Source organism: Chitinophaga tropicalis (assembly GCF_009758205.1).
Taxonomy (GTDB): domain Bacteria; phylum Bacteroidota; class Bacteroidia; order Chitinophagales; family Chitinophagaceae; genus Chitinophaga; species Chitinophaga tropicalis.
On the sequence record NZ_WRXN01000013.1, the window covers coordinates 54806 to 112476 of the forward strand.

Annotated in this window: 22 protein-coding genes (1 of these 22 cut by a window edge); 13 read left to right on the forward strand and 9 right to left on the reverse strand. The window is 46.0% G+C overall.

The window, feature by feature from the left end; translation table 11 throughout:
* Positions 1-113: 113 nt before the first annotated feature.
* The gene (locus GO493_RS24250) at positions 114-857 is read right to left on the reverse strand and encodes a hypothetical protein (RefSeq protein ID WP_157308824.1); all 744 of its coding nucleotides are present in this window, start codon (positions 855-857) and stop codon (positions 114-116) included.
* A 429-nt stretch (positions 858-1286) separates the two neighbouring features.
* On the opposite strand from GO493_RS24250, the gene GO493_RS24255 reads away from it, so the two are divergent.
* Entirely contained in the window at positions 1287-2375 is a 1089-nt protein-coding gene (locus GO493_RS24255; protein WP_157308825.1) for a nucleotide-binding protein, read from the forward strand.
* A gap of 984 nt (positions 2376-3359) precedes the next feature.
* Entirely contained in the window at positions 3360-6065 is a 2706-nt protein-coding gene (locus GO493_RS24260; protein ID WP_157308826.1) for a glycoside hydrolase family 78 protein, read from the forward strand.
* A 46-nt stretch (positions 6066-6111) separates the two neighbouring features.
* Here GO493_RS24260 and GO493_RS24265 read toward each other — a convergent pair whose 3' ends face one another.
* From GO493_RS24265 to GO493_RS24275, 3 genes are all read right to left on the reverse strand, one after another.
* Positions 6112-7707: a glycoside hydrolase family 71/99-like protein gene (locus GO493_RS24265; protein WP_157308827.1), complete on the reverse strand. Its 1596-nt coding sequence runs from the start codon at positions 7705-7707 to the stop codon at positions 6112-6114.
* 208 nt (positions 7708-7915) lie between these two features.
* Positions 7916-10840: a WD40 domain-containing protein gene (locus tag GO493_RS24270; RefSeq protein WP_198315822.1), complete on the reverse strand. Its 2925-nt coding sequence runs from the start codon at positions 10838-10840 to the stop codon at positions 7916-7918.
* Between the two features lie 42 nt (positions 10841-10882).
* A complete protein-coding gene (locus GO493_RS24275) occupies positions 10883-11455 on the reverse strand; it encodes a hypothetical protein (protein ID WP_157308829.1) in 573 nt (190 codons plus the stop codon).
* 186 nt (positions 11456-11641) lie between these two features.
* Between GO493_RS24275 and GO493_RS24280 the strand changes: the two genes are divergently transcribed.
* Both GO493_RS24280 and GO493_RS24285 read left to right on the forward strand, forming a co-directional pair.
* Positions 11642-12448, forward strand: coding sequence for a hypothetical protein (locus GO493_RS24280; RefSeq protein ID WP_157308830.1), 807 nt, complete (start codon positions 11642-11644; stop codon positions 12446-12448).
* Positions 12449-12616: 168 nt separating this feature from the next.
* A complete protein-coding gene (locus tag GO493_RS24285) occupies positions 12617-13276 on the forward strand; it encodes a dihydrofolate reductase family protein (protein ID WP_157308831.1) in 660 nt (219 codons plus the stop codon).
* A 50-nt stretch (positions 13277-13326) separates the two neighbouring features.
* On the opposite strand, the gene GO493_RS24290 is transcribed toward GO493_RS24285, so the two are convergent.
* Genes GO493_RS24290 through GO493_RS24300 form a run of 3 tightly spaced genes read right to left on the reverse strand, consistent with a single transcriptional unit; the run spans position 13327 to position 15854 of the window.
* Positions 13327-14307, reverse strand: coding sequence for a hypothetical protein (locus tag GO493_RS24290; RefSeq protein ID WP_157308832.1), 981 nt, complete (start codon positions 14305-14307; stop codon positions 13327-13329).
* Between the two features lie 39 nt (positions 14308-14346).
* Positions 14347-15063 (reverse strand): LytR/AlgR family response regulator transcription factor, encoded by a 717-nt coding sequence (locus GO493_RS24295; protein ID WP_157308833.1) that lies wholly within the window; start codon positions 15061-15063, stop codon positions 14347-14349.
* Complete coding sequence (locus GO493_RS24300; protein WP_157308834.1) at positions 15060-15854, reverse strand: sensor histidine kinase; 795 nt, start codon at positions 15852-15854, stop codon at positions 15060-15062. The genes GO493_RS24295 and GO493_RS24300 overlap by 4 nt, the downstream gene beginning before the upstream one ends.
* A 1043-nt stretch (positions 15855-16897) precedes the next feature.
* Between GO493_RS24300 and GO493_RS24305 the strand changes: the two genes are divergently transcribed.
* Complete coding sequence (locus GO493_RS24305; protein WP_157308835.1) at positions 16898-19975, forward strand: lantibiotic dehydratase; 3078 nt, start codon at positions 16898-16900, stop codon at positions 19973-19975.
* Here GO493_RS24305 and GO493_RS24310 read toward each other — a convergent pair.
* Positions 19964-20698 (reverse strand): LytR/AlgR family response regulator transcription factor, encoded by a 735-nt coding sequence (locus GO493_RS24310; RefSeq protein ID WP_157308836.1) that lies wholly within the window; start codon positions 20696-20698, stop codon positions 19964-19966. The genes GO493_RS24305 and GO493_RS24310 overlap by 12 nt on opposite strands.
* Complete coding sequence (locus GO493_RS24315) at positions 20695-21807, reverse strand: sensor histidine kinase (protein WP_157308837.1); 1113 nt, start codon at positions 21805-21807, stop codon at positions 20695-20697. Before GO493_RS24315 ends, GO493_RS24310 begins: the two co-directional genes overlap by 4 nt.
* A 204-nt stretch (positions 21808-22011) precedes the next feature.
* Here GO493_RS24315 and GO493_RS24320 point away from each other — a divergent pair, with 204 nt between their 5' ends.
* The 8 genes from GO493_RS24320 to GO493_RS24355 form a co-directional block, all read left to right on the forward strand.
* Entirely contained in the window at positions 22012-22200 is a 189-nt protein-coding gene (locus GO493_RS24320) for a hypothetical protein (protein WP_157308838.1), read from the forward strand.
* Positions 22201-22266: 66 nt separating this feature from the next.
* The gene (locus GO493_RS24325; RefSeq protein ID WP_157308839.1) at positions 22267-22782 is read left to right on the forward strand and encodes a UpxY family transcription antiterminator; all 516 of its coding nucleotides are present in this window, start codon (positions 22267-22269) and stop codon (positions 22780-22782) included.
* 175 nt (positions 22783-22957) lie between these two features.
* The gene (locus GO493_RS24330) at positions 22958-24391 is read left to right on the forward strand and encodes a condensation domain-containing protein (protein ID WP_157308840.1); all 1434 of its coding nucleotides are present in this window, start codon (positions 22958-22960) and stop codon (positions 24389-24391) included.
* A gap of 74 nt (positions 24392-24465) precedes the next feature.
* Positions 24466-41445 (forward strand): non-ribosomal peptide synthetase, encoded by a 16980-nt coding sequence (locus tag GO493_RS24335; RefSeq protein ID WP_157308841.1) that lies wholly within the window; start codon positions 24466-24468, stop codon positions 41443-41445.
* A gap of 60 nt (positions 41446-41505) precedes the next feature.
* Positions 41506-42234 (forward strand): aspartate/glutamate racemase family protein, encoded by a 729-nt coding sequence (locus GO493_RS24340; RefSeq protein ID WP_157308842.1) that lies wholly within the window; start codon positions 41506-41508, stop codon positions 42232-42234.
* 10 nt (positions 42235-42244) lie between these two features.
* Positions 42245-53605, forward strand: a complete 11361-nt coding sequence (locus GO493_RS24345; protein ID WP_157308843.1) for a non-ribosomal peptide synthetase — start codon at positions 42245-42247, stop codon at positions 53603-53605.
* A 30-nt stretch (positions 53606-53635) separates the two neighbouring features.
* Positions 53636-54898: a diaminobutyrate--2-oxoglutarate transaminase gene (gene ectB / locus GO493_RS24350; RefSeq protein WP_157308844.1), complete on the forward strand. Its 1263-nt coding sequence runs from the start codon at positions 53636-53638 to the stop codon at positions 54896-54898.
* A 19-nt stretch (positions 54899-54917) separates the two neighbouring features.
* Positions 54918-57671: the beginning of a non-ribosomal peptide synthetase gene (locus GO493_RS24355; protein ID WP_157308845.1), read on the forward strand. Its footprint extends 8268 nt past the window's final position; 2754 of the gene's 11022 nt are visible here — the first part of the coding sequence; the start codon lies at positions 54918-54920; its stop codon lies beyond the right edge, outside the window.

Below are 57671 nucleotides of genomic sequence, written 5' to 3' on the forward strand. Positions count from 1 at the left end.
TGTTCTACCAATGAGAAAACGGCTGCAGGTCACGCCTGCAGTCAGAAAATGGAATAAGTATGTAATTCAAAGAATAGGTTATTTACCAGTATATATTTATCGGGTCAGGATAATTATTCCCGTTGAATGACGGATGGTTGTGAATGAATATAGTTAGTGTATGGTATATTCCGGGGCTGGGGATATATCTGTTTATGAAAGACTTCCAGCGTTTGCGGAGTCTGTACTGCAACAATATCGGCAGCAAGATACCTGGCGTTGTGGGAAAGGATATTATTCTGCAAGCCTCTTACCTGTAAGGTTACCATCAGGGTTCCGTTACCGGGTACATCAACTGGGAATGCTGCGCCGTTAAAAAATTTTCCTGCCTCTACGATCAACACGTCACTATCCGTACCTACTACTTCATGTGTTGTGAAGTTGATACGTGTAGCGATCACCTTTACTTCCAGGGAGGTGATGCCTTTGAATACAGGTAATGTTTGTGCAGGAATGTGCAGTTTGCCATCCGCAGAAAGTTGAGGCGATAGGATAAAGAACTTGTCTGTTCCAGTATGTTCATTGAACCGGAAGCCTGTCAGGCCCTTTATGTTATCGCCTGCAGAGGGAATGAGTACTGTTGTTAACCGGTTGATATGACTTTTGTCTCTGCAAACGTCTAATTCGCCATAAAATGCATGGCGGATGAGCGCTCCTGTTTTACTGGCCATGCCGAAGCGTTGGGCAGCACGACGGGTACGAGCAGATTGCCGGACAATTTCAGGCATGCTGCGCAGGAGGTATTTTCCATTTCGTCTATAACCGATCAGGTTACCGAGCTTACCAGTGAAAAGAAGTATTGAATTTTGCTGGCCCATAAATAATATACTGTTAATGCATGAAGATAGCATTATATGCTGCAGGCATTTGGCAGTAGGATTGGGGTTATGTAAGGGTAGAGAACGAATATAGAAGGGTATTTAAGGGAGAGTATGGGGAATTTGATAGCGATTAATGGGAGTTGAAGTTGGGAGGTTTCGAAAAGTGTGTGTGGGACATTGTAGAAATTGGCATATTCAGGTCATTAATCTATACTTCCTATATGATACATGGTAAGCTGGAAGCTGACTTTAAAGGTACTTTGATTTTACAATGATTATTAATGAGCTTGTTATTTGAGGGTTTTTTACAATATAAACTAGATTCTATTAACAAACTTCCCAATTCTAAAGCTTAGAAATTTTAATGACTTAAATCATTAAATTGCAATGTAATTATTCTCCAGCTTCTCAACAGTTATTACATTTATGAGCACCCCCAAGCCATTTATTTTTATTGGATGTTCAAGTGAAGGCTTAGAATTAGCAAAGAATATTCAATTTCAGCTGCAAAATATTGCACGAACTAAAATTTGGAACCAAGGTGTTTTCCCTTTGGGTGAAAGTATATTAGAGGGGCTGATACAAGCTTCAGATGATTTTGATTATGCGATATTAATTTTAAGCGCTGATGATGAGTCGATAAGCAGGAATGTGAGACAGCCAGTAAGTCGAGATAATGTTTTGTTTGAACTAGGACTTTTTATGGGAAAATTAGGTCGAAAAAAAACTTTTGCTGTATATGATGCCCATAAACGTCCAAAGATTATATCAGACTTAGAAGGTATTATACTTGCAACATATGATAGTAGTGATAATGATTTATCTTCTTCACTGGGCCCGGCCTGCTATTTAATCAGCCAAACTATAAAAGATACATTTCAAATACAAAAATCAGCAACTACTTCTTTTTGGAAATCCTATATGGGAAATAACTACCATATAGTAATAGGAAGATTCCAGGAATTTCAAAATTTTGAACCTACTGGTTTCCTTGCAGTAGGGGATGCTAGAGGTCTATCAGATATCTGTGCGTATCTTGAGTCAATAGGCAGTAAAGTCCCTCAAATAGAGTATGCTGATAAAATGAATGGAGATTTTCTCGGTAATGACCTTATTATAATTGGGGGGCCAGATGCTAATGAATTATGTAAAGCAACAATTTCAAGATTGAACCTCACTATCAAATTTGGCAATCCTGAAAAATACGAAGTGAGTTTTAGGAATAATGAGACAGGGGATAGGTTTGTTCCGAAAATAATTAACAATAAGGTACAGAAAGACTTTGGAGTAATTATTAAAGCCCCTAATCCATTTAATCCAAAGAGAAATGCAGTGCTATTATTTGGTGCATTTGGATATGGTACCTGGGCGGCTATTAAATATGCTACCAGTCTTGACTTTCTTGAAAATAAAATTGTATCGGAACAGTATTTTGAATGTATTGTGGAAACTGAAGTAGTCAAAGATACTCCCCAGGCACTTAGAGAAGTTTTTCTAAAAAAGCTGGATCTATAATGAATTGAATTTATTGGATGCTATGTATCTTTTGAAGCAAGTATATATTCTCTCGAAATCAATATATATGGTTTTGAAGCTTACAATTTAAGAACATTCTAATTGTGAAATTCAAAGCGAGATGGAATCTTTTAATTGAAATTCAGGTCAAAACAATCTGGTAAATAGCTATTGTAGGGAGAAGGGATATTTTTCTTAGGAAATAAATAAATAACTGCCGGTTATTCTTTAATATGGGGATGGATTATACAACTCAGACAACAAACGAGCGGGTATGGACTACAATTTCCATGTCAAATAATGCTTTCCAAGCTTAAGACAGGCGTTTATCATAGAATTCAAAGACGGGTACATTTGTTATGGAATAAATATGCAATTATGCAGAAAAAGGAGGGTGTCAAAGAACTATTTGAGTGTACCTGAGAAAAATAAATTACCCTTTTACATTTAAAGGCAGCGATCAGAAAGAACTATAGTTAATAAATAAAAACTGATACTGTCTTCTTTAGAAGGAAGGGGATGTGTCAAAAATAAATGAACGTTCTCAGAATTGCTTAAATGATTACCTGATTCCATCAGGTACACGAATAAAAAGAGGCTGCTCAATACTTTTGAGACAGCCTCTTCCTTTTAGAACATTTTTGTTCAATGCGTATAAGCCTGTTTAGCTTTAACATCCCTGATTTTTGAGTGTAGATCCATTAACGCAAGAATATCCATGGTATACATCATACCAGTTCGCTGGAAATAAGCCAATAAGGTTCATAGACATAGATGGAGCAGAGGAAGGAGACCCCTTCTTTTCTTGAGAAGACCGCTTATACGACTAGTTAACAAAGCCTATGTAGTTGCAACTTCGTATTGCCTTCGTCTCTGAAATGTTCATAGCGCTCTACTCAATCTATCCAGAATAGGAAAGTACAGGATAGTTAACAACAGTCATTCCCTATATTTAATTATCAAACACTCATCAAAATTCCCGTTATGAAAAAGCATGTGCTTCTATTCCTGCTCTATGGTCTTTTTTTCAATGCGCTGGGGCAAACCAAAGTCGATGCTCTTCTTTGTGAGAACCGTGTCAATCCAGGCGGTATAGACGTATCTGAACCATTGTTCAGCTGGCAACTATCAGGCAGCCGAAAGGGGATCCGTCAATCTGCCTATGAATTGCGCGTCCGGACGTCCTCCAGACAGTTATGGAATAGCGGAAAGATCACTTCCGACCAATCCGTTCATATACCTTATAAAGGGCCAGCCCTTACCTCCGGGACAAGATATTACTGGCAGGTCAGGGTATGGGATGAAAAAGGGCAGGCTTCTGACTGGAGCCCGGTAGCAGAGTGGCAGATGGCGCTTTTACAGCCGGGCGACTGGAAAGCCAGCTGGATTGAGCCGGGATTTAAGCTGGACAGCTTGTTAAGGCCAAGCCCTATATTCCGCAAAACATTCAACACCTCAAAAAAGATAAAGGCAGCTACTGCCTATGTTACTTCGAGGGGGCTTTATGAGGCGTGCATCAACGGCAAAAGGATAGGAGATGCCTTACTTACTCCCGGTTGGACCAGCTACAGGAAAAGATTACAATACCAGCAATACGATGTGACCAAGCTGCTTCGCCAGGGTGACAATGCAGTCGGAGTTGCATTAGGAGTGGGGTGGTACAGCGGGTACCTGGCATGGAGTGACAGCAGGAATCATTTTGGATCCAATATCGCTTTACTTTTCCAGCTAAACATTCAATACACTGATGGCACTGAAGAAACGGTTGTTTCAGACGGCAGCTGGAAATCATCTACAGGCAGTATCCTTTATGCGGAGATCTACCATGGCGAAACTATCGATGCCAGAAAGGAAAAGGAAGGCTGGTGTACTCCCGCTTATAATGACCATGACTGGTCTCCCGTTCGGCTCAGCAGTGACAATAGTAAGGATAACCTGATCGCCACCGTGAATGAACCGATAAAAAAGCATGAACAATTCAAGCCGGTGCGAATATTTACCACTCCCGCCGGTGAAAAGGTGATGGATTTTGGCCAGAACATGGTAGGATGGGTACAGGTGCGGCTTAAGGGTAGTCCGGGAGATAGCATAGTGCTGCAGCACGCCGAAGTGCTGGATAAGAACGGGAATTTTTATACAGAGAACCTCCGCCATGCCCGGCAAAAGAATACTTACATCCTTAAAGGGAATGCGACCGAGCTGTTTGAGCCTCATTTCACATTCCAGGGCTTCCGTTATGTTAAGATAACCGGGTTTAACGGTCAGATAACCCCTGATGATTTTACGGCTTTCGCCCTCTATTCTGACATGCCTGTAACCGGAAGCTTCAGCTGCTCAAATCCACTGATCAACCAGTTACAGCACAATATTGAATGGGGCCAGCGCGGGAACTTCCTGGATGTACCTACAGATTGTCCACAACGGGATGAAAGGCTTGGATGGACAGGGGATGCACAGGCATTTTCCAGGACAGCTGCATTTAACCGGCAGGTGAATAATTTCTTTGCGAAATGGCTGAAAGATGTAGCGGCCGACCAACGAGCCGATGGCAGCATTCCTTTTGTTGTTCCCAATGTGCTGGGAAATACAGCTATGGGCTCTGCCGGTTGGGCTGATGTGGCGACTATTCTTCCATGGAACATGTACCTGGCGTATGCAGACAAACGCCTGCTGGAACAACAATATCCCAGTATGAAAGGCTGGGTCGATTATATGAAAGGCCAAAGTGTTCAGGACTTATGGAATACTGGCTTCCATTTCGGCGACTGGCTGTTTTATCATCCTGACGATGATCTGGACGGGACCGCCGCTATCACCGACAAATACCTGATCGCACAATGTTTTTATGCCCATTCTACCCAGTTGCTCATCAATGCTGCACAGGTATTGGGTAAAACAGCCGATGTAACCAGTTATACGGAGCTGCTGCAACGTATAAAAGCGGCATTCGTAAAAGAATATGTTACTCCCAGCGGGCGACTGGTATCCGGTTCCCAGACAGCATATGTTCTGGCATTAAACTTTGATATGCTGCCTGAAAACCTGAGAGCCCAGGCAGCCCTCAGATTGGTGAACAACATTAAAAGCTATAATAACCATCTCACTACCGGTTTTCTCGGTACGCCTTACCTGTGTCATGTGCTAAGCCGTTTTGGATACCTGGATATAGCATATACACTTTTATTGCAGGATACTTATCCTTCCTGGTTATATCCTGTAAAAATGGGTGCTACCACGATATGGGAGAGATGGGATGGTATAAAGCCGGACCATAGCTTTGAAACGCCCGGTATGAATTCATTCAATCACTACGCTTATGGCGCCATAGGCGACTGGATGTACAGGGTCATTGCAGGGATCGATACCAAAGAAGATGCACCAGGCTATCGTGAGATCATCATCCACCCGCATCCGGGTGGAAAACTCACAGAAGCAACCGGTTCACTGCTCACTTATTATGGAAACATCAGATCCTCCTGGCAACTGAAAGACGGGCAGTTTATGCTTGATGTGGAAATACCGGCAAATACTACAGCTACTGTTTATATCCCGGGAAAGGAGAGTAGTGATATACTGGAGAGCGGTAAATCTATCACTGCTCAAAAAGACATACATCTTATCAGCCGGGAGAAGGATGTTACAATAGTGAAAATAGGTTCAGGGCAATACCATTTCACAACAGCGCAATAAGGAAATAAAACAGGCCGTATCCCAAAAGATGCGGCCTGTTTTATTATCAGTTCTGCAATGTCCATTGGCTGCTTTCAAAATAGGCCGGTACTGCCGTGCATTGTGCCAGTCCGCTCTGGTTTTCCAGGTTCAGGTAAGTTCCCTGCCATTCATTCTTCAGACGGGTATACCCGTTATAGTCTTCCAGCACCCAATAGCTGCTGTAGAAAGTATTTGGAACGTCAGTACTTTCTACATAGCTGTAGAGATGTTCTATGTTCAGATAATGTCCGCTAGCGAGGTTTTTGAAACGAACATGTCCGTTCACCTGCTCCTGTACCCATTTGTACTGATTGCCGGTATTGCCGGTGCTATATTTTACCTGTCCGTTCTCTTCATATAGATAGGTGTTCAGCCACCTGTTCTTGATATATACACCCTGAGTGGAAGGACCGCTTATACTGTTTAATAATGCTTCAGCATCGCTCACCCGCAGATTGGCCAGATGAGTAAATACCTGCGCCAGTTGGGCCTGTATACTGCTATTACCACTATATTGCTTTCTTGCCTGGTAAAGACGGAAAATGAGTTCCAGTTCATGCTGCCCATATTGCACACCTAATTTCTGCTGCATGATGGTGAGGAAGGAATAGCCTGTTTCCTCCGTAGGTTCTATCATGGTGCCTTCTCCATAATCGTTCCAGGTTGCAAACTGTATGATGCTTACGCCAGAGTTAAGTGCTTTGTCCAGCATTGCAGAGAAAGTGGAGGTGCCATTGAAAGGGATCTGCCAGGTTGGTCCGTCGGCGCCACCGGCGGCATAAAAGGAATTGAAGCCCGGATATACTACTCCGATAGCCAGTGAGAAATTGGCCACCTGTGAATAGTAGTTGTCTACCACCGTAGGATGGTCCTGGTAGATCCAGGGAAATTCACCTCCTGCGTTATGGCTGCCTACCTGGCTGGTGAAACCATATAGAGGCAGTACTTTGGGCTTTGGATTGATGCCATTCAGTATTGCATCCCATTCAGAGGATTGATGAAAGGTGATAGGGCCGAAGTTGAGCACAACGGGAACGTTGTTTGTTCTCAGGTAATTGGACTGGCCAAAGTAATTGTTCTGCATGTACACAAAATCTCCATGTGCCCCGGAGGTGTTGCCGGCATCCCAGTTTCTGTCTTCATGTACAATTGAAAATTGAAGTCCCACGGCATTGAGTTTGCTGATCAGTGCATTAGAGTTGTACAGGTTATCGGGATAATCATATAGTTGCCGGGTGCCTGGCCAGTCAATGAAGATACCATCTGCACCGGCGTACTTCATCAACAGTAACTGATATTCAAGGATATCAGGATCTGCGGATGCATAAGGGCCTGTTTTAGGATAATACCAGGCGGCAATCTGTCTTCTGCCATTGACGATGATATCCGGGTTCTGTGTATTCATCTTCCAGTGATAACCCCATGTACCTTTGGAGGCTGGTGTTTCAAACCAGGGCATCCAGTGAATGAAGATCTTCTTTGTGGTTGTCTTGCTTACGCCAGCGGCATTTACCGTAACAGCCTGTAATGGGCTGTCTGATCGTGGAATGACCTCCTTTGCGGGTTTGTTACATGCAAACAGGAATAATGCACAGCATAGGAGCCGGGTTAGTGTTTTCATAAGGTCTTAAATGAATTTTGAGGGTAATGAATGGGAGCGAAGATCGCTTCCGTTTTTCGGGAGTGAAGTTAGTTATACGTGGTCATCCGGCATTATAAAGTGCCCTGAATATAGAAGAAAAATACGCTTTGTTGTATTATATGATTGGAAATCAGTTTGATGTATGGGTGACGTATATAGACTTAGTCAAATGATAATGGTGGAATTTTTACCGGCAGACCGGCTGATACTTCCTGCCGTTCATATACAAATTCCAGTCGGCTTCAGTAAGTCTGTAATTGAGTAGCCTGCATGCAAGGCTTATTGCATCAGAAGCTCTCCAAAGCCATGCTGATGTTTTGTATTTTTGTGAGGCGGCAATGATATATTTACCGTCTGAAGAGAAAGCTACCTTTTCAACCGGGTCATTGGAATTCCAGGTTATGAAAGATACCTCTGTTTTTGTTTGAAGGTCGCGGATGTGTATTGTTCCATCCTGGCAGGCTGTAGCCAGGTATCTTCCCGTTTTGTCAAAAGAAGCGGCATTTACAGCTGAATTATGTCTGAAGCTGGTAGTCCTTTTACCCGTACGTATATCATACAGGGTAATAGTGCTATCGTTAGAGCTGGAAACGGCTAATGATTTATTGTCAGGGCTTCCTGCAATATCCAGACCGTTGCTGACTGGAATGGTTACTTCGTCAGTGGCGCTATTATCAAAATTTAAGCGGAATATTTTATCTTCTGCGATCAGGCAAATGTGATTTTTATCCGGGCTAAGATTTACACTTCGTAAATTGGGATATTCTCTTGTAAAGAAAGAAGTTTTCTTTTCCATATTTAAGAGGCTTAATCTGTTGCCTGCATCGATAAGTACCAGTGATTGGGCGCTTCCGCTGAAGGCTATATAATAAACAGGATCTTTGGCCGGTTGGGAGAAGAACGTCTTCCAGGAGGAGGTTTCTAAAATAGTTATACCATTTGCACTTCCAATGGCAAGGTATTTACCGTTGTGATCAAAGCTGAGGGAATTAATTCCCTTTCCCGGTGAATACTGGAAAATCAATTTGTGTGTTTTAACGTCCCATACCTTTACCAGGCTATCACTTGCTGTGGCAAGCATATTACCGGTGTCAGCATATGCAACTGTTGCAATGGGCAAGCCATGTTTAAATGCAGACATATTCTTTTTTGTGAGGTCCCATAATCTTGCAGCGCCATCTTCATTTCCAGTCAGAAGATGAGTATTATCGGGAGCCATAACTGCTGACCATCCCTGGGTTATAATAGGCACTCCTTCACCCGTAATACGGTCATTTGTTTCGACTTCTTTTCTTGTATTATCAACTACTTTCCATACTCTGCCCTTACTTCCATCAGCTGTAGCAATGTATTCACCGTCGGGGCTGAAACTAACGTTATAGGCATCTGCTTCTTTATAGAGGCGATTTACCTCTTTATAAGTAGTAGTGTTCCAGACACTCGTATAACTCCCGCCGGCAACAAAATACCGGCTGTCAGGGCTGTAAGCGATGGAATAAATTATCCCATTGGTATTAATAGTTGATAATAGCCGGAAATCGCGGGCTGACCAGATTTTAATTGTTTTATCCCAACCGGTTGTTATGAGCGTATTGCTATCGGGACTATAGGCGGCTGCCATTACACGGGCGGAATGTTCAAGTGTCTTTGTAAGCCTGCCGTTTGAGGTATTCCATATTTTTGCGGTTGCATCGTCAGATGTACTCAGCATGTATTTGTCGTCCATGCTGAAAGCCACGCTCCACAACATGTTATCGTGTTTAAAGCTGTACTTCTTTTCAGACTTTTTTACATCCCATAATATAGCTGTACTATCTCTGCTGGCAGTTGCCAGGTAATTATTATCATGACTGAATGCCAAAGACCATACCTTGGAGGTATGCCTGATGGTTGACCGTTTGATTTTTTGAGACAGCTCCCAGATGCAGGCCGTATTATCCTCGCTGGCTGAGGCAAGGTACCTGTTGTCGGGGGAGAAAAGTACTTTACGTACAGCGGCTGAGTGCATAAAGATTGTTATCAGCTGACCGGTCTTTACATCTATTACTTTTACAGTACCATCATTGCCCGCAGTGGCAAACATATTTCCATCGTTACTGAAAGTAATATCCCATATTGCTCCCTTATTAGGTATTTTAAGGACCGTTTTATTGGAAGACCTTTCAATGATCCTTGCTATGCTATCCTGACCAGATGTGGCAAAGTATTTCCCATCAGGACTGAACCTGGCCTGACTTATCTCCTGGTTATCAGTCTCGTTACATAGTTCCGGTAGTAATACAATGCTCTCCCACGCAGCGTGATCAATTTCGGTAGAAGAGTATATATTCAGTGCTTCAGTGGCAAGGGCCACTGCTAAAGGAAGATTTTTGAAATCATTGCTGCGTATTAACTCTGACTGAGCTGCCAATTGTCTTGCCAGGGAGATTGAGCTTTGCTCCAGGGCAGTTTTTCTTTGCTGATTGGCAACAATAGCCTGCCAGATCGCTACTATTGAAATGGCTCCTATGATTAAACCGGTGAGCCATAGAATGATCCTGGTAATACGATGCTGCCGCACATCTTCACCACCTAGTTCCTCTTTACTTTTTCCATGTAAAGGAGCTGCAATTGACAGGATATTATCAAGAAATGATGGATCGCGTAAGTTAAAGGTCTCTGCTGATTTGAATTGCCGGAAATCAATATAGTTTGGCTCAGATTTGAATTTGCCTGAGAGTATGTTGGGTAAGGCATTGGTCCTGCTCCAGTCAAAATCATTCTTATCATCATTCCATAGTACTTCTCCATCTGTAAGGATGATAAATAGCTTATCTGCTGATCTGTTCTCAACCCACCAGGTTATTTCCCGTTTTACCCATTTGGATTGAGTAGCGCCCTGAGAGGCAAATAGCAGGAAGTAGTCAGACTGGCTGATGGCTTGCTGTATATTGGGCCAGAGCTCCGGGCTGATAGAAAGGTTTGTCTGATCTCTGTAGATATGCAGTTGTCTCAGCTTATACCATGGCTTTGCAAACTTATGTAATGCTGATTGTATCCTGGGGGCAAGCTTATTGTCAGCCGCATGGCTATAAGATATGAACGCATTGTATTTAAAACCAGCGTTATTCACTTTGTTGTTTGGGGATTTAATTATAAAACTGATCAATTGAACCTACAACCTATCGAGAAAAAGAGCGTTGAACATGGTGAATTCATTAAATTGAATACTATTGTACGAAATATCAGGAATAATATATTCTGCCAGATGCCCGGGAAGCTGTTGATGTGAAAAATTTTCTCCGATCAAAGTTTGCAATTTATTTACCTCTTCGGAATATTCTGACAGGTCCCGTTTGTACTGCAGAAGATTTAAATAAGCGAAATCCGGGTCTGTTTTCTCAAATTCCAGTATGAACATATCATAATATGGCATTATGATACTGATAGTAAGATTAAGCGTTAATAACCTGGAAGCAGAATTTTCGACTTTAAGCAGCAGGTGGTAACATCTCTCTCTTATAAAGAGCTTTGTTTCATCACGAATTGTTTTACCGGGAAACGCTACCTGTACAGCTTTGATAAAATTTGACCAGGGTTCTTTATTTTCCCGGTAATGACAACAGATTTCTGTGAGTTGCTTAAATTCTATGGTATCAGTATAAGCTTCGCTCAAACCATCTATATTTTTAGGGAAAAACTGATAGATCTTCTCCTTTAATGAATCGATTAACAAGTCCTGGTCCATAATAAAGCTAAATATATTATTTTTTGAGTAAGAGATACCGGCACCTGGCTTTATATTTTATAATATTAATTATATTAATAATGTTTGTATATATTTGTGCCCTGATTTAAGAAGACAACAACTGTTAAGTTTATAACCGGAGACCAATATACTGTTGCATTATAAATCCTAAATACATAAAAACCTGTGAAAAAACTTTTCTTGAGTGCTACTTCACTTATGGTATTGTTTGCTGCCTGTAGCAAAGATGATGACAATGCTCCTCAAACCAATAAAAAATACGTGCTGAGCATTGCGTATTCATCAGATAGTCTTGAAATATCGTATGATGATAATAACAGAATGAAGAAAATACGGGACTGGTACCTGGAGCAGGATTACATTGACTCTTCTGAGCTGGTTTATGAAAACGGTAAACTGACAAAGCTGACAAGTAACAATTCTGAAGGCGTAATGAAGTTATCTCAATCCTTTGAGTACAACAACGCTGGTAAGCTGATGAGGGCAAACTCTTATAATTCCATTGGTGAGAGACATAACTATGACAGTCTTGTATATAATAATGATGGCCGTTTAGTTGCTTTGTATGAAGCGGCAGCTGATGGATATATGCGTAAACATAACTATACCTGGGACAGTAAGGGGAATATTGTTAGCAGTGTGCGTATCAATATAGCAGAAGGTGTTGAAACGAAGGATAGCGCTTTCACTGTCTATACCTATGACAGTAAAGTGAATTTCGGCTCCAGGCAACCAGAGTTTTTTACCCTGGAACCGAAAGAGCCAGCCTCCTGGTTATCTGCCAATAACCTTGTTAAGTCTGTGGAGACAAATAACACAGACAGGAGTTATGCTATGACTGTAACGAATGAATACACTTACGATGCAGATGGCTATCCTGTTACAAGGAAAGAACTTGAGAAATCAGTACGGGGAGAAGAAGTAGTGTATTCACACGAAGACACTTTCAGGTATCGTTATATCATGAAATAATTTTTAATGATCCGGTTAAAAGGGGGCGTGATGTACATCGCGCCCCTTTTTGTTTGAGGCATATGCTTAAAATTATTTTGTCACAATCCACCCTTCTAAAGTCGCATTTACCCTGCATCAGCTTTTGCCATCGCTGCTATATTTGTAACAACAAAAAACAAAGTAACTATGGCAAAGATCATTGTAAACAATTTTGTTTCGCTTGATGGTGTGATACAGTCACCTGGCGGTCCTGACGAAGATACCTCCAATGGTTTTAAATGGGGAGGATGGGTTGCTCCCCACTGGGACGATCTGATGAACGAAACAATGGGTGCGTCTATGCAGAAACCTTATGACCTCTTATTAGGCAGGCGCACTTATGAGATATTTGCAGCTCACTGGCCGTACAGGCAGAATGATCCTATTGCGGAGAAATTCAATAGTATCCGTAAATACGCTGTCTCCGGCAAACAGGTGGAGCTGAACTGGAAAGGTTCAATCCTGATAACCGGAGATGTGGCAGCACAGTTGCAGCAGCTGAAGAGTCAACCGGGCCCTGATCTCCTGGTATTTGGAAGTGGTAAACTGGTGCAGACCTTGCTGGCTAATAACCTGGTAGATATTCTTCAGGTCTGGACCTTTCCCGTAACAATAGGAAAAGGGAAGCGTCTATTTGCTGAAGGTACACAGCCGGGTAACTGGAAAGTAACGGATTCCAGGGTCTCCACCACAGGAGTTGTTATTGCCAGTTATGAGCCGGCCGGGGAAATAAAACTAGCTGCCATAGCTCCTGAAGCTCCTTCGGAGGCTGAATTAGAGAGAAGGGAACGGCATGCAGTGGAGTAATACTGAAAGCATAAAACCTTACAGCGTCCTGTAAGGTTTTATTATACATGTCAACGCGTTTTCTTCTTAAATGGGTTGTAAGACGCTCCGATGCTAAAGTAACCAGGTGATTTCCGGTTTACTTCAAGAATATAATTACTGGCTGTTTTTCCCTTTTCTGTCAGCTTGCTTTCAAAAAAGGAGGAAAAGCCCGATTTGAAAGTAAGTATAACACCATTAATGTTATGCTCATACGTTATGCCTGTTCTTAATTCCATTTGTCTGAAATTATAGACTGGTGGAGTTGGAGTATATACATAGAAATTATCCCCGGTCAGTTCTGTTCCGAGTGACAGGCGGCCATTGGTAAAAAGACTGCGTTTCATGAGTAAGCGCTGCGGCAGGATGAAGTCCAGTATCCATGGTGAGTTTCGGAATTTATACTCCAGTGAAAAAGTGGGCGCCATTGGTACAGGAGAGGAGGGATCAAAGAATACCAGGGCGCCTACGCTCATAGTTGTTGAAGGTGTGCGCTTAAATATCCAGGAAGCGCCAAGAAATCCTTTAACCCATTCTGCATCTTTTTCTGAGCCATCTACGAGAATGCTGGCATTATAAATAAAAGGCTTCTTAAATAAAGTAGAGAAATAAGTAAAGCTAATCCCTCCGGAAAGATAGTGGTACTCATGCTTCTGATTAAAGGCCGGTTGCTGAGCATCTCCTTTATTGATCACATTTTGCATATCATAAGCATCATAACGATATACGAAGGAAGAAGTGAGATTCCATTTGGGCTGGCGTATTACTGGAATGTTGGCTCCAAATCTGAACCTGGAATGGCTTTTTATTTCTCCTTCCTGAAAGTCTTTTCCGAACAATTTATTGTCGAATCCGGAAGACAGGTATTGCAGGAATTGTAGATCAAAGGTCCTTGTGACGGGAAATTTGTCAGCAATTGTTGCCTGCATGTTTTTCTTGACCTCACCGTTATCCTGTGCCTTTACAAAAAGACATAGGAATACCGATGAAAATAAACAGATTGTTTTTTTCATGCGCATTGTTTGATAGAATTATTAATGATTCCCGGTGTCTTACAGCTTATCCGGAAGTATCTTGCCTAGATATGTTTCCAGGAAGTCTTTTCTGAAAACATCACCAATGGGTATTTCTGAATTCTTTATGTAAAGAGTATGACTATCGAATGAAGTAATGTAATTTGTATTTACCACATAAGATTTACTTACACGGATAAAGCAGGTGTTGTCCAGGTGACCATGAATGGTTTTCAGATTCATCGCGGTAATGATCTTATTGTCTTCCAGATGAATGACCACATAGTCTTTAAGTGCCTCGACATACAATATATTTTTGTTCAAAACCTTATGATAGCGGCGTTCGGCTTTGATCAGCATGAAATCATTCCCGACCTGTTCGGTCCTGCCTTCCCCGTTCAGCAGACCATGGTAGGAGATAGCTTTAGCTACGGCTTTCTTCAGCCTTTCTTTTTTAATAGGTTTCACGAGGTAGTCTATGGCATCTACCTCATAACTCTGTAAGGCATATTGAGAGAAGGCTGTCGTAAATACCACCAATGTTTGCTGTGGTATGGACGTGGCAAATTCCAGCCCGTTAATACCTGGCATTTGTATATCCAGGAAAATAAGATCTACCTGGTTTGACAACATAAATTCGCTCGCCCTTTTAGCGCTGTTAAAGCTGCCTGTTATTGTCAGCTCTGTGAAGCCCTGCAGCTGCAGCAGGATACCCTCGCGGGCCAACGGTTCATCATCTACAATTATACAATTCATAATGGTAAATGCAGTATTACTTTGTACAGAGAATCGGTTTCATTTATTTTCAGTGTATAGTGCTTACCATATAACAGATCCAGTCTGCGTGTTATATTTGTAAGCCCCAGCCCTCCGCCTGTTGTTTTTGAGGAGGGATCTCCCGGTTTTGTGTTGATACAGGTAAAGAAGATACTTTTATTATCTCTGGTAAAGGATAGGTCTACTCTGGAGGGAACATCGTCCGGATCAGCGCTATGTTTTACTGCGTTTTCAACAAAGGTGGTGAATAAGCTGGGTGGCAGTAAGAGATCTCCCGGCTTACCGGGATTTTTATTTGTGATCGTAAAACTGAAATCATCCCGCCTTATCTTTTCCAGTTCAAGAAAGTCATTGAGAAAGGTTATTTCCGATTGTAATGAGACCAGCTTATTATTATTTTCATATAGCTGATGATGCAGAAAATCAGAGAGCTTCATTAATACAACTGATGCCTTTTCCGGATCTTTTAGTACCAGCACATTTGCGTTGTTGAGCATATTGAACAGAAAGTGAGGGTTGATCTGGTTCTTCAGCTCACGAAGCTCTATCTGCAGAGACTTTTTTTCCAGTTCATTAATACGGACGGTATCTTTCTGCCACCGTTGAAGCAATTTTATAGAAGTAGATGAAAACACGATAACTCCTAATATATTAGTATTGGCTATTATTTCCCTGAAAACGCTGGTGTACCTGCGCGCCTTAAAAATGCGGTATGCCCCGAAGTTATATTCATAGAAATGCTCAATAAGGAAATGATTTATTGTTATCATTGTAACCAGGGTACAGATATAGGCAAGATACTTGTCCCTGAATAACAATTTGGGGACAAGCAGATACATATTCGTATACACCATCAATATGAAAAATAATAATTTGGTTATCCGCAGATACAGATCATAGTTTCCTGAAAATTCTCTTGGTTCGCCGGGATCATAATACTCTGTAAAGATCAGGTATACCCACATGAATAAATGGCGGTAAACTCTGTATTTGTTCTCCAGAAGGTAATTGATGGCTCGGTTTTGCTGACGCGAAATATTCTGCATAGTTCTAAAGCGACCCTTTAATCTGGTGCTAAGTAAGACAAAAAACTTTGTCGCAAAATCTTATTTATACCAAGGCCCCTTTTTTTTATACCAAAAGGAATTACCAATACAGGGAGGTATTGTAGTATATCTGTTCGTATAAAATAAGGGTCTGTTTGTATAAAAAGCAGGTACGCTCTATTGTGTGCGGTTACTTTTGCCGAAAAACGGAAGCGTTATGGATCAGATATTGATTTTTAAAACGAATGTAGACTCTCCCATGCATGTCCTGAAGGTGGAGGGACTTTTCAGGTCCATTCATTCAATTATACGATGGAATTTTGACCTGGAAGATTGCGACAGAATTTTGCGTGTTGTAGTGTCTGATATACATATGCGGCCGGAAATGATTGAACAGCTTTTAAGATCAGAGGGTATATGTTGTGAATACCTTGAATTTTAAGGGAATGGGGCCTTTTTTTTAATATAACCTTTTTTACTTCGTAATCTTTCAGTATATTTTGTCAAAGATTATAGTATTGTTTCACTGAACCCGACATACTGGAAATGAAAGATACCGGTTTTATCATAGAGTTTTATACTGGCTGTACACCAAATAATGTGTCTGGCTATCGGGAATGCACTAAAAATAAGGAATAATATCCTGTAAATACCAAGGGAAGCCCTACTTCGGCTGCCAGGCCTGTGCCAGGCAGGGAATACATTGTTCCCTGTGGATCTGAAAATGCAATAACCCAATGTAGATATTACTAAAAAAATAGTATTGTATGAAGTATGCCTTCTTCCCTGACTTGGCGGTAAGAAACCCTACATTCAGCCATGTTCATTACTTTTCATCTGCCGATTTTGACCAGCTTTTGCAGCAAGACATGTTCAGAGCTGCCTTGTACCTTGCCAGTGCCGATTTTTATAGTGAGTTAGAAAAGCGTGGATTTGAATATGAGAAATTGAGCAATGCCCAGAAAAATACTCTTCGCAAGTACTTTAACCGGGCTTGTTTCAGGCCTACGCCTTTTGGCGCCTTTTCTTCAATAACCAGTGTGGGATGGACAGGGGCAGAGGACGGTATCAGGTTCAGGGAGGAAAAGGTGAATACGCACCTGAAGCTGGATTACCAGCCGAGCCTGAAACTTTGTGAAAAAATACTTGAAACCGAAGCTGGTGGAATGATGCGGTACAGGACCAATGCCTCCCTGTACAAAATATTCCAGCACTTCCGGTATATCAAATACAGTGTTGATGATCAGCAATTGAAAAGATCATTTTCCATTATTTCCCTGATGGAGAATGAGATGATAAGCAAGGTGGTTGACTTTTGTAAAAGCGGACGGTTGCAGAGTGAGATAACAGGGTTTCTGCTTGAAAAAACAAGATATGACCGGAATGTGATTGAAAGCTTTGTTGAACAACTGATCGGGGAACAGATCATCCTGCCGGAATGGGGAGGGAATATAACAGGAGAGGGGTGCCTGGAAGAGTTACTGGAACATCTCTCGGTACAGGGGTTACAGTCGGAACGGATTGAATCGGTCCGATCGGTGCTGTCAGAAATCAACATGGCCGCGGGTCAACCGCAATATCTGCAGGCATGCAGGCAGCAACTGGGGATGTTGCTGGACGAAACAGAAATGGGGAAGAACATCTTTTATGCGGTAACAGAGCGAAACAATGCAGAGGGCGGAATAAATAACAAATACCAGCAGATGATCCTGGACGGGTTATATTGCCTGGATAAGCTGGTGCCGTTTTATGGAAATACGGAGCTGGAAAATTTTAAACAGGCTTTTACAGCCAAGTTTGAAGGCAGGGAAATACCCTTGCTGGTAGCTCTTGATCCGGAAGCTGGCATTGGTTATGAAAACCAGGAGGCTATTGTATATGGTGAGGGTGCTTTACTGAAAGACATACATTTTGACAGCGTTAACCAGGAGCGGGAAGAATACCTGCAATGGACGGCAGGACATGCACTGCTATTGAATAAGCTGCATCAGCAACATGAGAACCGCGATTACCGGCAGCTGCTGCTCACGGAGGAAGACATAGCAGTAATAAAACCTTCGGGCCGGGATTATGAATTACCACCAAGCATTTCAACTATTTTCAGGATACATAATGAATTCGTTTACCTGGAGAGCGCGGGAGGTGCATCAGCTACGTCCCTGATAGGGAGATTTTCTTCCTTTGGCGATAATTTTCTGTCAATGGCCAGGAAGATAGCAGAAAGGGAACAGAGCCTTAACAAGAATGTGATTTTCGCAGAAATAGCTCACATATGTGATATGCACGCGGCCAATATTAACAGGAGAAAACACATCCGCCAATATGAGCTGCCTGTTGTGACAGTGTCAACGTTGGGGGAAGAACAACAACTTGCATTATCAGATATTTTTATATCTGTGCGGAACAACGAGATCATTCTGAGATCGAAGAAACTGAATGCAGTGATAATACCCCGTCTCAGTTCAGCCTTCAATCACAGAAACGGCAGTTTACCATTATTCCGTTTTCTTTGTGATCTGCAATACCAGGGACTGAAAAGCAGTTTTAAACTGGAGTTGAATAATTTTTTTCCGGGACTCCGGTTTTATCCGCGTGTGGTATACAAGCAGACTATCCTTAGCTTGGCTACCTGGTATCTTTCTGCCAGTGATTTTTCTTTTCTCAGGACCACAGATCCTGCCCGGTGGTATGAACAGTTCAATAAGCTGGCAACATCTATCAACCTGCCCCGTTATTTTGCACTCACACAATATGACAACCACCTGGTATTTGACAGGAATGATCATGAGGAAGTCCTGTTATTCCTGGATGCGGTCAGAAATTATGACAGTCTTACACTGACTGAATTCCTGATGAATGAAGAAAACGGGGACCGGGTTACCGACAGCAGGGGTAATCCTTTAATAAGCCAGTATATTGCTCCATTGTATCTTAATGATGCTGTATATAACCAGCCGCATAATCCCGGTTTCGGAGAGCAGCAGGAGACGAATGCCGATCCTGCTGCAGGGACTGACTGGTTGTATTTTAAAATATACTGTCATCCTGTTAAAGCGAATGAATTGCTCTGCGATGTGCTGATGCCGCTGCTTAATATGGTACGTCACACAAACTTTGTCGACAAGTGGTTTTACATACGTTATACGGACCCTGATCACCATATCCGGCTGAGGATGCATATGCTGAACGGCCAGTCAGACATCCTCATTGCGCTTTTTAGTAAAACGCTGAAAGGCTTGCTGGACGACCGGAAAATAGAAAGATATCACCTGGATACCTATACACGGGAGCTGGACAGATATGCGCCTGCATCTATAGAAGATATAGAAACCTTCTTTTTTGCCAGCAGTTTTTTTACCGTTCATTATATTAACAGTGGTATGAAGGGGGAGAGCAGGCATTCCTATGACCTGGATATTATTATGCTTGCGCTTGAAGATATTCAGAACGCATTTGAGCTTACACTGGAGCAGCGCGCCCTGCTTTTTGAAGAGTTATATACGGGCTTTTACCGGGAATTTGGAGAGACCCGGAATCTGAAGAAAAGCCTGGAGAAAAAATATCATGAACTGCGGAAGGAGATGAACGTTATATATGAAAACCTTGGCCAACTGAAAGAGAGCCAGGGCATCCATTGTTCGCAGTTATTTGAAGCGACAAAAACTGTAGCTGATAAGGTTGCTATCATGCAGGATGTACGGGTGGAAAAACTGATAGGGGATATGATACATATGCACCTTAACCGCTTGTTTGTGCAGAACCCGCGTCAGCAGGAGCTGATCATCTACTACCTGTTATATAAACATTATACGGCAATGGTATACCGGAAGCAGTTATCCAGGTAACCTTTTGGTCTTTATCATTTTTTCATTCAGGCGGTTGAAGAAGGCTTCTTTGTAGCTTACTCCAAGTGTAAGCTCCATTTTATCTTTCAGCTGGATAAGGTTTCCGTCTATAGCCACCACTTTGGTAAGGTTCACTATAAAGGATTTATGTACACGCATGAAGATGGCAGGAGGTAAACTCTCCTCCATCTCTTTCATGGTGAGGTAGGTAATATATTTTCCGTTATGGGCATGAATGATCACATAGTTTTTCAGCGCCTGGATCTGAACAACATCTTCATAGGCTAATTTCACGATCTTCCCTTTCATTTCATACTGGATGTAGAAATGCCCACGGCTATTATCTTCTTCTTCCTGCGGGCTTTTAACAATACGGCTGTTCTGTTTATTGATACATTTCAGAAACCTTTCATAAGAGATGGGTTTAAGAATGTAATCAATAGCATTCTTTTCAAAGGCCTGTACTGCATATTTATCGTAAGCTGTAGCAAATACGATAGACGTTTTGTCGTGGAGAAGTTCTGAAAGGTCTATGCCTGATAACTGAGGCATATCAATGTCTACGAAAGTAATGTCAGCATAACCTTTCTCCCGGAAGATCTGCAGCGCTTCCAGCGGGTTTTCAGATGTCCCCATGAGCAGGAGTCCCGGCGTTTGCTCAATGTATTTTGCCAATACTTGTATTGCGTGTTTTTCGTCGTCTACGATATAGCAGCTGATCATATCATTCGGGTTTTATTTAAGTGTATCACCAGGTGTACATAAAAGTCCTGTTCTTCTTTGTTAATGGTCAGGGTATAAGCATCCTTATAAAGATTGTCAAGGCGCTTACGGATATTCACCAGTCCGGTACCATGGCTATAGGCTTTATTCCTGGTTTTTTTCCTGTTTGATGTTACCAGTTCCAGGTCTTCACCATTATAGTTTACCGTAATTTTTCCCGGGTAGTCTTTATCGGTTAGATTGGCATGTTTAAAAACGTTCTCAACGAAAGGCAGCAATCCCATGGGCATGATACGGGCATCGCTGAAGTCGCCGTTAAATTCTACATCCAGGAAAAGCGCATTACTAAAACGTATCTGGTTTATTTTTATGATATTCCCTATCTGGTCTATTTCGTTCTCCAGTTCCACTTTCCCGTCCGGTTCGAGCTCTCTCAGCGAATAATTCATCAGGTCTGACAGTAGCAATATGGCTTCTGAGGCTTCCTGGGATGCCTGCTGCACATTATTGTAGATGAAATTAAGGGTGTTAAAGAGCATATGCGGATTAACCTGGGACTGAAGATAAGCGTTTTCCATCTCGATAAAGCCTTTTTCCAGGTTGCTTTTTTCTACCAGGTGTTGCATCTGCTGTTTTTCAAGGTCCAGCACTTTTCTTTCGGAAGCCATACTTCTGAGTGCAAACCAGTAGGCGAAGCTGAACCCTATAAAGTAGATACCCCGCCATAGCTGGGTAAGTAAAGGGACCAGGTTCGCTTTTTCCAGTTGTGTAAAGATATTCCGGGGGGTATCTGAACTGAAGCTGTCCAGTAAGGCCATCAGGCTCAGATAGAGCAGCAGTTCTGTAACTGTTAGCAGAAAAAACAGGCTGTATGACCTCCGGTTGGACCTGAAGGAGTAATCCATGGTAACATGGGCGTGGAAGTAGAACAGGCTTATATTGATAGCATATGGTAAAATGTAATCAAAATAGATCCCCCTGTCTTTTTGAATATTCCTGAGTAATAGTGCGGATATTTCATAAAGTATGAATAAAGTCCATCCCAGAACGTGGTATTGTATTGTCTTGTTACGAAAAAAAACTAAAGGGCGATACGGGCTGGAGTTCATGTGTCTAAAATAATAAAAAAGGTCATAAAGTAAGGTTCCTTTCCCGGGGCTTTATAACGGGAAAAACCCTAAAACCGGCATAACCGAAAATTCATGTCTCTAAAATAGTAAAAGATATCTTGGGAAAATGCATACTTGTGTAATAATTCCGGGAAGGACCGAATGGAGGACTAATTTGCTCATAAATCTTAAAAACATATCAAAATGAACAACACAATCACATCTCCGTTCTTAATCCAGGCAAAACCTCTTTTCAGGTACGAAAAAAATGCAGGTCATGCACAGCAGGGCAGAAAAATGGATACCACAGCAACTATAACAAGCACCGGCGTAATTGGGGTTTCCTTACTGATGAAGGGCAAAGATGCAAGAAGCGTTTCCCGTTTTGCATAAATAATTGCCTGACCCCACCCCGTCTGATATATCAGAGCCAGCTTTCCTAACCTCATACTTTTTACAATGAGCCAAGGTCAAAAAGAGTCAAAAAAATGGTATGTATTGTATACCCGCCCAAAGTTTGAAAGAAAGATCTGCAAGGAAACTGATTACCTGCATATTGAGCACTACCTCCCGTTATTAACTGTTAACCGTCGCTGGAGTGACAGGATTAAAAAGATAGAGGAGCCATTGTTTTCAAGTTACGTTTTTGTGAAAACCAATATCAGGCGCGGAATAGATCTGTTACAGATCCCTGGTGTAATAAGGTTCGTTGCTTCCGAAGGACGCCCGGCGGAGATCCAGGAAGGTGAAATAGACAGGATCCGGTTGATAGAATCACAGGGGAATGACCTGCAGCGCGAAGACTACTTCACGGCAGGGGATGAGGTAATAGTGACCAAAGGCGCTTTTATGGGGATGAAAGGCATACTGGTAGGATCCCTGGAAAACGGAGCCAGGCTGCTGATCAGACTTTCCCTCCTGAAACAGGCCATATCAGTAGAGATGCCTGTTGGTGACCTGATGAAGATTAGCTGAGGTCCCCCACGTTTTTATAACTTCTTCTGACGTCCAATGTGCCGGACGTCCCGTTAACTATCTCCACTTTTAGTACAAAAATGCAATGTGACTTGAATTAGCGAAGCTCTGCCTTTTAAAGAACGGCAGGAGAATGGGTAACTCATGTCAATGAAAAAAGTAACAGTTGTAAGATATGATTGAGCCACTGAACAGTTCCATTACGGAACACCCGGTAACAGCTGAAGCACTGAAAGGGATACCTATAGCGCCCGCAGCTGATTTCTATGAGCTTTCTTACGCTCAGAAACGCATTCTGGCCGCCAGCAGGGCGGCCAGTGGCAGGCGGCAGTCCAACCTGTTGTTTTTTTCTTTTGTGGATGGGCCGCTGGATATTGATGCTGTAGAAAAAGCTGTAGCAGCGCTGATAGCGCGACATGAAAGCCTGCGTACCAGCATTGTAGAGCAGGAAGAAACTGCCTGGCAGCATATTAATTCTGCCGGTCTGTTCAGTCTGAAGGTCAACTATATAGATATCAGCAACTACGAGAACAAGCATGAACTTACCCAGGAAATTATACATGAAGAACAAAGCTTTGCTTTTGACCTGCAGACCGGGCCACTGATGAGGGTGGTGCTAATTCACTCTGCAGCGGAACAATTCATCCTCATATTTTCTGTTCATCATCTTATTTCTGACGACCGGTCCCTTGAGATCATTGTAAGAGAATTCTTTATGATTTACAATGCGTTCCGGCAGCAAAAAGAGAATCCGCTGCCAGACCTGAGGATCCAGTATAAGGACTTTGTGGCCTGGAAAAACGCCCAGCTGAAGGGAGATAGGCTATGGTCCCTTGAAAATTTCTGGCTGAATTACCTCCAGGATAAATGGCAGGCAGTTAAACTGCCGGAAGACTTTCCCGGCAACAGCCTGGTCTTTCCAGGTGAGGGAATGGCTGAATTTGAAATGAGTTCCGAACTGACAGCCCGGCTTAAAGAAGCCGCCCGGCTGAACGAGGTGAACCTTTTCATTGCATTGGTTGGGGTTGTGGCCATCCTGCTGAACAGGTACTCCGGGCAGGAAGATATTATTGTGGGTGCGCCAGTCACCACCCGGGACCACCCCGAACTGGAAAACCAGGTAGGACAGTACATGGACCTGTTGCCCGTCAGTATCCGCCTGGAGCCGGCTAAGGACAGCCTTACCGTCATCCTGGAGAAGATAAGGAACACTACCCGGGAAGTGCTCAGGTATTATCTATACCCCTACGATATGCTGGCAGAAAGAATGATCGTTTCAGATAACAGGAAGCATATCAAGCCATTCAATATACTGGTACAGCTGGACAACGGTAGTCCGAAAGACTTCCCCGAAGTTCCCGGACTATCTGTTCATAATCATTGGGGAGAATATCTTGCTGACCATACAGACATTATTTTTAAGTTCAGGACAATAGACAACTATATCAAAACCGGTGTTGTATACAATACCGCATTGTTCAAGAGATCCACCATCAACCGGATCAATGAGAACCTGCTGCATATAACCCGCCTTACAACGGAAGATCTGAACAGGGCTATAAACAGCATAGACCTGATAGAGCTATCAATGGCTCAACCGGAAGATTAGCCCGAATTATTATCCCCCTTTTTCTGTTTTAGAATAACCGGTGACCTGATGGTCGCCTTTGAATCATATATGAGATGAAAAAAATAGCATCCGTACAGGAACCTATTTGGTTAACACAGCATATTTATACCGGATCCACCCTCTATAACGTGGGTGGATATGCCTGCATTGATGGCGGGCTGGAAGTGTCTTTACTGCAGGAGACCATTGAGAAAGTGTTGCAGACTGCAGATGTTACAGAGCTGGGCTATTATGCTTTTAATGAACCAGGTTCAGCATTCAGCAGGTATGACATGGCTGTAACGGACCTTTCCGGCAATGCTGAGCCGGACAGGGCTTGTATGGACTGGATGTATGCTGATATGAACACCGCCCTGGACACAGGTATATGTCTTTTAAAAGTACGATTGCTGAAAGCGTCAGAGAACAGGTATTACTGGTACACTAAAGTGCACCACCTGGTTTTTGATGGTTATTCAATGTCACTGTTCTTTAACAAGGTAGCTGCTGCATACTCCGCCACTATCAATAGAGAAACTGCTTCTCAGGATAATAGCAGGTACTTCTACGAAGATTTTATCCTGGAAGATATTGCATACAAAAATTCAGAGGAATTCAGGAAGAGCGGAGATTTCTGGGAAGACCGCTTAAAACAGTTGCCGGATATCAAGGCATTTCAATCCTGCTTCAGGACAGGGAAAGCCAATACTCTTTCATGTTCCAGGAAGCAGATCTCCATCTCCAGGGAGCTTTATAACCAGCTTGGCAGCTTCTCTGAAAAATATAACTGTACGGCCTTTCATTATTTTATTGCCACATTATTTGTGCTGAATAAATGCTATAATAATAATGAAATCCCGCTGATAGGAATTCCCGTGTTCAACAGGAGGAACAGGTATTTTAAAAATACATTGGGAACATTTGTGAATATGTTGCCATTCTCCATTTCGCTTGAAAATGATGCAACCTTTACAGAAGTGCTTGTACAGGTGAAAAATGAGCTCAGGGACTGTTACCGGCATCAACGCTTTCCATTATACGAAACCCTGAAAAGGTTGGACAGGCAGGGAATTCTTTACAATATATCTTTCTCATACCAGAAAAATACCTATGAGGCGAGGTTGGGCAATACCCTGACCTCTATCAACTTTATTACAAGTGGAGAGCAGCAGGAAGACCTGATATTCCATTTGCTGGAATATTCAGATACAGAAGACCTGGTGCTGGCTGTAGATTACCTGGAAGAGCTGTTCACCGCTGAAATTATTGAAGGGCTGCTGGCACATTTTCATAACCTGCTGAAGACGCTGTTACAGCATGGTAATGTGCCTTTACAGAAGCAGGACTATTTAAGCGTGCAGGAGAAACAATTATTGTTGAACACTTTCAATAATACAGATGCTGCTTATCCTTCAGATAAGACATTGGTGGAGTTATTTGAAGCCCAGGTGGCACGTACGCCTGATCATATAGCCCTTGTATTTAATGACGCTTCCTTTACTTATCGCGAACTGAATGAGCGTGCTAACCAGTTAGGCGCTTACCTGCGTGAGCAGTATCATGTTCATGCTGATGATCTTATAGGTGTACAATTACATCGTAGTGAGCAGATGATCATAGCGTTGCTTGGTGTATTGAAATCAGGCGGCGCATATGTGCCTGTTGATCCCGGTTATCCGCAGGAGCGCATAGATTATATGCTGGAAGACAGCGGATGTAAGGCGCTGCTGGATGCAGCCGGCATGGAAGGATTTATGGCGGTAGCAGATAACTACAGTGGTGAAAACCTGCCTTTGGTAAATAAACCAACAGACCTTGTATATGTGATCTACACCTCCGGCTCTACCGGTAGGCCTAAAGGTTGTATGCTGGAACATCGTGGTGTGATCAACCGCATAGAATGGATGTGGTCTCACTATGGTTTCTGTTCAGATGATATCATCCTTCAGAAAACGACGTTCACTTTTGACGTATCTGTGTGGGAGCTGTGGATGCCTTTATGCTGGGGCACACGTATGGTGCTTTGTCAACAGGATGATATCAGCTCGCCTGACCGTATAACAGAGCTGATCAGCCGTGAGGGCGTCACCTGCCTTCATTTTGTACCGAGCATGCTGCAGGCGTTTCTTTCTTCACAGGAAGACCGTGCAGATCTTGCGGATCAGCTTCAGAGCCTTCGCCGTGTTATTACGAGTGGCGAGGCGTTACCGGCAGAGACGGTTAACAGCTGGTATGAACTGGTGGATGTACCTGTTCATAACCTTTACGGCCCTACGGAGGCATCCGTGGATGTAACTTATTATGCCACTCAGCGTGGGGATCGTTGTATTCCCATTGGCCGTCCTATCTGGAACACATCTATGTATGTGCTGGGTAGTGGAGATCAGCTGGTGCCTGTAGGAGTTGTAGGAGAGATCTGTATAGGGGGAACCGGTCTGGCCCGTGGTTACCTGAACAAACCAGAACTGACAGCAGAAAAATTTGTAGCTAACCCATTCAGGTCAGGGGAGAAGATCTATCGTACGGGAGATCTAGGCCGCTGGCTGGCAGATGGTAATATAGAATACCTGGGCCGCAAAGATGACCAGGTGAAGATCCGTGGCTATCGTATAGAGCTGGGCGAGATAGAAGCCGCTTTACAGGGGTATGAGGGCATATCTGCCGCGGCCGTTATAGCCAGAGCAGTTGGCAGTGGAGAGAAAGAGTTGGTGGCCTATGTGGTAGGAGGGGAAGCCTTACAGGCATCAGCGCTGCGCGCTTACCTGGGTAGTCTTTTACCTGCTTACATGGTACCGGGTTATTATGTACAGCTGGAAGCGCTGCCATTGTCACCTAACGGGAAACTGGACCGCAAGCGGTTACCATCGCCTGAAGGTATGGGGCTGTCTGGTAGTCATGAATATATAGCCCCCCGTAGTGAAACAGAAAAACAACTGGTGCATATCTGGGAGTCCATACTGGGCAAACAGCAGATCGGGATAAAAGATAATTTCTTTGAGCTTGGCGGTCATAGCTTAAAAGCTACACGGCTGGCCAGCCAGATACATAAAGTCTTCCAGGTAAAGCTTTCGCTGAAAGAGTTGTTCTCAGCTACTGTGCTGGAAGATCAGGCCCTGCTGATAGGGCAGGCAGCGAAGAGCCGTTTTACGGCCATCAGTCGTGCACCGGAGCAGACCAGCTATCCTTTGTCATCCGCCCAGCGTCGTTTGTGGGTATTAAGCCAGTTTGAGGAAGGCAGTACTGCCTATAATATGCCTGGCTGTTTTGAGTTCAGCGGAGCGCTGGATGTAGCGGCGCTGGAACGTTCTTTTGCCAGGCTGATAGCCCGTCATGAGAGCCTGCGTACAGTTTTCCGTGAAGATGAGCATGGAGAGGTACGTCAGTATATTGAAGCTTCCGGCTTTGGTATTCGTAGGGAAGACCATCGGGGGGCTACGGCAGAGCAGCTGCAGGCGCTTGTTACAGCTGATGTAATGAAGGCCTTTGACCTGGGTTGTGGACCGCTGCTGCGTGCCAGTCTTTACCAGGTAGCTACTAACCGGTGGATCTTCACGTATGTGATGCATCACATCATCAGCGATGGATGGTCTATGCAGGTGCTGGTGGGTGAGTTACTGGATTATTATCGTAGTTATACATCGGGTAAAGAGCCAGAGGTGTCAGCTTTGCCGTTGCAATATAAGGACTATGCCGTTTGGCAGCAGGAGCAGCTGAATGCCGGAGTATTACAGGCAGATAAAGTTTACTGGGAGGATCGTTTAAGTGGCAGTCTGCCGGTACTGGGTTTGAGTGGCGATCATGTACGTCCTGCGGTTAAAAGCTATCGTGGCGGCCGTAGCCGGTTTTTATTAAATGAAGAGCTGACCGGTCAGCTGAAACAGCTTTTACAGGTGCATGACAGTACTTTGTTTATGGGCCTGCTGGCAGGGGTACAGACATTGCTGTACCGTTATACGGGTCAGGAAGACCTGATCATCGGCAGTCCTGTAGCAGGCCGTGGCCATGCAGATCTTTCAGATCAGATAGGCTTTTATGTGAATACGCTGGCGCTGCGTACACAGCTGAGCGGCAGCGATAGTTATGAAGTGTTGCTGGGTAAGGTGCGTGAGCTGACACTGGAAGCATACGACCATCAGCATTACCCGTTTGATGAGCTGGTGGAAGGCTTGCAGCTGGAGCGTGATCTGAGCCGCAGTCCGCTGTTCGATGTCATGGTGATTATGCAGAACAATGAAGGCTCCGGTACTTTACCGGAGCTGCCGGGAGTAAATATTCGTCCCTATATGCGTGACGGGCAGGTACAGAGCAAGTTTGACCTGACTTTCAGCTTTGTAGAACAGGGGGAAGGATTACAATATGAAATAGAATATAACAGTGATATCTATGAGGGGTCTACAATAGATCGCCTGGGCAGACACCTGGAGCAGCTGTTGGGTGCAATTGCGGCGGCACCGGCTATGCCTCTGGGCACTCTGGATTACCTGGATGCCGCAGAGAAGGAACAGCTGTTGCAGGTCTTTAATGATACGGCACATGCTTATCCTTCAGATAAGACATTGGTGGAGTTATTTGAAGCACAGGTGGCACGTACGCCTGAGCACATCGCCCTTGTGTTTAATGGTACTTCTTTTACTTACCGTGAACTGAATACCCGGGCCAACCAGCTGGGCGCTTACCTGCGGGAGCAGTATCATGTTCATGCTGATGATCTTATAGGTGTACAGTTACATCGTAGTGAGCAGATGATCATCGCATTGCTGGGAGTGCTGAAATCAGGCGGTGCATATGTACCTGTTGATCCCGGTTATCCGCAGGAACGAATTGATTATATGCTGGAAGACAGCGGCTGTAAGGCATTGCTGGATGCAGCAGCCATGGAAGGATTTATGGCAGTAGCAGATAACTACAGCGGTGAGGACCTGCCTTTGGTGAATGAACCGGCAGATCTTGTATATGTGATCTACACCTCCGGTTCTACCGGCCGGCCTAAGGGTGTGATGGTAGAGAACAGGAACCTGGTAAATTACCTTACTGCTATCAATGACTTGTATCATGTAAAGGGAGACGACCGTATTCTGCAGGCCTCTAATTTCTCATTTGACGCTTCTGTTGAACAGATATTTCTTTCTCTCGTATATGGCGCTACGTTATATGTTATCCCTGCTGATCTGCTGGTGGATGATGCAGCTCTGAATGTTTTCATAGAAGAGAATGCCATCACACATCTGCATTCAGTACCTGCCTTACTGGAAAGGATAGATGTTGTGCCTGATTCCTCTCTCAGACGGATTATTTCTGCAGGTGAGGATTGTCCTGCTTCTTTGTTAAATAAATGGTATTCCAGGGTTAACTTTTATAATAAATACGGCCCCACGGAAGCTACAATTTCTTCAACCATTTTTCAGGCAAAAGCGCAAACGCCGCTGCTTTCAAAAGTACCGATAGGAAGCCCGGTAAGTAATAAAATATACATTGTTGACGAACAGGGATTATTAGTGCCGGCAGGTGTAGCCGGAGAGCTTTGCATAAGTGGAGCTGGCATTGCCCGTGGTTACCTGAACAAACCTGAGCTGACGGCAGAGAAGTTTGTATCTGATCCATTCAGGGCAGGGGAGAGAATGTATCGTACGGGAGATCTCGCCCGCTGGCTGGCAGATGGTAATATAGAATACCTTGGCCGCAAAGATGACCAGGTGAAGATCCGTGGCTATCGTATAGAGCTGGGCGAGATAGAAGCCGCTTTACAGGGGCATGAGGGCATATCTGCCGCAGCAGTTATCGCCCGGGTTACAGGCAGTGGAGAGAAAGAGCTGGTAGCGTATGTTGTAGGGGATGAAGCCTTACAGGCATCAGTGCTGCGCACTTACCTGGGTAGTCTTTTACCTGCTTACATGGTACCAGGTTATTATGTGCAGCTGGCATCGTTGCCATTGTCACCCAACGGGAAGCTGGACCGCAAGCGGTTACCATCACCGGAAGGTATGGGGCTGACGAATGGTCACGAGTATATAGCCCCCCGTACAGCAACAGAAAAACAACTGGTAGAGATCTGGGAATCTATACTGGATAAACAACAGATCGGCATAAAAGATAATTTCTTTGAGCTTGGCGGTCATAGCTTAAAAGCTACACGGCTGGCCAGCCAGATACATAAAGTCTTCCATGTAAAGCTTTCGCTGAAAGAGTTGTTCTCAGCTACTGTGCTGGAAGATCAGGCCCTGCTGATAGGGCAGGCAGCGAAGAGCCGTTTTACGGCCATCAGTCGTGCACCGGAGCAGACCAGCTATCCTTTGTCATCCGCCCAGCGTCGTTTGTGGGTATTAAGCCAGTTTGAGGAAGGCAGTACTGCCTATAATATGCCTGGCTGTTTTGAGTTCAGCGGAGCGCTGGATGTAGCGGCGCTGGAACGTTCCTTTGCAAAGCTGATAGATCGTCATGAGAGCCTGCGTACAGTTTTCCGTGAAGATGAACAGGGAGAGGTACGTCAGTATATTGAAGCTTCCGGCTTTGGTATTCGTAGGGAAGACCATCGGGGGGCTACGGCAGAGCAGCTGCAGGCGCTTGTTACAGCTGATGTAATGAAGGCCTTTGACCTGGGTTGTGGACCGCTGCTGCGTGCCAGTCTTTACCAGGTAGCTACTAACCGGTGGATCTTCACGTATGTGATGCATCACATCATCAGCGATGGATGGTCTATGCAGGTGCTGGTGGGTGAGTTACTGGATTATTATCGTAGTTATACATCGGGTAAAGAGCCAGAGGTGTCAGCTTTGCCGTTGCAATATAAGGACTATGCCGTTTGGCAGCAGGAGCAGCTGAATGCCGGAGTATTACAGGCAGATAAAGTTTACTGGGAGGATCGTTTAAGTGGCAGTCTGCCAGTACTGGGGTTGAGTGGCGATCATGTACGTCCTGCGGTTAAAAGCTATCGTGGCGGCCGTAGCCGGTTTTTATTAAATGAAGAGCTGACCGGTCAGCTGAAACAGCTTTTACAGGTGCATGACAGTACTTTGTTTATGGGCCTGCTGGCAGGGGTACAGACATTGCTGTACCGTTATACGGGTCAGGAAGACCTGATCATCGGCAGTCCTGTAGCAGGCCGTGGCCATGCAGATCTTTCAGATCAGATAGGCTTTTATGTGAATACGCTGGCGCTGCGTACACAGCTGAGCGGCAGCGATAGTTATGAAGTGTTGCTGGGCAGGGTGCGTGAGCTGACACTGGAAGCATACGACCATCAGCATTACCCTTTTGATGAGCTGGTGGAAAGCTTGCAGCTGGAGCGTGATCTGAGCCGCAGTCCGCTGTTCGATGTCATGGTGATTATGCAGAACAATGAAGGCGCCGGTACTTTACCGGAGCTGCCGGGAGTAAATATTCGTCCTTATATGCGGGAGGGCCAGGTACAGAGCAAGTTTGACCTGACTTTCAGCTTTGTAGAACAGGGGGAAGGATTACAATATGAAATAGAATATAACAGTGATATCTATGAGGGGTCTACAATAGATCGTCTGGGCAGACACCTGGAGCAGCTGTTGGGTGCAATCGCGGCGGCGCCGGCTATGCCTCTGGGCACTTTGGATTACCTGGATGCAGCAGAGAAAGAACAGCTGCTGCAGGTCTTTAATGATACGGCACATGCTTATCCTTCAGATAAGACATTGGTGGAGTTATTTGAAGCCCAGGTGGCACGTACGCCTGAGCACATCGCCCTTGTGTTTAATGGTACTTCTTTTACTTACAGTGAACTGAATACCCGGGCCAACCAGCTGGGCGCTTACCTGCGGGAGCAGTATCATGTTCATGCTGATGATCTTATAGGTGTACAGTTACATCGTAGTGAGCAGATGATCATCGCATTGCTGGGAGTGCTGAAATCAGGCGGTGCATATGTACCTGTTGATCCCGGTTATCCGCAGGAACGAATTGATTATATGCTGGAAGACAGCGGCTGTAAGGCATTGCTGGATGCAGCAGCCATGGAAGGATTTATGGCGGTAGCAGATAACTACAGCGGTGAGGACCTGCCTTTGGTGAATAAACCAACAGACCTTGTATATGTGATCTACACCTCCGGTTCTACCGGTAGACCTAAAGGCTGTATGCTGGAACATCGTGGTGTGATCAACCGCATAGAATGGATGTGGTCTCACTATGGTTTCTGTTCAGATGATATCATCCTTCAGAAAACGACGTTCACTTTTGACGTATCTGTGTGGGAACTGTGGATGCCTTTATGCTGGGGCACACGTATGGTGCTTTGTCAACAGGATGATATCAGCTCGCCTGACCGTATAACAGAGCTGATCAGCCGTGAGGGCGTCACCTGCCTTCATTTTGTACCGAGCATGCTGCAGGCGTTCCTTTCTTCACAGGAAGACCGTGCAGATCTTGCAGATCAGCTTCAGAGCCTTCGCCGTGTTATTACGAGTGGTGAGGCGTTACCGGCAGCGACGGTTAACAGCTGGTATGAACTGGTGGATGTACCTGTTCATAACCTTTACGGCCCTACGGAGGCATCCGTGGACGTAACTTATTATGCCACTCAGCGTGGAGATCGCCGTATTCCAATTGGCCGTCCTATCTGGAACACATCTATGTATGTGCTGGGAAGTGGAGACCAGCTGGCGCCTGTAGGAGTTGTGGGAGAGATCTGTATAGGTGGAACCGGTCTGGCCCGCGGTTACCTGAACAAACCAGAACTGACAGCAGAAAAATTTGTAGCTAATCCTTATCGTATAGGAGAGAAGATCTATCGTACGGGAGATCTAGGCCGCTGGCTGGCAGATGGTAATATAGAATACCTGGGGCGCAAAGATGACCAGGTGAAGATCCGTGGCTATCGTATAGAGCTGGGCGAGATAGAAGCCGCTTTACAGGAGTATGAGGGCATATCTGCCGCGGCCGTTATAGCCAGAGCAGTTGGCAGTGGAGAGAAAGAGCTGGTGGCCTATGTGGTAGGAGATGAAGCCTTACAGGCATCAGCGCTGCGCGCTTACCTGGGTAGTCTTTTACCTGCTTACATGGTACCGGGTTATTATGTACAGCTGGAAGCGCTGCCATTGTCACCTAACGGGAAACTGGACCGCAAGCGGTTACCATCGCCTGAAGGTATGGGGCTGTCTGGTAGTCATGAATATATAGCCCCCCGTAGTGAAACAGAAAAACAACTGGTGCATATCTGGGAGTCCATACTGGGCAAACAGCAGATCGGGATAAAAGATAATTTCTTTGAGCTTGGCGGTCATAGCTTAAAAGCTACACGACTGGCCAGCCAGATACATAAAGTCTTCCATGTAAAGCTTTCGCTGAAAGAGTTGTTCACGGCTACTATCCCTGAAGACCAGGCAGCACTGATAGACAATGCGGTGAAGAGCCGTTTTACAGCCATCAGCCGGGCGCCGGAACAGGTAAGCTATCCCTTGTCCTCCGCCCAGCGTCGTTTGTGGGTATTAAGCCAGTTTGAGGAGGGCAGTACGGCTTATAATATGCCGGGCTGCTTTGAGTTCAGCGGAGAGCTGGATGTAGTAGCGCTGGAACGTTCTTTTGCCAGGTTGATAGCCCGTCATGAGAGCCTGCGTACAGTTTTCCGTGAAGATGAGCATGGAGAGGTACGTCAGTATATCATTGCCTGGGAAACGGCTGGTTTCCGTATCGGGTTTGAAGATCTGAGAGGTGTAGCTGCCGGGCAGTTAGATGCACTGGTAGCCCTTGATGTAATGAGAGCCTTTGATCTGGTTTGTGGTCCGCTGCTGCGTGCCAGTCTTTACCAGGTAGATGGTAACCGGTGGATCTTCACGTATGTGATGCATCACATCATCAGCGATGGATGGTCTATGCAGGTGCTGGTGGGAGAATTACTGAATTATTATCGTAGTTATACAGCGGGAAAAGAGCCAGAGGTATCAGCTTTACCGTTGCAATATAAGGACTATGCCGTTTGGCAGCAGGAGCAGCTGAATGGAGGAGTATTACAGGCGGATAAAGTTTACTGGGAGGATCGTTTAAGTGGTAGTCTGCCGGTACTGGGTTTGAGTGGCGATCATGTACGTCCTGCGGTTAAAAGCTATCGTGGCGGCCGTAGCCGGTTTTTATTAAATGAAGCGTTGACTGACCAGCTGAAACAGCTTTTACAGGAACATGACTGTACCCTGTTTATGGGACTGCTGGCTGGTGTGCAGACATTGCTGTACCGTTATAGCGGTCAGGAAGATCTTATTATAGGGAGTCCTGTAGCAGGCCGTGGCCATGCAGATCTTTCAGATCAGATAGGCTTTTATGTTAACACGCTTGCACTTCGTACCCGGTTAAGTGGCAGCGATAGCTATGAAGCGTTGCTGGGCAAGGTTCGAGAGCTGACACTGGAAGCATATGACCATCAGCATTATCCTTTTGATGAGCTGGTGGAAGGTTTGCCTCTTGAGCGTGATCTGAGCCGCAGCCCGTTGTTTGATGTCATGGTGGTATTACAGAACAATGAAGGCGCCGGATTTTTACCGGAGTTGCCGGGTTTGAGCATCCGTCCTTATACACAGAACGGACAGGTGCAGAGCAGGTTTGACCTGTTATTTCACTTCACGGAAGTGGGCACAGGCCTGGAAATGGTGATAGAATTCAACAGTGATATTTATGAAAAGTCTACAATAGACCGTCTGGGTACACACCTGGAGCTGCTGCTGGAAAATATGACAATATCTCCGCAGATGCCTTTGGGAGAGCTGGATTACCTGGGTACTTCCGAGAAATTACAGTTACTGGGTACTTTCAACAATACAGCTGCTTCTTATCCGGCTGATAAGACGATAGTGGACCTGTTCAGGGAACAGGTAATGAGCACACCGGAACATACTGCTATATACTGGGAAGGAAGGAGTATCAGCTATCGTGAGCTGGATGAGCACTCTAATCAACTGGCACATTACCTGAAAGTGAATTATCCTATAGGACCGGATAACCTGATCGCTATTAAAATGGAAAGAAGCGATGCTTTCATCATAGCCATCCTGGCCGTTTTGAAAGCCGGCGCTGCTTACCTGCCAATTGATCCCAATTATCCGGCAGAAAGGGTGGCTTACCTGGAAAAGGACAGTAATTGCGTGATAACTATCGATTTTTCTCTGTATACGCAGTTCCTGAAGCAAAGAGCACGTTATTCAATATTGCCACTGTTCACCGTTATCCGGCCGGATAACCTGGTATACCTGATCTATACTTCCGGTTCGACAGGGAATCCGAAAGGAATTATGATGACGCACAGGGCAATGCTGAACCTGATGATGTTCCATGTAAATGAATTTGCCCCTGGAGAAGTGAAGAAAGTATTGCAGTGTGCCAGTGTAAGCTTTGATGTTTCTTTCCAGGAAATATTCTCAACGTTACTGGCGGGTGCAGCTTTATATCCTATAACAGAAGATAGCAAGAAGGATGTAACAGAGCTGGTTGATTTTGTTACAGGAAATAGTATAGATACTATGTTCCTGCCTACTGCATACTTCAAGTTATTAATGGAAGAGGAATACTTCCTGACACTTATCGGGTTATCTGTCAGGCATATTATTGTTGCCGGGGAACAGCTGGTGTTGGGAGAGGCATTCATTGCCTATCTGAAAACGCATAATCTGGTATTACATAACCACTATGGCCCGGCAGAAACGCATGTAGTTACTACTATCCGGTTATCAAAAGAACAGTCTGCCACGCTGAAAAAAATTCCTTCTATCGGAAAGCCGGTCAGCAATAATGAGATCTATATACTGGACAGTAAGCTGTCACTTGTACCTGTGGGCGTGATAGGAGAGCTTTGTATAGGTGGTGTGGGTGTTGCAAGAGGTTACCTGAACAAACCAGAGCTGACAGCAGAGAAGTTTGTAGCTAATCCTTTCAGAGCTGGTGAGAGAATGTACCGCACGGGTGATCTTGCCCGCTGGCTGGCAGATGGTAGTATAGAGTACCTGGGCCGTAAAGATGACCAGGTGAAGATCCGTGGATTCCGCATAGAGCCGGGCGAGATAGAAACAGCATTACAGGGCCATGGATCAGTCACTACAGCAGCTGTTATAGCCAGAGCAGTTGGCAGTGGAGAGAAAGAGCTGGTGGCCTATGTAGTAGGAGGGGAAGCCTTACAGGCATCAACGCTGCGCGCTTACCTGGGTAGTCTTTTACCCGCTTACATGGTGCCGGGTTATTTTGTACAGCTGGAAGCGCTGCCCTTATCACCTAACGGGAAACTGGACCGCAAGCGGTTACCATCACCTGAAGGTATGGGGTTGTCTGGTAGTCATGAATATGTAGCTCCCCGGAGTGAAACAGAAAAACAACTGGTGGAGATCTGGGAGTCCATACTGGGCAAACAGCAGATCAGTATAAAAGATAATTTCTTTGAGCTGGGAGGTCATAGCTTAAAAGCAACGCGACTGGCCAGCCAGATACATAAGAGCTTCCAGGTAAAGCTGTCGCTGAAAGAATTGTTCTCAGCTACTGTACTGGAAGATCAGGCCCTGCTGATAGGGCAGGCAGCGAAGAGCCGTTTTACGGCTATCAGTCGTGCGCCGGAGCAGGCCAGCTATCCTTTGTCATCCGCCCAGCGTCGTTTATGGGTATTAAGCCAGTTTGAAGAAGGCAGTACTGCCTATAATATGCCTGGCTGTTTTGAGTTCAGCGGAGCGCTGGATGTAGTGGCGCTGGAACGTTCTTTTGCCAGGCTGATAGACCGTCATGAAAGCCTTCGTACTGTTTTCCGTGAAGATGAACAGGGAGAGGTACGGCAGTATATAGAAGCTTCCGGTTTTGGTATCCATCGTGAAGATCAGCAGGGAGCCACGGCTGGGCAGCTGCAGGCCCTGGTTACAGCTGATGTGATGAAGGCATTTGACCTGGGTAAAGGCCCGCTGTTGCGTGCCAGTCTTTACCAGGTAGCTGCTAACCGGTGGATCTTCACCTATGTGATGCATCACATTATCAGCGATGGCTGGTCTATGCAGGTGCTGGTGAGTGAGTTACTGGATTACTATCGTAGCTATACAGCCGGCAGGGAGCCGGAAGTTTCGCCTTTGCCATTGCAATATAAAGACTATGCCGTATGGCAGCAGGAGCAACTGGGCGCAGGCGTATTACAGGCAGATAAAGTTTACTGGGAGGATCGTTTAAGTGGTAGTTTGCCGGTACTGGCGCTGAGTGGCGATCATGTACGTCCGGCGGTTAAAAGCTATCGTGGTGGTCGTAGCCGTTTTATGTTAAATGAAGAGCTGACCGGTCAGCTGAAACAGCTGTTACAGTCGCACGACTGTACCCTTTTCATGGGCCTGCTGGCAGGAGTACAGACATTACTGTACCGTTATACCGGTCAGGAAGACCTGATCATTGGCAGCCCTGTAGCGGGTCGCGGTCATGCAGACCTGTCAGCGCAGATAGGCTTTTATGTGAACACGCTGGCATTGCGTACACAGTTAAATGGCAGCGATAGTTATGAAGCGTTGCTGGGTAAGGTGCGTGAGCTGACACTGGAAGCATACGATCATCAACATTACCCGTTTGATGAGCTGGTGGAAGGCTTACAGCTGGAGCGTGATCTGAGCCGCAGTCCGCTGTTCGATGTAATGGTGATTATGCAGAACAATGAAGGCGCTGGCGTTTTACCGGAGCTACCGGGCGTAAATATCCGCCCTTATATGCGTGAAGGCCAGGTACAGAGCAAGTTTGACCTGACCTTCAGTTTTGTTGAACAGGGAGAAGGATTACAATATGAAATAGAATATAACAGTGATATCTATGAGCTATCCACGATAGAACGGTTGGGTATCCACCTTGCACAGCTGTTGTCAGCCATTGCAGCAGCACCAGCTATGCCGCTGGGGCGGCTGGATTACCTGGATGCGTCAGAGAAGGAACAACTGTTGTCAGGCTTTAATGCCACCACACATGATTATCCTTCTGATAAAACACTGGTGGAGTTATTCGAAGAGCAGGTGTCACGCACACCTGGCAATGTAGCGTTGGTGTTTAATGGTACTTCGTTTACTTACCGTGAACTGAATGAGCGTGCCAACCAGTTAGGCGCTTACCTGCGTGAACAGTATCATATCCGTCCTGATGATCTTGTGGGCGTTCAGTTACAGCGCAGTGAAGAGATGATCATCGCTTTGCTGGGCGTATTGAAATCAGGCGGCGCTTACGTACCAATTGATCCCGGTTACCCGCAGGAGCGCATAGACTATATGCTGGAAGACAGTGGTTGTAAAACACTGCTGGATGCAGCTGCCATGGAACGTTTTACAGCAGTAGCCGGTAACTACAGCTGTGAGAACCTGCCTTTGGTGAATCAACCAACAGACCTTGTATATGTGATCTACACCTCCGGTTCTACCGGTAGGCCTAAAGGGGTGATGATAGAGAACAGGAGTGTGAATGCATTTATAGACTGGTGCATGGAGGAGTTCAGGAATGATAATTTTGATATTGTTTTTGCGGTAACTTCTATTTGTTTTGACCTTTCTGTTTTTGAGATCTTCTATACCCTTTGCACAGGGAAAAAGCTGAAGCTGCTGGAAAACGCATTATCTATCAGGCAGCACCTGGATACATCCGGGCATATCCTGTTAAATACAGTACCCAGCGTAGTAGCAATGCTGTTGGCTGAAGATGCAGATCTGAGCAGGGTAAGTGTGTTGAATATGGCGGGAGAACCTATCCCCGGAAAGACCATTGAAAGGCTTGATACGGACAACACTGTTTGCCGGAATTTGTATGGCCCTTCCGAAGATACCACTTACAGTACAGTATACAAGATACAACATGGCAATAAGGTACTGATAGGAAAGCCTATCACCAATACCAGTATATATATTCTTGATGATAGTGAGCAGCTGCTGCCTGTGGGTGTTCCCGGTGAAATCTGTATCAGTGGAGCAGGTCTGGCCCGTGGGTATTTACATAAGCCTGGGCTGACGGCAGAGAAGTTTGTGAATGATCCTTTTCATGCCGGGGAGCGGATGTACAAAACAGGAGACCTGGGAAGGTGGATGCCGGATGGAAATATTGAATTCCTTGGCAGAAAGGATAACCAGGTGAAGGTACGAGGTTTCCGTATAGAGCTGGGTGAGATAGAAACAGTGCTGCAGGGTCTGGGAGATATCGAGGCCGCTGTAGTTACAGCGGTGGTTAACAGTCGCGGGGAAAAAGAGCTGGCAGCATATTTTGTCAGTCAGCACCCCCAAAATATTACCGGTATAAAATCCCGTTTAGGCAGGGTATTACCAGGGTATATGGTGCCTGACCACTATGTGCAGCTGGAGGAGATGCCATATACGGCAACAGGTAAGATAGACCGGAAGAAATTGCCTGATCCGCAGGGGTTGAGCCTTCACCCGGTTGTTGAATACATTGCGCCTGCCACTGATATCCAGAAGAAGCTGGTGTTGATATGGCAGGAGATCTTAGGGAAAGAACAGATTGGAATAAGAGATAATTTCTTTGACCTGGGAGGACATAGTCTGAAGGTTACCCGTCTTGCCAGCTACCTGCATAAAGCGTTTGAGACGCGGATACCCCTGCATGAGCTGTTTGCCGCGCCCGTGCTGGAAGATCAGGCAAGGTTGCTGGAGCAGGCCAGGAAAACGGCCTTTCTCAATATTGAGTGTGCAGCGCCGCAACCAGGTTACCCGCTTTCTTCTGCCCAGCAGCTGATCTGGATTTCCAGCCAGTCTGACGAGGCCAGCAAGGCATATAACATGCCTGCCGCGTATATCCTTGAAGGAACGCTTGACCGCACTGCACTGGAATATGCCTTTAACAGGCTGATTGCCCGTCATGAGAGTTTGCGGACAGTATTCCGGAAAGATGGACTGAGGGGGATGAAACAGTTCATTCTTCCTCAAAGCAGCGCAGGGTTCAACATAGCTTACAGTGATCTGCGACAGGATGAGGAACAGGATAAGTCACTAAAAGGCCTGATCTATGCAGCAGCAACAGATGTGTTCAATCTATCAGCCGGACCGTTGTTAAGAGCAGGGTTGTACCAGCTGGAGAATAACAAATGGGTATTTATCTATACGATGCATCACATTATTACAGATGGCTGGTCCATGAATGTGCTGCTGAAAGAGTTGCTGCTTATCTACGAAGCCTATACAAAAGGAGAGGAAGGCGCTTTAAGCCCGTTACGGATCCAATACAAAGATTATGCAGTATGGCAACAGCAACAGATGAATAAAGCTTCGCTGGTTAACCAGAGAACTTACTGGCTTAAACAGTTTGAAGGCGAGCTGCCTGTGTTGCAATTACCTGTTGATTATCCCCGCCCGGATATGAAGACATACAAGGGGGGAAGCGTGAGGAAAGCCATCAGCTTACAGGTAAGCAATGATATAAAGAACATTGCGCAGGAACGTGGGAGCACGTTGTTCATGGGGCTTTTATCTGCCGTGAATATGCTGTTGCATAATTACACAGGCCAGGAAGATATCATTATCGGAAGCCCGGTAGCCGGAAGGGAGCATATAGACCTGGAAGGACAGATAGGTTTCTATGTGAACACCCTGGCATTAAGAACGCAGTTCAGGGAGAGCAATACTTACCTGGAGCTGCTGGAGCAGGTAAGGCAGATCACCTTAGGCGCCTATGAGCACCAGGTATACCCGTTTGACAGACTTGTGGCAGATCTGGGTTTGCAGGGAGAGGGCCGCAGGAACAACCTGTTTGATGTATCACTGATACTTCAGAATGCCGGTCCTGACCTCAACGGCGTCCGGCACAGGTTGAAGGGGCTTAGTATAGCTCCTTATCAGCAGGAAGGGTATGAACTGAGCAAATTTGATCTGACCTTCTTTTTCATTGAAACGCCTGAGGGACTGCAGGCAAGCATTAAGTACAATACTGATCTTTTCAGAAAAGATACTATCCGGCAAATGCTGGATAACCTCGAAAAACTGCTGACAGAGATCGCAGTCAATCCGCTTGTTACTATTCAGCAGCCGGGCTACTCATACAGCAGTCCCGTCACAGCACATACAGCTGATGTTGACTATTCATTCAAAACAGCTATCAGCGACGAGTTCTGACCCTATCACTATTTTTTAACCCGCCTGATTAACATTCCGGTGTCATTTATTCATGAAGTTATGAACAGCAAAAAGAAACTTGGCATTATTGGAGGCATGGGCTCCCGTGCAGGTGCTTTCTTCCTGAAAAAGATAATTGATTATTCCCCGGCAGAGAGCGACCAGGAATTTCCTGAGATCATATTTCATAACAATTCCCTGACCCCTGACAGGACAAGGGCTATTGTATACAATGAACCTTCTCCGCTTTCCTCGCTACTGAGATCTGTTGACCTGTTTAACAGGAACCAGGTGGAAGTAATAGCTATGGGATGTATTACTGCATACTATTACTACGACCAGATCATCCAGCATACCGACGCAAAGGTGATAAATCCTCTGTATGCAGCGGTAGAGCATATTAACAGCTACTATCCCGGTGCAAGAAGGATAGGCCTGCTGGCTACAACCGGCACTATCAGGTCCCGGCTTTTCCACAAGGTACTGAACAGAAATGGTATGGATGTTATAACCCTGGACCGGGTAAAGCAGGAAGATATATTTATGCGTGCTGTCTATATGAAGAACGGCTTCAAGTCTGCTCATATCTCGGATGAGGCCAGGAGACAGATGTATGATGCTATGGAAGAGATCAGTGCCCTGGATGTGGACATCATTATAGGTGGCTGCACTGAAGTGTCTATCGGTATTGATCCCAAAAGTGTTGACCTCCCGTACCTGGATCTTCTTGACCTGCTGGCAAGAGAGATGGTGGAACATTGTTACAGCGCTGATTTAGTAAAGAAATAAAGCAAGCATCATGAACAAGAGAATAATACATACAGTATTTGAGGATGTAGCGGCAGGCTTGTCGTCAAAAGTAGCTATAGAGGCGGGAAGTGACCATATTACCTATGGAGCGCTGAATACCCTGGCTAACCGTTTGTCCCACCTGTTGACATACCTGAATTATGGGCCGGAGAAGATCGTGAATGTTGTGATGCCGCCCTCTATTCACCTGGTGGGCACGATGCTTGGGATTTTCAAGAGCGGAAGTATCTTCCTGCCTGTAGATCCGGGTTTCTCTGAAAAGCGCCTGCGCCAGGTATTCCGTGATACATTTGATGGAGCAGTGATCGTAACCGCCGATCTGAAGGAAAAGATGCTGGAAATAGCAGCTGTACTGGATATCAGCATTGCCCATCTCATTGTGGTGAATGCAGATGATTCACTGTTGTTATATACAGGAACGGAAGACGGGCTTATGCCTGAATTGTTCGATGAAGAGGACATATGGTCCTGCAATCCTCCGTTGGTGATAAACGGGGACAGCGCTGCCTATATCTATTATACCTCAGGTTCAACCGGCGATGGTAAAGCTATACTGGGCGCGCACGCCAGCCTGAGTCACTTTATTCAATGGGAGATCAGGGAGTTTGGGTTTAATAATTCCGGCAGGTTCAGCCAGCTGGCCCAGATCACCTTTGATGCTTCCCTTCGCGATATTTTTGTAGCCCTTATCTCCGGTGGAACGTTGTGTATACCACCGGCTAATGTAAAGACAAACCCTGCACAGCTGCTTGGCTGGCTGGCGGCATCGGGGGTGAGTACTGTACATTGTGTGCCATCTCTTTTCCGGGTGCTGACAAAAGAACTTGAAACTGCAGCTGAGAACACATACAATCTGCGTGAGCTTACTCATGTGCTGATGGCGGGTGAGCTGATCTTTGCGAAGGATATTCACAACTGGCGCCGTGTTGCAGGAAACAATGCCTGCCTTGTTAACCTTTACGGTCCTACGGAAACAACATTAATCAAAACCTTTTACAGGATACAGGAGGTACCGGCCAATCCTTCACAGGCTATACCCGCGGGTATCCCTATCAGCAATACTGTTGTAGCAATTATTCAGAATGGGCGTATCTGCAGGCCCGGAGAGAAAGGAGAGATCTATATCAAGACTCCGTTTGCAACAAAAGGTTATTACAGGAATGAGCAGTTGACCAGCGAATGTTTTGTTCAGAATCCACTGGTAAGTGATGAAAGGGATATTGTTTATAAAACGGGCGACCTGGGGCGTTATCTGCCTGATGGAAATATTGAGGTGCTGGGAAGGATGGATACACAGGTAAAAGTAAATGGCATCCGTGTAGAGCTGACTGAAATAGAACGTGCGCTGCTCGATCTGACACAGGTCACAGGCGCCGTTGTAAAGCTGCATAGCACGGCGGAGCATTTTTCCACGCTGGTAGCTTATTATACCGGTACGGAGATGGATGCTGAACAGCTCAGAAAAGAGCTGGAGAAAACACTGAACCCGCAGCTGATACCTTCCTGTTTTATTTACATGCAGGCGTTTCCGTTAAACATGAATGGGAAAGTAGATAGGAAATCGTTGCCACTTCCTGAAGAGGTGATCATGGGAGGAACCGCATTTGAGCCTCCCGTGGGTGAAATGGAGAATGCCCTGGCTGCATTCTGGAAAGAGATACTGGGATATAAAAAAACAGGGAGGAATATTTCCTTCTTTAATGCAGGTGGTAATTCCCTGCGCGCCATCCAGCTGATATCAAGGATAGAAAAGGCTTTTGGTGTAAGCCTGAGCATTGCAGACATATTCACGTATCCTACCATCGCAGAGATGGCGGCCTTTATTACCAATGGGACCGAAATGGAATTCAGTGATATTCCTGTAGTGGCTGAACAGCCTCATTATGCGCTGTCAGCTTCGCAACGCCGGCTCTGGATGCTTAGCCAGCTGGGCGAAACCAGTGTTGCCTATAACATGTCCGGTATATATACATTTGAAGGTGAACTGAGTGCTGCGGCACTGAATCATGCTTTTAACAAGCTTGTTCAACGGCATGAAAGTCTGCGCACTGTGTTCAGCGAGGATGATGCGGAGGGTGTAAGACAATTTATCCTGACAGCGGAGAAGGCCGGAGCGCGCATGGTAGTAAAGGATGTGAGGCAGGAAGGAGAGCTGCTGCCCTGTCTTCTGTACCAGGTAACCGGTCGCCCTTTTGACCTGGCTGCTGGTCCGCTTGTACGTGCAGCGTTGTATCGTGTGGCAGATGATAAATGGATCTTCGCTTATGGCATGCATCATATTATCAGCGATGGCTGGTCTATGAATGTGCTGATCAATGAACTGTTAACATTTTACAAGGCGCATACTGCAAATATAGCTTATCCGTTGCCACCGTTACGTATTCAGTATAAGGATTACGCGGCCTGGCAACTGGAGCAGCTTTCCGGCGAATTGAGGGAGAAGCACCGTGCCTATTGGCTGCAACAGTTTGCAGGGGAGTTGCCCGTGCTGGAGCTGATCACAGACAGACCCCGCCCGGTAGCGAAGACCTATAACGGAGGCGTGGTGCATAAAAGAATGGGTAATGTGCTGACCCGGGAGCTCCAGGAGTTGATGCAGCAGGAAAGTGCTACCCTTTTCATGGGTCTGCTGGCTGCCGTAAATGCTTTATTATACCGCTATACCGGTCAGGAAGATATCATTATCGGCAGCCCGGTTGCCGGTCGGGGTCATATTGACCTGGAGAACCAGATCGGTTTCTATGTGAACACGCTTGCATTAAGAGCACGTTTCAACGGAAAGGACAGTTACAGGGAACTGTTATCGCATATACGAAATGTTACGCTTGGCGCTTACGAGCACCAGGTATATCCTTTTGATGAACTGGTGAATGACCTGGACGTACCGCGTGATATGAGCCGGAGCGCACTGTTTGATGTGATGATAGTATTACAGGACGCCCGTACCGGAAAAGGAAACGAACAATTCCTGGATAATGTCCGGGTAAGTGAATACCATGGCGATGAGCGCCATACCAGCAAATTTGATCTGAATTTCAGGTTCTCTGAAACAAGTGATGGCCTTCACCTGAATATTGTTTACAACAGTGATCTGTACGATGGGGCAACGGTTGCGCGTATGGCCGATCACCTGGAACAGTTGCTGCGCACGGCTGTAGCTGATGCCGGCTGCCCTGTACAGGAGCTGGATTATATAAGTGTTGAAGAAGAGCATCAGCTGCTTGAAGTTTTTAATAATATGGATGCAGCTCCTGTATCTGATAAAACATTTGTTACATTATTTGAGGAGCAGGCAGCCTTATATCCTGACAGAAAGGCTGTAGTATATGATGAAGAATCGCTTACTTACCGTGAGCTAAATGAACGGGCCAACAGGCTGGCCTGTTACCTGCGTAATGAGCAGAGTATAGATGCTGATGGCCTGGTGGGCATTCTGCTGGACCGTTCGGCAGATATGATAGTTGGGATACTGGGGGTGCTGAAGTCAGGTGGCACATATGTACCGATAGACCCTGAATACCCGCAGCAGCGTATCAGCTTTCTGCTGGAAGACACGGCCGTGGAAGTACTGCTGACCAACAGTGAGTACAGATCACTGGCCACCGGTTACAATGGTACTTTATTTGAAATGGACCGGCAGCTGGACGAGCTGCCACATGTAGCAGATAATCCTGCATTTGCCATAGCGGGTGATGATCTTGCCTATGTTATCTATACCTCAGGCTCTACCGGTCAGCCTAAAGGAGTGATGATCAGCCACGGATCTTTATCGGACTATTGCCTGGGCGTACTTTCCAGGACGAATATAAGTGAGTGCCGTCATTTCGGCCTGTTGTCGACCATTGCCGCAGACCTTGGTAATACAGTACTTTATCCTGCCTTGCTGGTAGGAGGCACGTTACATATTTTCCCTGGCACTTCGCAACTGGATGCGGAAAGAATGCGAAGGGCAGCGCTTGATTGCATCAAGATCGTTCCTTCGCATTGGAAAGCTCTGTCAGATGAAGCCGGCTGTTTTGTGCCGGCGCGCTGTCTGATATTCGGAGGTGAGTCACTGACGGCAGATGTGTTGTCACAGATCCGTTCTGTGAACAGTACCTGCCGTGTATATAACCACTATGGACCAACGGAAACCACGGTAGGTAAACTGATCCATGAAGTAATGCCTGAAGGACGTATACCATTAGGCGCTCCGTTCTGTCGCAGTGAGGTATATATCCTGGATAAACAGGACCAGCTGTGTGGTATAGGTATACCCGGTGAGATCTGTATCAGTGGTGCGGGAGTAGCCCGTGGTTACCTGAACAGGCCGGAGCTGACAGCAGAAAAATTTGTGGTGAACCCTTACCGTGAAAACGAGCGGATGTATCGTACCGGAGATGTTGGCCGCTGGCTGCCGGATGGCCGTATAGAATACCTGGGTCGTAAGGATGATCAGGTGAAGCTACGTGGTTATCGTATAGAGCTGGGAGAGATAGCCCGTTCACTGGAAAGCCATGCCCTGATCCGTTCTGCGGTTGCCGTTGTAAGGACCAATGATACGGGGGAGCAGGAGTTGGCCGCCTATTTTTCGGGAGATGCAGGTTTGCAGGTAAGTGAGCTTCGAAGCTGGTTAAGCCGGAGTCTGCCATCATATATGCTGCCGCATCATTATGTGCAGCTGGACGCAATTCCGTTGACAGCCAACGGGAAGGTAGACCGCAGAAAATTGCCTGAGCCTGACGGATTGGCTATCGATGCAAGGGTAGCATATGTTGCTCCCCGGAATGAGACTGAAGAAAAACTGATACAGATCTGGGAGACCATACTAGGCAAACAACAGATCGGTGTAAAAGATAATTTCTTTGAGCTGGGCGGACACAGTTTAAAAGCTACCCGCCTGGTAACGCATATACACAAGGTCTTCGAGGTAAGACTACCTCTGAGGGCGCTTTTTGCCAATGAAGTCCTGGAAGAACAGGCGCAACTGATACAGGAAGGGAAGAAAACATCTTTTATTTCTATTGCACCTGTGGAAGAGCGTGCATTTTACCCGCTGTCTGCCACACAGCGCCGCTTATGGATGCTGGGACAGTTTGATGAAGATAACGTGGCCTTTAATATGCAGCGGGTGTACGTTTTTGAGGGTAAGCTGGATATGGCTTCCCTGCAGGCTTCTTTTGATACGCTGATTGCCCGTCATGAGAGTCTGCGCACTGTGTTCCGTGAAGATGAACAGGGAGAGGTGGGACAGGTGATCCTGCAGCAGGAACAGGTCAGGTTTAGTATAGATTATAAGGATATCAGCGATGAGAAAGAACAGGAAGCCAGGCTCAGGGAGCTGATTGCAGCTGCTGCCTCCTGTCCTTTTAATCTTGCTTCCGGTCCGCTTGTACGTGCAACGGTATACCAGGTAGCGGCCAATAAATGGGTGTTTTACTATGGTATGCATCATATTGTGAGTGATGGCTGGTCTATGAGTGTGCTGCTTAAAGAGCTGCTGCTTTCTTACAATGCAGCTGTGAACGGAACTGTTGTTACTCCTGCGCCGTTGCGTATCCAGTATAAAGATTATGCCGTATGGCAACAGGAACAGCTGGGAGGAACGGCCTTGCAAACGCACAGGGAATACTGGCTGGAACGTTTTGAAGGCGAGCTGCCGGTGCTGATATTACCGGCAGACAGGAGCAGACCTCCAGTAAAAACATATAACGGAAGCGCTATTTATAAAGTGATTGGCAGAGAGCTGACCGGACGCCTGAAGCAACTGCTGCAGCAGGAAGGAAGTACCCTGTTTATGGGCTTGCTGGCAGCCGTAAAAGCACTCCTGCACAGGTATTCACAACAGGAGGACATTGTTGTTGGCAGCCCGGTAGCCGGGAGAGATCATATTGAACTGGAGAACCAGATAGGTTTTTATATCAATCCCCTGGCATTGAGAACGCAGCTCCGTCCGGCAGACAGTTACCTGCAGCTGCTGAGAAAAGTAAAGCAGGTAACGCTTGACGCTTATGAGCACCAGATGTACCCGTTCGACGAACTGGTGGATGAGCTGAACCCGCCAAGGGATATGAGCCGCAGTCCTTTATTTGACGTAATGGTGATACTGCAGAACCATGATAGTGTTTCTTTCAGACAACAGCAGGATTTAACAGACCTGCGGGTAAGTGAATATAAAGGCGAGGAACATGAGGTCAGCAAGTTTGACCTCTCATTTTACTTCGTAGAAAATAACGGAGAGATACGTGCTAAGATCGAATATAACAGTGATCTTTTCGATAGTGCTACAGTGTCCCGGATAGCAGGTCATTTGGAACAGGTGCTGGACACGGTGACAGCACAACCGGATATCGCTGTTGGCAGGATTGATTACCTGACTATGGCAGAGCAGCAACTGCTGCTGACCGGTTTCAATGATACAGATGTGACATTTCCGGAGGATACTACCTTTATCACCCTGTTTGAAGAGCAGGTACGGCAAACCCCGGACAATGCAGCCATCATCTTCGGGGATGTGACCCTCAGCTATAGTGAGTTGAATGAAAGGGCCAACCAGCTGGCAGACTACCTGAGAACAAACTATGATGTGCAGGCAGATGACCTTATAGGCATTAAGCTGGACAGGAGTGAATGGATGCTGGTAGCCATCCTGGGTGTCATGAAAGCAGGCGCCGGTTATATACCACTGGATGTAAACTACCCGCAGGAACGGGTTGATTATATATTGTCAGACAGTAACAGCAAAGTGCTGGTAGATGAGCAGGAGCTGGAGAGATTCAGAACAACCGCAGACCTCTATACAAGTGTTAACCCGCCGATTACTGCCGGTGTAAACAACCTTGCCTATGTGATCTACACTTCCGGTTCTACCGGCCGCCCAAAAGGAGCAATGATAGAGCATGCAGGCATGCTTAACCACCTGGTGGCCATGGCAGAAGAACTGGAGCTGGACGCAGATAGCCGGATAGCGCAGATCGCTTCATTTACTTTTGATATATCTGTATGGCAGCTGCTGAACGCCCTTATTACGGGTGGCATTACAGTGATGTACTCCCAGCAGGAAATACTGGACCCTGCGGCATTCCTGAAAAGCCTGGAAAAACAAAGGATCACTATACTACAGGTAGTGCCAAGTTATCTGAAAGTATTGCTGGATATAATTGATGAGGGGAACGCAGGTGACCTGAGCAGGTTATCCTATATGCTGGTAACAGGAGAAGCCGTAACGCGGCCGGTACTGAGTCGCTGGTTCGATGCTTTCCCTGATAAAAAAGTAGTGAATGCATATGGCCCCGCAGAAGCGGCTGACGATATTACCCTTCATATTATGGACCGTGTGCCGGATTCGGATAATATTCCTGTAGGCAAGCCTATACGGAATATACGGATATATATCCTGGACAATGCCGGAATGCTATGTGGTATAGGAGCAGAAGGAGAGATATGCGTGTCCGGTATTGGGGTGGGCAGAGCCTACCTGAACGATCCGGAGCGTACTGCCAGGAGCTTTACCATAGATCCTTTCCGTCCGGGAGAGCAGGTAAGGATGTACAGGACAGGAGATCTTGGCAGGTGGCTGCCTGATGGTACACTTGAATTTATTGGCAGAAGAGATAACCAGGTAAAGGTCCGCGGTTATCGCATTGAGTTGGGCGAAATAGAAAGCGCATTACTGCGCTACCCTGAGATGGAGGCGGTGGTGGTGAACGCCTTTGAAGAAGCTAACAAGGAAAAGGTACTGGTGGCTTACCTGGTAAACAAACAATCATTAAACGCAGACACCCTGCGCAGTTACCTGGGTGATAAGCTGCCACCCTATATGATCCCTTCCTGCTTTATGCAGCTGGATGAGCTGCCACTTAACGCAAATGGTAAGGTAGACAGGAAGCGGTTGCCGGCTCCGGGGAAGGACAGTCTTTCAACCGGTGTTACCTATGTGGCTCCCCAGAATGAGACAGAGGAGACGCTGGTAAATATATGGCAGGATATATTGGGTAAAGAGCAGATAGGAATAAAAGACAATTTTTTTGAAGCGGGTGGTCACAGCTTAAAAGTAACCCGGTTGTCCAGCCAGATACATAAACGCTTTGACGTAAAGATCGCGTTGAAGGACCTGTTCACCAAACCTGTGCTGGAAGAGCAGGCTATGCTGATACGGCAGGCGCAGAGAACGTCCTTTACCGCTATACCTGTTGCACCGGAGCAACCTTACTATGAACTCTCTTCCTCTCAACGCCGCTTGTGGGTGCTGAGCCAGTTTGAAAACGGCAACGTTGCCTACAATATGCCAGGCGCCTTCATCTTTGAAGGTGAGCTGGACAGTTACGCATTTACAGCTTCCTTTGAATGGCTGATAGCGCGTCATGAGATACTGAGAACAGTTTTCCGGGAAGATGAAAAGGGTAATGTCAGGCAGTTTATCCTTTCACCCGGACAGATGCCTTTCCATATCGATACGATAGACCTGAGGAAAAGGGGCAGGAAGATAAATGAATTGATACAACGGGATTTCACGCAGCATTTTGATCTGGCTGCAGGACCTCTGCTCAGGGCTTCCCTGTATCGTATTGCTGACAATAAATGGGTGTTCACTTATGTGATGCATCATATTATCAGCGATGGCTGGTCTATGAACGTGCTGATGAAGGAACTCCTGATGCTCTACAATGCTTCTACCGGCAGGCAGGAAAACCCTTTGCTTCCCCTGCGCATACAATACAAGGATTACGCTACCTGGCAACAGCAACAGGGAGAAGAGCTGCTCAGAGAACATAAGGAATACTGGCTGAAACAGTTTTCCGGTTGGTTGCCGGTGCTGGAATTGCCTGCTGATAAGCCCCGTCCTGCTATACAGACCTATAACGGCGGACTGGTACAGCGTAAGATCAGCGCCTCTGCAAGTACAGGCTTAAAGACGCTGACCCGGCAGCAGGGCAGCACATTGTTCATGGGGCTGCTGGCAGCCGTGAATGTGTTGTTGTACAGATATACCGGGCAGGATGATATTATTATCGGCAGCCCGGTAGCCGGCAGGGAACATGCTGATCTGGAAGACCAGATAGGACTGTACCTGAATACACTGGCATTAAGGACCAGTTTTGACGGTAATGACAGCTATTATAAGCTGCTGGAGAATGTAAAGCAGGTAGCACTGGATGCTTATGAACATCAGCTGTATCCGTTCGATGACCTGGTGGACGAGCTGAAACTGCACCGGGATATGAGCCGTAATGCCCTGTTTGATGTCATGGTGACATTACACAATACCCGTACACATGATACGAACGCACTACGTCCGGATGGACTGACCATTGCAAAATATGAATGGAGTAATACACCGATCAGCAAGTTTGACCTGTCTTTTGATTTTGTGGAAGCAGGAGAGGAGATACAGGTCAGCATAGAGTATAACAGTGATCTGTTTGAGAAAGAAACGGTATCACGTATGGCGGTTCACCTGGAGCTGCTGCTGCAAAACATTATTACCAATCCTTCCATGCCTTTATGCCGGTTTGATTATGTCAGTGATGAAGAGAAGCGGCAACTGCTGGAAACATTCAATGATACTACCGTTTTATATAACAAAGATCGCCTGGTAATTGACCTGTTTGAAGAGCAGGTAGAGAAAACACCTGATCATATGGCACTGGTATTTGGTGAAACGGAGCTTTGCTACCATGAACTGAATGAGCGGGCTAACCAGCTGGCAGGTTACCTGAGCGCGAATTACAGGCTTATGCCGAACCATCTGGCTGGCATTAAGCTGGCGCGCAGTGAATGGATGATCATCGCCACGCTGGCCGTTCTGAAAACAGGAGCTGCTTATGTACCTGTTGATCCCGGCTATCCGCAGGACAGGATAGACTATATGCTTGCGGACAGCAACTGTAAACTGGTCGTGGATGAGGAACTGCTGCGTCATTTTATGCAGACAGCGGAGGAATACGGCAATACCAATCCCGTGCGTACTACGCAGCCGGATGACCTGGTATATGTGATCTATACCTCCGGCTCTACCGGGCGGCCTAAAGGGGTAATGGTAGCCAATAAGCATGTGGTCAACATAGCTGAGGGATGGAGACGCAGTTACGGGCTGGATAACATCCGCGTAAACCTGCTGCAGATGGCAAGCCATTCCTTTGATGTGTTTATGGGAGATGTTTGTCGCTCACTGCTTACAGGTGGTAAAATGGTGATCTGCCCTAATGATGTAAAACTGGACCCTGAAAGCCTGTACAGCATGATGGAGCGGCACCGGATCTCAATACTGGAAAGTCCGCCGGGTGTATTACTGCCGCTGATGGATTATATCCTGGATAATAACCAACCATTGGATTTTATGAAACTGCTGATATTCGGCTCAGACACGCTGAATATAACAGCTTATAAAAAGCTGGTGGACAGGGTAGGAGATCAGCTGAGGATCATCAACAGTTATGGCGCAACAGAGGCCGCCATTGACTCCTCTTATTATGAAGCCGGTCCCGGTGCTGTAATCAGAGCATATCATTCAACCCCTATAGGAAAACCTTTTCCGAACAGCAGTTTTTACATACTTAATAACGAAGACCAGTTGCAGCCTGTTGGTATTGCCGGTGAGATCTGTATAGGTGGAGCAGGCGTAGCCAAAGGATATCTGAACAGGGAGGAGCTGACAGCAGAGAAATTCACAGCCAATCCTTTCAGGGCAGGAGAAAGAATGTACAGGACAGGTGATCTGGGCAGATGGTTGCCCGATGGCAATGTTGAATTCCTGGGCAGAAAAGATGACCAGGTGAAAATACGTGGCTATCGTGTGGAGCTGGGAGAGATTGAAAGCGCGTTGTTGTTGCATCCTGAGGTGGAAGCTGCTGTTGCCGCAGTACAGACAGGGAACGGCGGAGAGAAAGACCTGGTCGCCTACCTGGTGATAAGGAATGAGCTGCACGTATCGGATATACGTTCTTACCTGAACCGGAACCTGCCGGCATATATGATCCCCAACTATTATGTGCAGTTGGAAGAACTGCCGCTTACTCCAAACGGAAAGATAGACAGGAAACGCCTGCCGTCTCACAAAGGATTAGGTATGTCTGCAAGTGTGGAATATGTAGCGCCACGTAATGAAACGGAAAAGCAGCTTGTGCAGATCTGGGAGGAAGTGCTGGACAGGAAGGAGATAGGTATAAAGGACAATTTCTTTGAGCTGGGTGGCCACAGCCTGAAGCTGATGCGCGTGTTAGCCAGGATATCAGAACAGTTTGATGTGAAGATAAGTATTGAAACATTCTTTAAAGACCCATATATAGAAGTGCTTTCCAGATACATTGATGCCTTCTTAACCCTGCAGGAAGAAGCTATTCCTGAAACAACAGATGAACTCATCTTTTAAACCCGCTTATAAAAAATTAAACTGAATAAAATGAGAAACGAATCCAACGTAAATAGTTATGCCAGACAGTTTCCCGCCATTTTCGAATCAGGCGAAGGAAGTAAGATCACCGATGTTGCAGGAAACAAATATCTCGACTTTTTCTGCGGCGCCGGCGCCCTGAATTACGGACACAATAACCCCAGGTTGAAACAGGCCCTGCTTTCTTTCCTGGAGAAAGATGCTGTTGTGCACTGCCTGGATATGAACAGCGCAGTAAAGGACAGATTCCTGGAAAGATTTGAAAGCATCATCCTGCAACCACGTGATCTGAATTACAAAGTACAGTTTACCGGTCCTACAGGAACCAACGCGGTCGAAGCCGCTGTAAAGCTGGCCAGGCTGGCAACCAGGAGAAGGAAGGTGATCTCCTTTACTCATTCCTTTCATGGAATGACGGCTACTTCCCTTGCATTATCCGGCAGCCGTGAGGAAAAGCATAAAGTGAACCCTGCCCAGGACGTTATTTTCTTCCCTTACGATGGCTTCTTTGGCGAAGGGGTGGACACAATGGAATACCTGGAAAAAATGATCCTTACCAGGGGAACAGGCGTTGAATTGCCTGCTGCGATCATCCTGGAAACTATACAGGCTGAAGGAGGTGTAAATGTAGCCAGCAACAAATGGCTGCAGGACCTGCGCAGATTTACCCGGGAAAATGAGATCGTGCTTATTGCGGACGATATACAGGTTGGTTGCGGCAGAGCGGGTTATTTCTTCAGTTTTGAAAGGGCAGGCATTGTTCCTGACATTGTGCTGCTGTCTAAATCTATCAGCGGTTACGGCCTGCCATTATCCCTGCTGCTGATGAAGCCGGAGCTGGATGTATGGAAGCCCGGTGAGCATAACGGTACTTTCCGTTCAAATAACATGGCCCTTTGTACAGCTACTGAAGCGCTGGAATTCTGGAAAGACAATTCGCAGGAAAAGACCACCGCTCAGAATGCAGCTATTGTAAAGCGGCAGCTGGAACAACTGGCAGAAGCTTCGGAACATGTGGTGGCTGTGAGGGGTACGGGCATGATATGGGGGCTTGAATTTACATCAGGTGCCATTGCCAGGAAAATATCCTCTAACCTGTTCGGCAAGGGAATGATCATAGAAACCTGCGGTAACAATGAACAGGTGATCAAGTTGCTGCCGGCACTAACTATCCCTGAAGCTGAACTCAGAACAGGATTGAGTATGCTGGCGGAAGAAGTACTTGCACTGGACAACAGTGTTATCATGGAACATAACTCTTTGGTTGCATAATTATAAACAACTTTTTAAGATGAAAGATATATTGGAATTCATCATTGATCTGAGGGGCAGGGGGGTATTTATCCAGGAATTTAATGAACAGCTGAAAATAACCGGTAATGTATCTTCCTTATCTGAAGAGGATAAGAATACGATCAGGGAACTTAAACCGGCATTGCTGAATTTCCTGAAAGATAACGGGAAGGGACGTAAACAACATTTCAGCAGGATAGAGCCCGTTGCTGCTGCTAAAGATTATAGCTTATCTTCTTCACAGCGCAGGTTGTGGATACTGAGCCAGTATGACCAGGGGAATGCAGCCTATAATATATCCGGGGCATATGTTTTTGAAGGCAGTCTGGATACAGATGTATTCAGACAGTCTTTCGATGTGCTGATCGCCCGTCATGAAATTCTTCGCACTGTGTTCAGGGAAGATGAGGAAGGGCGTGTTCGCCAGCTCATTCTTTCCCCGGAGCAGACAGGGTTTGATATCAGCTTCGAAGATCTGCGGTTGCAGGATGAACAGGTAAGACAACAACTGGTGGCAGAGATAGCCGGTCAGCTTTTTGACCTGGCTGCCGGTCCGCTGGTACGTGCAGGCCTATACCAGGTTGCGGACAATAAATGGGTCTTTGCATATGCCATGCATCACATTATCAGCGATGCATGGTCTATGGATGTGCTCATCAGGGAATTGTTGCAGGTATATAATGCCCGTGCAAAAGGTGAACCTGAGTCATTGCAGCCGCTGCGTATCCAGTACAAGGATTATGCTGCCTGGCAACAGGAGCAACTGAGCGGAGATGCTTTGCGTCAACACCAGGAGTATTGGTTAAAACAGTTTGACGGGGAGCTGCCGGTACTGGAGCTGATCCCCGACAGGCCACGCCCTGCGGTGAAGACCTATAACGGAGCTTCAGTAAGAAGGAAAATCGATATCCAGCTTACCCGCAGCCTGAAAGCGCTGACACAGGAACTGGGCAGCACGCTGTTTATGGGATTGCTGGCAGCAGTAAAAGCATTGATATACCGTTATACAGGCCAGGAGGATGTTGTTATTGGCAGCCCTATTGCCGGCAGGGACCATGTAGACCTGGAAGGACAGATAGGCTTCTATATTAACACGCTGGCCTTAAGAACACGTTTTAAAGGAGAAAGCAGCTACAGGGAATTACTGGAGCAGGTAAAACAGACTACCCTGAATGCTTATGAATACCAGCTGTATCCCTTTGACGAAATAGTGGAGAAACTGGGCCTGCGCCGGGATACAAGCCGTTCTCCCCTGTTTGATGTGATGGTGATATTACAGAATGCAGGTAGTGAGCATACAAAAGCGCAGCAGCTTGACAAACTTGCGATAACAGGCTATGAGGGACTGAAACAGATGGTGAGCCAGTTTGATATCACCTTCGAGTTTGGTGAGGCAGAAGATGGCCTGCAATTGAATATAGTTTACAATAGTGACCTGTACGATGTAGCTACAATTGAGCGTATGGGCAACCACCTGGAGGAGCTGTTGCGTGCAGCTACTGCCAATGCAGGCTGCCCCGTACAGGAACTGGATTTTATAAATGCAGCAGAGAAAGAGCAGCTGTTGCTGACCTTTAATGATACTGCGCATGATTACCCTTCTGATAAGACACTGGTTGCCTTATTTGAAGAGCAGGTATCACGTACGCCTGAGCAGGTAGCGCTGGTGTTCAACGGTACTTCCTTCACTTACCGTGAACTGAATGAACGGGCCAACCAGCTGGGCGCTTATCTGCGTGAGCAGTACAATATATGCCCTGACGATCTTGTAGGTGTGCAGTTACAGCGTAGCGAGCAGATGATCATCGCCCTGCTGGGCGTACTGAAATCAGGTGGCGCGTATGTGCCTGTTGATCCCGGTTACCCGCAGGAGCGTATCGATTATATCCTGGAAGACAGTGGTTGTAAGGTAATGCTGGATGCAGCCGCTATGGAGCGTTTTGCCGCAACTGCAGATAACTACAGCCGTGAGGACCTGCCTTTGGTGAATCAACCTACAGACCTGGTATATGTAATCTATACCTCTGGTTCTACCGGTCGTCCAAAAGGCTGTATGCTGGAACACCGTGGTGTGATCAACCGTATAGAATGGATGTGGTCTCACTATGGCTTCCATTCAGATGATATTATCCTGCAGAAAACCACGTTCACTTTTGACGTGTCAGTCTGGGAACTATGGATGCCATTATGCTGGGGCACCCGTATGGTGCTTTGTGAACAGGATGATATTGGTTCACCGGACCGTATCGTAGCACTGATCAACCGTGAAGGCATTACCTGTCTGCACTTTGTACCGAGCATGCTGCAGGCATTCCTGTCCTCCATGGAAGACCGTTCAGATCTGGCAGAGCAGCTGCAAAGCCTTCGCCGTGTATTTACCAGCGGTGAGGCATTATCAACAGAGACAGTAAATCGCTGGTATGAGAGGGTGGACGTACCTGTTCATAACCTTTACGGCCCTACGGAAGCATCTGTAGATGTAACCTACTATGCCACCCAGCGTGGAGATCGTCGTATTCCTATTGGTCGTCCTATCTGGAACACGTCTATGTATGTACTGGGCAGCAGAGATCAGCTGGCGCCGGTGGGTGTTGTAGGAGAGCTTTGCATAGGAGGCACTGGTCTGGCGCGGGGTTACCTGAACAAACCGGAATTAACTGCAGAGAAGTTTGTAGCAGATCCATTCAGGGCAGGAGAGAGAATATACCGTACCGGCGATCTTGGTCGCTGGCTGGCAGATGGTAATATAGAA

What these genes read in the sequence shown, in the direction of transcription:
- GO493_RS24255 (WP_157308825.1), top strand. Translation starts at nt 1,287, where the DNA reads ATGAGCACCCCCAAGCCATTTATTTTTATTGGATGTTCAAGTGAAGGC.
- GO493_RS24290 (WP_157308832.1), bottom strand. Translation starts at nt 14,307, where the DNA reads ATGAAAAAAACAATCTGTTTATTTTCATCGGTATTCCTATGTCTTTTT.
- GO493_RS24305 (WP_157308835.1), top strand. Translation starts at nt 16,898, where the DNA reads ATGAAGTATGCCTTCTTCCCTGACTTGGCGGTAAGAAACCCTACATTC.
- GO493_RS24285 (WP_157308831.1), top strand. Translation starts at nt 12,617, where the DNA reads ATGGCAAAGATCATTGTAAACAATTTTGTTTCGCTTGATGGTGTGATA.
- GO493_RS24265 (WP_157308827.1), bottom strand. Translation starts at nt 7,707, where the DNA reads ATGAAAACACTAACCCGGCTCCTATGCTGTGCATTATTCCTGTTTGCA.
- GO493_RS24320 (WP_157308838.1), top strand. Translation starts at nt 22,012, where the DNA reads ATGAACAACACAATCACATCTCCGTTCTTAATCCAGGCAAAACCTCTT.
- GO493_RS24260 (WP_157308826.1), top strand. Translation starts at nt 3,360, where the DNA reads ATGAAAAAGCATGTGCTTCTATTCCTGCTCTATGGTCTTTTTTTCAAT.
- GO493_RS24315 (WP_157308837.1), bottom strand. Translation starts at nt 21,807, where the DNA reads ATGAACTCCAGCCCGTATCGCCCTTTAGTTTTTTTTCGTAACAAGACA.
- ectB (WP_157308844.1), top strand. Translation starts at nt 53,636, where the DNA reads ATGAGAAACGAATCCAACGTAAATAGTTATGCCAGACAGTTTCCCGCC.
- GO493_RS24295 (WP_157308833.1), bottom strand. Translation starts at nt 15,063, where the DNA reads ATGAATTGTATAATTGTAGATGATGAACCGTTGGCCCGCGAGGGTATC.
- GO493_RS24340 (WP_157308842.1), top strand. Translation starts at nt 41,506, where the DNA reads ATGAACAGCAAAAAGAAACTTGGCATTATTGGAGGCATGGGCTCCCGT.
- GO493_RS24300 (WP_157308834.1), bottom strand. Translation starts at nt 15,854, where the DNA reads ATGATAACAATAAATCATTTCCTTATTGAGCATTTCTATGAATATAAC.
- GO493_RS24335 (WP_157308841.1), top strand. Translation starts at nt 24,466, where the DNA reads ATGAAAAAAATAGCATCCGTACAGGAACCTATTTGGTTAACACAGCAT.
- GO493_RS24310 (WP_157308836.1), bottom strand. Translation starts at nt 20,698, where the DNA reads ATGATCAGCTGCTATATCGTAGACGACGAAAAACACGCAATACAAGTA.
- GO493_RS24345 (WP_157308843.1), top strand. Translation starts at nt 42,245, where the DNA reads ATGAACAAGAGAATAATACATACAGTATTTGAGGATGTAGCGGCAGGC.
- GO493_RS24250 (WP_157308824.1), bottom strand. Translation starts at nt 857, where the DNA reads ATGGGCCAGCAAAATTCAATACTTCTTTTCACTGGTAAGCTCGGTAAC.
- GO493_RS24275 (WP_157308829.1), bottom strand. Translation starts at nt 11,455, where the DNA reads ATGGACCAGGACTTGTTAATCGATTCATTAAAGGAGAAGATCTATCAG.
- GO493_RS24325 (WP_157308839.1), top strand. Translation starts at nt 22,267, where the DNA reads ATGAGCCAAGGTCAAAAAGAGTCAAAAAAATGGTATGTATTGTATACC.
- GO493_RS24330 (WP_157308840.1), top strand. Translation starts at nt 22,958, where the DNA reads ATGATTGAGCCACTGAACAGTTCCATTACGGAACACCCGGTAACAGCT.